This window comes from Streptomyces pimonensis, assembly GCF_041380215.1.
Lineage (GTDB): Bacteria > Actinomycetota > Actinomycetes > Streptomycetales > Streptomycetaceae > Streptomyces > Streptomyces pimonensis.
In genome coordinates this window covers 1-57,671 of the sequence record NZ_JAHWZY010000005.1, presented here as the reverse complement: position 1 = coordinate 57,671, position 57,671 = coordinate 1, and the positions used below count along the sequence as shown (strand labels likewise).

Sequence of the window (57,671 nt, the reverse complement as noted above, 5' to 3'; positions counted from 1 at the left end):
TGCCGACCGGGACGCGGGAGGAGGACGTCGAGCGCTTCCTGTCCGTCCTGCCGGAGGTGGTGTCGGGGGTTCGGGAGAAGCTCGGCGCGCCGGTGGCCGCCGGCCCCGTCCCGACGGAGGAGAAGAACGAGGCCCTGGTGGTGGACGCCCTGGGCCGTCGCTGCCCGATCCCGGTCATCGAGCTGGCCAGGGTCATCGACGGCGTCCCCCCGGGCGGCACGGTCCGCGTCCTGGCCGACGACGAGGCCGCCCGCCTGGACATCCCCGCCTGGTGCGAGATGCGCGGCCAGGAGTACGTGGGCGAGGAACCGGCGGACCGGGGAACGGCCTACGTGGTCCGCCGGACCGGCTGACCCGCCCGAGGGGCGCGGGGCCGTGCGCCCGCACGGGTGCGACCGGCTCCCCGCCCGCCCCCGGTGGTCTCAGCTCAGGTGCACCCGGACTTCCTCCGCCGCCTCGTCCCCGTACGCCTTCGTGAAGCGCTCCATGAAGTGCCCCCGGCGCAGCTGGTACTCCTGGGTGCCGACCGTCTCGATGACGAGCGTCGCCAGCATGCAGCCCACCTGCGCCGCCCGCTCCAGCGAGACCCCCCACGCCAGCCCCGACAGGAACCCCGCGCGGAAGGCGTCGCCGACGCCCGTCGGATCGGCCTTGCGCTCCTCGTCGGGACACCCGACCTCGATCGTCCCCCCACCGGCCTGCTCGATGCGGACGCCTTGCGCGCCGAGGGTGGTGACACGGTGACCGACCCGGCCGAGGATCTCCGCGTCGCTCCAGCCGGTCTTCGTCTCGATGAGCCCCTTCTCGTACTCGTTGGAGAAGAGGTAGGTCGCCCCGTCCAGCAGTATCCGGATCTCCTCGCCGTTCATCCGGGCGATCTGCTGGGAGAAGTCGGCGGCGAACGGGATGCCCCGGGAGCGGCACTCCTCGGTGTGCCGGAGCATGCCCTCCGGGTCGTCGGCGCCGATGGAGACCAGGTCGAGGCCGCCCACGCGGTCGGCGACGGTCTTCAGCTCGATGAGGCGGGCCTCGCTCATCGCGCCCGTGTAGAAGGAGCCGATCTGGTTGTGGTCGGCGTCCGTGGTGCACACGAAGCGGGCGGTGTGCAGGGTGTCGGAGATGCGGACGGACTCGGTGTCGACGCCGTGCCGGTCCAGCCAGGCCCGGTACTCGTCGAAGTCGAAGCCGGCGGCTCCGACGAGGATCGGGCGGGTGCCGAGCTGGCCCATCCCGAAGGCGATGTTCGCGCCCACGCCGCCCCTGCGCACGTCGAGGTTGTCGACCAGGAAGGACAGCGAGACCGTGTGCAGCTGGTCCGCGACGAACTGGTCGGCGAAGCGCCCGGGGAAGGTCATGAGGTGGTCGGTGGCGATGGAGCCGGTGACTGCGATGCGCACGGCGTGGATTCTCCTGAGGGAGGCGGGTTGACACCCCACGCTACCCGTTGGGAGGGGCCCGTAGAAGCGGGCGAAACTACCCGATAGTAGATCTTTCTTCGTGACCTTCGACGTGCGTACGGTGCCGACATGACGAACCCCAGGGTCCACGCCCCCGCCCCGGCGGACCTCGAAGGCGGCCTGGCGTCGCTGCGCGGCGACTGCGCCCGGATGGCCCCCCACTGGGGGGTCCCCGACCGGGTGGCCGCCCGGCCGGTCCCCCCGTCCTCGATCCACGGCGTGACCGTGCCGCCCGGGTCGGCGCGGCTGCTGGACGCGATGTCGGAGTACGGCGACTGAACCGGCGCCGGCCGGCGCGGCGCCCGCGGGAACCGCGCGCTCCCCCGCCGCGTCCCATCGCTGTCCCCCGTAAAGGGGATGCGGGATACGACCCGCGAGCAGTCCCGGTGCGTCCGGGAAGGGTCTTCCCGGGACAGTTGTGCAGCCGAAGGAGCGATGCGGTGAACACCGAGCGACCCGACAACGACGACGCCGAGGCGCGCCCCGCTCCCGGCGGCACACGCGACACCGGGGGCGCTTCGGACCGCGACGGGGGGCCGGGTACGGCACGGCCGGTCGCCGGCGCGTCCGGAGCCGGTCCCGGCAGGGCCGTCGCCGACGCCTCCGGAACCGGTGTCCCGGAGTCCGGGGCGGACGCCGGTCCCCCCGCCGGGGGGACCGGGGCCGGGGAGGACCCGAGGGACGAACCGGGGTCCGGGGCGGGTGGGACGGCCGTCGGGGAGCACCGTGCCGACGGCCCGGCGGCTGGGCGGCGGCGTCCGCCCCTGCTGATCGCCTCCGTCGCCGCCGCCGTGCTGCTGGTCGGGGGCGGCGGGGCCTACCTCGCCGTCGGCGCCGTCGGTGGTTCCGGGGCCGGTGCGGCTCCGGGGGCGAACGGTGACGCCTCTCCCCCGCCGCTCGCCCTGGACGGCCGCTCCGGGGACGCCGCGAACGGGATCGCCCCCGGCGAGCCCAACCCCTACGGCACCGTCTACCGCGCCGACGGCCCGCTCCCGGACGGCCCCGGTTCGGCGCCGGTGTACCGCGTCCGGGGGCAGGTCACCGAGGACCGGGTGGTCGCGCTGGCGAGGGCCCTGGGACTGGAGGGCGAGCCGGTCGCGGAGGGCGGGTCCTGGCGGATCGGCGGCAAGGACGGTTCCGGGCCCACGCTGCGGGTGGACCGGGAGGGTCCCGGCGCCTGGACGTTCAGCCGGAACACCCCGGGCACCGACAACTGCAAGGGCGCGACGTGTTCGGCTCCGGCCGCGGGCGGCCCGGTCGTGGACGAGTCGGCCGCGAAGAGGGCCGCCGCGCCCGTGCTGAAGGCGGTGGGCCAGGACGACGCGAAGCTCGACGCGAGCCAGGTCACGGGCGGCGGGCGAACGGTGAACGCCGATCCCCAGGTCGGCGGGCTGCCGACGTACGGCTGGACGACCGGTGTGGTCGTCGGCGCCAGGGGCGAGGTGGTCGGCGGCAGCGGCCGGCTCGCGGAACCCGTGAAGGGGGACGCCTACCCCGTGGTGAGCGCGGCCGACGCGCTGGAGCTGATGAACGCGGTGCCGGACGGCGGCCCGGGCGCGGGGACCGGCGGCTGCGCCGGTCCCGTACCGCTGAAGGACGGGCAGCGGGAGTCGTGCGCTCCGGCGACGGAGCCGAAGGGCGACACCGTCACGGTCGGTGACGCGGTGCTCGGGCTGGCCCCGCACTCCGTGGACGGGCGGCCGGTCCTCGTACCGTCCTGGCTGTTCGAGGTGCGCCCCCGGGGCACGGAGGGGACCTTCACGGTGACGTATCCGGCGGTCGCCCCGGGGTTCCTCGCTCCGCGGACGGGGTCCGGGGAGGCGAGCCCGCGGCCCACGCAGCCCGGTGACGAACCGGCCGCGGCGCCGTCCACCCGCGAGGTCGGCGTCGAGGGCTACACCGCCGAGGGCGCCGAGCTGACCGTGACCTTCACGGGCGGCGTGTGCGCCGACTACGAGGCGACGGCGCGTGCGGACGGCGACCGGGTGACGGTGCGGGTGACCGAGACGCCCTGGCCGGACAAGGTGTGCATCCTGATCGCCAAGCAGTACCAGCAGACGGTCCAACTCGACGCGCCGCTCGGCGACCGCGAGGTCGTGGGAACGGACGGCGAGCCGGTCCCGCTGCACAAGGACGGGGCCCGGCTGCCGGCGCCGCCCACCCGGTAGTCCGGACGCGCGGAGACACGAAGGCGGCGGCCCCGTCGGAGGGGACCGCCGCCTTCGTCATGTGCCGCCCGGGACGGGACCCGGCTCAGCTGAAGGAGTCGCCGCAGGCGCAGGAGCCGGTGGCGTTGGGGTTGTCGATCGTGAAGCCCTGCTTCTCGATCGTGTCGACGAAGTCGATGGTGGCGCCGCCCAGGTACGGGGCGCTCATGCGGTCGGTAACGACCTTCACACCGCCGAAGTCCTTCTCCACGTCGCCGTCGAGCGAACGCTCGTCGAAGAAGAGCTGGTAGCGCAGGCCGGAGCAGCCGCCGGGCTGGACGGCGACGCGCAGGGCGAGGTCGTCACGGCCTTCCTGGTCAAGCAGGGCCTTGACCTTGGACGCGGCGGCGTCGGTCAGGACGATGCCGTCGGTGACGGTGGTGGTCTCGTCCGATACGGACATCTACATCTCTCCCGGGTTGTACGGAGACTGCTTGCCGACGGTTGCAACCGGCGGGACCGCGGATTCATTCCGGGCCGGGCGCGTGTCTTCCTCGCCTTCCTCCTCATGCTCGCACACGCGGTGCGGAGCGGAAACCGGCTCGTGCGGGGCCCCGCCGGGGAGGGTTCGGCGCCCATCGGGATTCACGTCACACGGACGCTATGACCGTCGTCAAAGTGACGTGAACCGACTATGATAGATAGCGTCATTTCGACGAGAAGTCGCCAGAACAGAAAGGGTGCGTGTCGTGACCACCGCCCAGACCCAGGAGCTCGACGTCCAGCCGACGCCCCTCGCCCTGCTGCTGCTCGGCCGCGAGGCCGACCCGAGGAGCGAGCGCGGTGTGGAGTGTCCCGGCGACCTCCCGTCGCCGTCCGACCCGGACCTGGTGGAGCGCGCCCGCGCCGCCAAGGAGAAGCTCGGGGACAAGGTCTTCGTGCTCGGCCACCACTACCAGCGCGACGAGGTCATCCAGTTCGCCGACGTCACGGGCGACTCCTTCAAGCTGGCCCGCGACGCCGCCGCGCGCCCGCAGGCCGAGTACATCGTCTTCTGCGGTGTGCACTTCATGGCCGAGTCCGCGGACATCCTCACCGGCGACGACCAGAAGGTGGTCCTGCCCGACCTCGCGGCCGGCTGCTCCATGGCAGACATGGCCACCGCCGAGCAGGTGGCCGAGTGCTGGGACGTGCTGACCGAGGCCGGGGTGGCCGAGCAGGTCGTCCCCGTCTCCTACATGAACTCCTCCGCCGACATCAAGGCCTTCACGGGCAAGCACGGCGGCACCATCTGCACGTCCTCCAACGCCAGGCGGGCTTTGGACTGGGCCTTCGGGCAGGGGGAGCCCTCGGCGACGAAGGTCCTCTTCCTCCCCGACCAGCACCTGGGCCGCAACACGGCCGTGCGGGACATGGGGATGTCCCTGGAGGACTGCGTCGTCTACAACCCGCACAAGCCGAACGGCGGGCTGACGGCGGACGAGCTGCGCGCCGCGAAGATGATCCTGTGGCGCGGCCACTGCTCGGTGCACGGCCGGTTCAGCCTGGACTCGGTCGAGGACGTGCGCGAGCGCATCCCCGGCGTGAACGTCCTGGTGCACCCCGAGTGCAGGCACGAGGTCGTGGCCGCCGCGGACCACGTCGGCTCGACGGAGTACATCATCAGGACGCTGGAGGCGGCCCCGGCCGGCTCCAAGTGGGCCGTCGGCACCGAGCTCAACCTCGTACGGCGTCTGGCGAACCGTTTCGCGCCCGAGGGCAAGGAGGTCGTCTTCCTCGACAAGACGGTCTGCTTCTGCTCCACCATGAACCGCATCGACCTCCCGCACCTGGTGTGGGCGCTGGAATCGCTCGCCGAGGGCAACCTGGTCAACCGCATCGAGGTGGACCGGGAGACGGAGGCGTTCGCGAAGCTGGCGCTGGAGCGGATGCTGGCCCTTCCGTAGACGGGCCGTCCCCGCGGGGCACGGCGTGGCGGAGGCCCCCGCCCGGTCACCTTCCGGTGCCGGGCGGGGGCCTCCGTCGTCCCAGGACGTCAGGCCTGCGCCGGGGCGGGCTCCTTCGAGGCCTCCGCCTGCGCCGCCGCGTCCCTCTTCGCCGCCCGCCTCTTCGCGCGGCGCTCCTTGCGGAGCTCCAGCATCGTGTAGAGCGTCGGGACCAGCAGCAGGGTGAGCAGGGTCGACGTGATCAGACCGCCGATCACCACCACGGCCAGCGGCTGGGCGATGAAGCCGCCCTCGCCGGTGATGCCCAGCGCCATCGGGAGCAGGGCGAAGATGGTCGCCAGGGCCGTCATCAGGATCGGCCGCAGACGGTGGCGCCCGCCCTCCAGCACGGCCTCGACGACACCGTGGCCCTGCCTGCGGTACTGGTTGATCAGGTCGATCAGCACGATCGCGTTGGTGACCACGATGCCGATCAGCATCAGCATGCCGATCATCGCCGGGACGCCCATCGGGGTGCCGGTGACCAGCAGCAGGCCGAGGGCGCCGGTCGCCGCGAACGGGATGGACACCAGCAGGATCAGCGGCTGGACGAGCGACCGGAAGGTGCCGACCAGCAGCATGAAGACGATCGCGATCGCGGCCAGCATCGCCAGGGCCAGGTTGGCGAACGCCTCGTCCTGGTCCTCGGTCACGCCGCCGATCTCCGCCGTCGCGCCCGCGGGCAGCGTCAGTCCGTCGATCTTCTTCTGCAGTTCCGTGCCCACGGCGCCGGTGTTGTCACCGGTCGGCTTCGCGGTGACGGTGGCCGAGCGCTGGCCGTCGATCCGGGTCATGGAGACGGGGCCGTCCACCACCTCGACGGTGGCGACGTCACCCAGCTTCACCGGGCCCAGGGGCAGGTTCCTCAGCTCCTCCAGGGTGGTGGCCGACTCGGCCGAGCGGATGACCACGTCGCGCTCGGTGTCCTCGAGGACCGCCTTGGCGACCGGGGTGCCCCTCACCGCCTGCGCGACGGCCGCGCCGAGGATCTGGTCGTTGAAACCGGCCGCGGCGGCCTTGTCGTTGGCCTTCACCGAGACACGGGGCACGCTCTGCGCCAGGTCGCTGGTGACGTCCGTGACGTCGTCCAGGGAGGCCACCGCGTCCCGGACCTGGTCCGCCGCCTTGCGCAGCGCCTGCGCGTCGGCCGCCTTGACGACGACGCTCAGCTCCTGGCTGCCGAAGCCGTCACCGGCCGCGATGGTGGTGGTGCCGGTGCCGTCGAGCCCGCCGAGGCCCTTCTCCAGGCGGTCCGTCACGTCCTCGGAGGAGGCGTCGTCCTCCAGCATCACCTGGTATGTCGCCTGGTTGGTGTCCGTACCGCCGCCGAAGGCCGCCATCCAGCCGGACGAGCCGATCGTCACCTGGTAGTCCTTGACGCCCTCGGTGTCGCCGAGCAGCTTCTCGACCTTCTCCGCCTGGGCGTCGGTCGCGGCCAGGCTGGTGCCGGGCTTCAGCTCCTGCCGGACGGTGAGGACCTGCTGCTCGCCCGCGTCGAAGAAGTTGGTCTTCAGCAGCGGCGCCATGGCGAAGGTCGCGACCAGGACGACGAGCGCGATGGCCACGCTGGTCAGTCTGCGCCGGGTGGCGAAACGCAGCACGGGGACGTAGAGGCGCTGGAGGCGGCTCCTCGCCTCCTTCTCCTCCGCGAGGCGGCGCGCCTCCTCGGCGTCCTCGGGGGTGCCCTTCGGGGGCCGCAGGAACCAGTACGACAGGACGGGCACGACCGTCAGTGACACCAGCAGGGACGCCAGCAGCGCTGCCGTGACGGTGAGGCTGAAGGAGCCGAACAGCTCGCCCACCATGCCGCCGACCAGGCCGATCGGCAGGAACACGGCGACCGTGGTGAGCGTCGAGGACGTCACCGCGCCCGCCACCTCGCGCACCGCGTTCATGATCGCCGACTGGCGCTCCTCGCCGTAGCCGAGGTGCCGCTTGATGTTCTCCAGGACCACGATCGAGTCGTCCACGACCCGGCCGATGGCGATGGTCAGCGCGCCCAGCGTCAGCATGTTCAGCGACAGGTCGCGCGTCCACAGCACGATCAGGGCGAGGACCACGGACAGCGGGATGGAGACCGCCGTGACGAGGGTCGAGCGGACCGACGCCAGGAAGACCAGGATCACCAGGACGGCGAAGAGCAGACCGAGCGTGCCCTCGGTGGTCAGGCCCTCGATGGCCTTGGAGACCGCCGGTCCCTGGTCGCTGACGACGGTGAGGGTGGCGCCCTCACCGAGGTCCTCGCGCAGGTCCGGCAGCTTCTCCTCGACCGCCTCCGAGATGGCGACCGCGCTGCCGTCGTGGTCCATGGTCACCATCACGGCGAGGCTGGGCTTGCCGTTGGTCCGGGTGAGGGAGTCGGCCCTGGCCTCCTCCTCCTTCACCGTGGCGACGTCCCCGAGGCGGACCGGCTTGCCCTTGCCAGTCGCGCCGGTGACCATCAGGTCCTCGATCTGCTCGACCGAGGTGAAGCCGCCGCCGACCTGGACGGTGCGGTTGGCTCCGCCCTCGTCGAAGGAGCCCGCCGGGACGGTCGCCCCGCCGGCCTGGAGGGCCTCGGAGAGCGACTGGGCGGTGAGACCGGCCTTCGTCAGCTTCGCGGAGTCGGGGGTGACGGTGACCTGGACGTCGCGCACGCCGTCCACGGTGACCTGGCCGACGCCGTCGATGCCCTCCAGCGCGGGCACCACGGTCCGGTCGAGCTGGTCGGCGAGCGCCTGCTGGTCCCTGCCGGAGGTGACGGCGAGCACCACGGCCGGGATGTCGTCCGTGGAGCCGGCGACGACCTGCGGGTCGACGTCGTCCGGAAGGCGGGCGCCGGCCCGGTTGACGGCCTGCTGGACGTCGGCGACGAGCTGCTGGGTGCCGTTGCCGTAGTCGAAGGACGCCATGATCACGGCATTGCCCTCGCTCGCCGTCGAGGTGACGCCGGAGATGCCGTCGACGGCCTCCAGACTGTCCTCGATGGGTTCGACGACCTGCTTCTCCACCACGTCCGGGGACGCGCCCTGGTAGGGGGCGATCACGGACACCATGGGCAGTTCGATGGTCGGCAGCAGCTGCTGTTTGAGCTGGGGTATCGCGATCGCCCCGAAGACGAGCGCGATGATCGACATCAGTCCGATCAGCGCCCGTTGCGCGAGGCTGAATCTGGACAGCCAGGACATGGTCAGGGTCTCTTTTCCGTGGATCGGCAGAAGTCCGGGGAGCGGGCGCGCGCGAGTGAGCACCCGCTCTACACCCTGAGGCATCGACGAGGGCCGATCCGTAGGCCCGAGGTCCCATCCCTCGTGCGGCGCCTACTCCCGCCGCAGTACGTCCCGCGGGGCTCACTCCGCCCTCGGACGGACCAGCCCCGACTCGTAGGCGATGACCACCAGTTGGGCCCGGTCGCGGGCGCCCAGCTTGGCCATGGCCCGGTTGACGTGGGTCTTCACGGTCAGCGGACTGACCTCCAGGCGCTCGGCGATCTCGTCGTTGGAGTGCCCGCCGGCCACCTGGACCAGCACCTCGCGCTCGCGCACGGTCAGCGAGTCAAGTCGCTCGGCGCGGGCCGGGTCGTGGTCCCCCCCGGCCGGTCCCTCCTGGGCGAGGAAACGGGCGATCAGGCCCTTGGTGGCCACCGGGGACAGCAACGCCTCCCCCTCGGCGGCGATCCGGATGGCGTTCAGCATCTCGTCCGGTTCGGACCCCTTGCCGAGGAAGCCGGAGGCGCCGGCCCGCAGCGACCGCACCACGTAGTCGTCGACCTCGAAGGTCGTCAGCATCACCACCCGGACGCCCGCGAGTTCCGGGTCCGCGCTGATCATGCGGGTGGCGGCGAGTCCGTCGGTGCCGGGCATCCGGATGTCCATGAGGACGACGTCGGCGCGCTCCTCCCGGGCCAGCCGGACCGCCTCCGCTCCGTCGGACGCCTCGCCCACCACCTCCATGTCCGGCTCGGAGTCGACGAGCACCCGGAAGGCGCTGCGCAGCAGTGCCTGGTCGTCGGCGAGCAGGACACGGATCGTCATACGGGCTCCCAAGGGGCGATGGTCACGGGCTGTCGTCCGGGGCTGCGGGGGCGCGGGGCTCGACGGGCAGGATCGCATGGACGCGGAAACCGCCGCCGTAGCGGGGACCGGTGGTGAGGGTGCCGCGCAGCGCGGTGACGCGCTCGCGCATGCCGAGCAGTCCGTGCCCGCCGCCGGGGGTACGGTCGAGGTCCTCGCCGGTGCCGTCGTCGAGGACGGTGATCTCGATGTGGGGTCCGACGCGCACGACGCTGACCTCGGCCCGCGCGTCGGTGCCGGCGTGCTTCTGCACGTTGGTCAGGGCCTCCTGGATGATCCGGTACGCGGCCAGGTCGACGGCGGCGGGGAGGTCGGCGCCCTCGTCGGCGCGGGTGACCTCGACGCGCAGTCCGGCGCTGCGGAAGGTGCCGGCGAGTTCGTCGAGGAGGTCGAGGCCGGGCGCGGGTTCGGTGGGGGCCTCCGGGTCGCCGGACTGGCGCAGCAGGCCGACGGTGGCCCGCAGCTCGCCCAGTGCGGAGCGGCTGGCCTCGCGGACGTGGGCGAGGGCCTCCTTGGCCTGGTCGGGCCGCTTGTCCATGACATGGGCGGCGACTCCGGCCTGGACGTTGACCAGGGCGATGTGGTGGGCGACCACGTCGTGCAGATCGCGGGCGATGCGCAGGCGCTCCTCGGCGACGCGGCGGCGGGCCTCCTCCTCGCGGGTGCGCTCGGCCCGTTCGGCCCGCTCCCGGATGGCCTGGACGAAGGCGCGACGGCTGCGGACGGCGTCCCCGGCGGTGGCGCCGATGCCGGTCCAGGCGAAGATCGCCAGGTTCTCCTGGGCGTACCAGGGCAACGGGCCGACCGCCATCGCGGCACCGGTGAGGACGGTCATGGTGAGCAGGCCGATCCGCCAGGTGGTGGAGCGGTCGGTGGTGGAGGCGAGGGTGTAGAGCGCGACCACGGCGCACATGGCGACGGGGGTGCGGGGGTCCCCGGTGACGGACTCCGCGACGGAGGCGCCGCCGGCGAGGGCGAGCACGGTGCGGGGGGCGCGGCGGCGGAAGACCAGCGCGGTGGCGCCGAGGGCCATGAGGACGAGGCTGAGCGGATCGGGCGTGCGCAGCCCCCATCTGACGCCCTCGGGGCCGTGCGGCTCGACGAAGGAGCCGGCCACCATGCACACGAGGACGCCTGCGGCCAGGGCCGCGTCCAGTGCGAAGGGGTGTGCCCTGAGACGGCACCGGGCGCGGTCGATGGTGGTCACGGGTGTTCACGGTAGACGCAGTGGGCGCCGGTGCGGACGGCCACCGGGGGTGTTCCGGCCGGGTGAGGCCGCGCGGCCCGGCGCTCACGGAATGCTCCCGACGACCTGGGGGCGCCCCCGGGCCCTTGAGACGCTGAGGGCGGCACGGCTGCCCGCGGTCAGGTGGTGCCCGGGATCAGGCCGTCGTCGCTCAGGAGGTCCTGGACCTCCTCGAGCGTCGCGTCGGGGGACGGGAGGATCAGGTCGGAGGGCTCCAGGGAGTCGTCCGGCAGGGGCTCGCCGAGTTCGCGGACCTTGGCCAGCAGCGCTTTCAAGGTCGCGCGGAAGCCCGGTCCGTCGCCGTTCTCCATCTCGGCGAGCAGTTCCTCGTCCAGCTCGTCCAGCTCGGCCAGCCGGCTCTCGGCCAGCCTCACCTGCCCCTCCCCCATGATCCGTACGATCATGTCGCCCTCCTCGGCGTGGGCTACTGCTTGTCGAAGCGCGGAGTGTCCTGCGGTTGCTGCTGGGACTGCTGCTGGCCGCTGCCGCCTTCGATGGCCTGCTGTCCGCCGGACGTGCCTCCGGCCAGCTCGGCCTTCATCCGCTGCAGTTCCAGCTCTACATCCGTACCACCGGAGAGCCGGTCCAGCTCGGCCTGGATGTCGTCCTTGTGCATGCCGGAGGAGTCGTCCAGGGCGCCGGAGGCGAGCAGTTCGTCGATCGCGCCGGCCCGCGCCTGGAGCTGGGCCGTCTTGTCCTCGGCCCGCTGGATGGCCAGCCCGACGTCGCCCATCTCCTCGGAGATGCCGGAGAAGGCCTCACCGATCCGGGTCTGCGCCTGGGCCGCGGTGTAGGTGGCCTTGATGGTCTCCTTCCTGGTGCGGAAGGCGTCCACCTTGGCCTGGAGGCGCTGGGCCGCGAGAGTGAGCTTCTCCTCCTCGCCCTGCAGCGTGGCGTGCTGCGTCTCCAGGTCCGTCACCTGCTGCTGGAGCGCGGCGCGGCGGGAGAGGGCCTCGCGCGCCAGGTCCTCGCGGCCCAGCGCGAGCGCCTTGCGGCCCTGGTCCTCCAACTTGCCCGACTGGGACTGCAACTGGTTGAGCTGGAGCTCCAGACGCTTGCGCGAGGTGGCCACGTCGGCGACACCGCGACGGACCTTCTGGAGCAGCTCCAACTGCTTCTGGTACGAGTAATCGAGGGTCTCGCGCGGGTCCTCGGCCCTGTCCAGGGCCTTGTTCGCCTTCGCGCGGAAGATCATCCCCATACGCTTCATGACACCGCTCATGGGCTTCGCGCGCCCCCTTCTGACCGACTCCAGCTCCAGCACCTGCGACAGAACCCACAGTACGGGCCCTGCATCCATTACCGCACTGTTCGGGGACGGATGCGCTCATCCCCAAGGACGACTGGGCGTCCTCCCGGTCCGGCGTAGGGAGTAGGTGATCCCCGAGGCCGGCCGGCCGGACCACCCGGAGACCCGTGCGACGTCCCCTTCTGTCCTTGAAGACGTCCGGTGTTGCCGGATCGTTCCCCGGGGGGCTGGGGTCCAACCCCGGGCACCCCGTACCCTTGGGTTTTGTGTTCCGTAGCCGCGCCAAGGAAGAGAAGGCACCGGTCGCCGACAAGGCGACGGTGACCGACTCCAAGCAGACCCGTCACCCGGAGGCCCCGAAGGGCCGCCCCACGCCCAAGCGGAGCGTGGCCCAGTCGCAGCGTCGCAGCGTCGCCAATACGACGATGACGCGCAAGGAGGCCGCCAAGCGGCAGCGTGAGGAGCGCCGTGCCGCGCTGGAGCGTCAGCGCCAGGCGCTGGCCAGCGGCGACGAGCGCTATCTGCCCGCCCGGGACAAGGGACCGGTGCGCCGGTTCGCGCGTGACTTCGTGGACTCGCGGTTCAACATCGCGGAGTACTTCCTCCCGATGGCCGTGATCATCCTGGTGCTGAGCATGGTCCAGGTGCCTCAGCTGCAGAACGTCGCGCTGCTGCTGTGGCTCGTGGTGATCGTGATGATCGTCCTCGACTCGGTCGTGACCGGCTTCCGGCTGAAGAAGCGGCTGGCGGAGCGCTTCCCCGACGGCAACCGGCGCGGCGCGGTGGCCTACGCGCTGATGCGCTCGCTCCAGATGCGCCGACTGCGGCTGCCCAAGCCCCAGGTCAAGCGCGGGGAGCGGCCCTGAGCACCACGCCGTTCACGGACGGCGCGGCCCCGGGTCCGTCGGGCGGGCTCGGCGGTCTGCGCGATGTCGTCCGGGAGGAGCTGGTGGCCCGCCAGCTCGAGGAGCAGATAGTCGGACGCTTCCCGGTCGGGCGGCGACTGCGGGTGCTCGACGTGGGCATGGGCCGGGGGGCGCAGGCGCTGCGGCTGGCCCGGGCCGGTCACCAGGTGACCGGCGTCGAGCAGGACGCGACGATGATCTCCGCCGCGCGGGAGGCGTTCGCCGGGGAGCCGGAGGGCATCCGGGAGCGGATGCGGATCATCGAGGGCCACGCCGGGGACACCGGTGTGCACTTCCTGCCGGGCAGCTTCGACGTGGTGCTGTGTCATGGCGTGCTCATGGACGCCGAGGAGCCGGACGCGCTGCTGGCGGGGATGGCACGGATGCTCGCGCCCGGAGGCCTGCTGTCCCTGCTGGTGCGCAACGGGGACGCGCCGGCGATGCGGGCCGGCCTCTGCGGCGACTGGGCCGGGGCGCTGGCGGGCTTCTGCACGACGGCCTACGGGCTGAAGAGGCTGACATCGACGCTCGCGGGGATCGGCGCGCCACTGCACACCTGGTACGGGGTGCGGGTCTTCACGGACACGGCGGCGGACGACGCGGTGGCTCCGGACGACCTGGACGCCCTGCTCGCGGTCGAGGACCGGGCCGGCCGTACGGACCCCTACCGGGGAGTGGCGGCGCTGCTGCACCTGTGCGGGGTCCGGGGCTGAGGGATCGGCCCCGCCCGCCCCTTCCCGCCCCCGGCCCCCCCCGTTCGCGCCCACGTGGCACGCGGCTTCCGTCACTCCGGGTTCGCCGGGGCCTCCGGAAGCTCCGCCGCCAGGGCCGCCGCCGCCTGGACCAGGGGCAGCGCCAGCAGACCGCCCGCCCCCTCCCCGACCGTGACTCCGTGCGACAGCACGGGATCCAGCGCCATCCGGTCCAGCGCCTTCGCCTGTCCCGGCTCCCCGCTGTCGTGCGCCGCCACCCACCAGTCCGGCGCCCGGAACGCCACCCGCTGCGCCACCAGCGCACACGCCGCCGTCACCACCCCGTCCAGCACGACCGGCATCTTCCGCACCGCCGCCTGCAGCAGGAAACCCGTCATCGCGGTCAGATCGGCCCCGCCGACCGTCCCCAGCAACCGCAGCTGATCGCCCAGCACCGGCCGCGCCCGCCGCAACGCGTCACGGATCGCCGCGCACTTGCGCATCCACGCCAGGTCGTCGATCGCCAGCCCCCCGCGCCCGGTCACCACCGACGCGTCCGTCCCGCACAGCGCGGCCACCAGCACGCCCGCCGCCGTGGTCCCGCCCACGCTCACATCGCCGAGCACCACCAGATCCGTGCCGGAGTCTGCCTCCTCGTCGGCCACGGCCATCCCCGCACGGAACGCCGCCTCCGCCTCCTGAGGGGTCAGCGCGTCCTCGATGTCGATGCGCCCGCTGCCCCGCCGCACCCGGTGCCGTACGACGTTCTCGGGCAGCGCCTCGGGATCGCAGTCCAGGGACATGTCGACCACCCGCACCGGCACCCCCTGCCGCCGGGCCAGCACGGACACCGGGCGGCCGCCCTCCAGGACGTCCCGCACCAGTTCCGCTGCGCTGCCCGCGGCCCGCGCGGAGACACCCAGTCCGGCGATCCCGTGATCGCCGGCGAACAGCACGACCCGCGGCCGTTCGATCGGGCGCACCGGCACCGCGGACTGTGCCGCCGCCAGCCACTCACCCAGGTCGTCCAGGCGGCCCAGCGCTCCGGGCGGCACGATCTGGCGCTCCCGGCGCGCCTCCGCGTCGCGGCGCACCCCGCCGTCCGGACGCTCGATCAGATCGGTGAAGTCGTCGAGATTAAGCGAGCTCATTCGCCGAACAGTACCGGCCCCGGTCGAACACGACGGCGCACCGGTCAGCCAGGCGTACGGGACCTCACCCCCACCACGCCACCCCGGCGCCGGTCCACCCCGGGACGCCCTCCCGTCCGTAACGTTTTGCCGTGGATCGCCGGACATCCGTCCGTTCGTCCCCACCCGCCCCCGTACGTCGCGTCACCCGAGTGCCGTACGCCCTCACGCCGGGAGCCGCCCATGTCCGCAACCGACCCAGCCCGTGCGGTCCGCGCCCCCCACGGCTCCGCCCGGGTGCACGAGCCGCGCCGCGCGGACTGCCCCTGGTGCGGCTCCGGGCGGCTGCGCAACCGGCTGAGAACGGGCGACCTGCGCCGGCACCGGCCGGGCCTGTTCACCGTCGACGAGTGCCGGGACTGCGGCCACACCTTCCAGAACCCCCGCCTCACCGCCGAGGGCCTCGCCTTCTACCGGCGGACCGTGCGCGGCGCCCCCCGCGATCCCGCCACCGAACGCGTCCTCGCCCTGCACGCCGTCCGGCGCCGCCGGGGTGCGGCCCGCGCGATGCTCCCCTTCGGCGAACCGGAGAGCTGGCTGGACGTCGGCACCGGACTCGGCCGCTTCCCGCTGACCGCACGGGAGTTCTTCCCGTACACCGCCTTCGACGGCACCGACCTCACCGCGCGCGTCGAGAGGGCCCGCGCACTCGGCCGGGTCGAGGAGGCCCACATCGGGCCGCTGACCGATCCGCGGGTCATGGCCCGGCTGGCCGGCCGCTACGACGTCGTCAGCCTGCTGCACCACCTGGAACACACCACCGACCCCCGCGCGGAACTCCACGCGGCCCTCGACGCCCTGCGCCCCGGCGGCCACCTGCTCATCGAGAGCCTGGACCCGCGCTGCGCCTTCGCCGCCCTGTTCGGCCGCTGGTGGCTGCCCTACGACCAGCCCCGCCGGCTGCACCTGCTGCCCCGGTACAACCTCCGCGCGGAGCTCGAGGAGCGCGGCTGCGCCCTCCTCACCGCCGGGCACCGCGCCGCGCACGTGCCGCACGACCTGGCCGGCCTGACCGCCCTCGCCCTCTCCCACGCGCTGCCCGCCCCGGACGCCCCCTGGCGCGCCGTCCCGCCGCCCCCGTTCCAGCAGCACCTGCGCACGGTGCTGCTCCGCGCGGGCACCCCGCTGGTGGTCGCCGCGGCGGTCACGGACCTGGCCCTCGCCCCCGTGGTGCGCCGCACCCCGTTCGCCAACGCCTACCGGATCATCGCGCGCAAGCCGGAACGCTGACCCGGCCCCGGGGTCACCCCCGCAGGACGACCGCCTGCCCCGCCACCACCAACAGCACCTGCTCGCACTCCCGTGCGAACACCGCGTTCAGCCGCCCGAGTTCGTCCCGGTACCGGCGGCCGGACGCGGTCGCGGGCACGATGCCCGAGCCGACCTCGTTGGACACGGCGACCACCGTCCGACGTGTCCCGCGCACCGCGTCCGTCAGCTCCCGCATCCGGTCCCGCAGCGCCCGTTCCCCGCCGTCCGCCCACTCCGCGTCGTCCCACGCCCCCACGGCGTCCATCGCGTCCGTCAGCCACAGCGACAGGCAGTCGACCAGCAGCGGCGGTCCGTCGTCCTCCAGCAGCGGCACCAGGTCGCACGTCTCGACGGTCCGCCACGACCCCGGCCGCCGCTCCCGGTGCGCCGACACCCGCGCCGCCCACTCGGTGTCCCCGCCCCGCGTCCCGCCGGTCGCCACGTACAGCACCTCCGGGAACGACTCCAGCCGCCGCTCGGCCTCCACCGACTTGCCCGAGCGCGCCCCGCCCAGCACCAGCGTCCGGCGCGGCACGCCGGGCACGTCCTCACCGGCGCCCACCTCCAGCGTGGTCCCGTCCGGCACGGCACGCGCCCCGGCCGCCGCGAGCCGGCGCCGCGACTCCGCGCCCGGCGGCACGTCGTGGTCCAGGTGGACGGCGACGACATCCGTGACCGGGCCCACCGCCCCCGCCTCCCGCAGCCGCGCCAGCGCGTCCGGCCGCCCCACGACGTCCAGCAGCACCATGGCGTACGGATCGGCCCGCTCCTCGAGACCGGCCGGCGCCCCGCCCGGCGGCAGGTACAGCAGCCGCCGCCCGTCCGGGCCGGTCACCGCGTACCCGGTGCCGGGCGCGTCCAGCGCCACCGCCCGCACCCGATGCCCCGTCGGCAGAGTCGACTCCCGCCCGTCCGGCACCCGTCCCGGCTGCGGCAGCCCGGCCGGCACCTCGACCGGGGGGCCGTCGTGCGGGTGCGACAGCAGCACCTGGCGCACGTCACCCAGCGAACGGCCTGCGCGGGCGGCCGCGAACACGGTGCCCGGCGTGAGGTCGAGCAGCAGCGCCCCGTCCACGAGCAGCGAGGTGGCCGCCCGCGCGTCCGCACCGAGCGCGGTCGCGCACGCGGCGCAGGGACAGTCGGGGCGGGGCAGGCCCGCCGGGGCACCGGTGCCGAGCAGAGTCAGTTCCACGCCCCGATTTTCACCTGTCCCCCCGGTGGCTGCCCGTCCGACTAGGCTTTGGGTCCGGTGTGATCACACTCTTGGGAGGCGTACATGGCGGCATGGACGTGGCGGTTCGAGAAGGCCGACGGGACGCAGGTCGAGCCCGCGGTGCCGCCGGAGGAGTTCCCCACGCAGGGGGACGCCGAGTCCTGGATCGGGGAACACTGGAAGGCCCTCGCGGAGGGCGGCGCCGACCAGGTGCGGCTGCTGGAGGACACCACGGAGATCTACGGCCCGATGAGCCTCCACGCGGAAGCGGACACGGACCCGGACGCGGAAGAGGCGTGAGACCTGGCGGCGGGAGAAGGGTTCCTCGCCCCCGCCGCCCCCTCCCGTCCCGTCCCCGAGGGGCGCTGCCCCTCCGGCCCCGGACGTGCGGGCGGGCGGTTGCTCGCGCGCTCCCCCGCACTCCTTCAAGGGGTGCGGGGCGGGTCCGGTGTGCCGCCGAGCCAGTTCCCGAGGGCCCGGCGGAGACCGGACCAGCGGCGGTCGTGGCGGTGGGCGCGCAGGATCGCCCGGGCCCGGGCGCGGGGGCGACGGCGGTAGAAGCGCCGGTCCCACAGTGACCCCGGCCGGGCCAGCCGCAGCGAGCCGATCACGGCGACGACCGGGATGATCACGCCGAACAGGGCGACCCGCGCCTTGCCCTTGCTCAGGGCGACCAGCGCGAACAGGAAGTTCACCCCCGTGCTCGCGGCGGCGCCCGCGCGGTTCCGGAGCTCCTCCTGGGTCAGGTCGTTGACGCCGAACGGCGCGAACCCCGCCAGCAGCAGGCCGACCAGCGCGGCGGTGAGCACGACCACCTCGACGCTCTTGCGGCCTGCCTCGCTCCAGTACACGTCGTCGAGGTGCAGGATGAGCGCGAACTCGTCCAGGACCAGCCCCGCGCCGATGCCGAAGAGCACCGCGGCGAAGGCCGGGCCCAGCCCTCCCCCGCCGCTCGCCACCGAGCCGAAGCCGCCGACGACCGTGAGGACGACACCGGGCACGACGTGGTGGATGTGCAGCTCGCCCGCCGTGACGTTGCCGAAGGGTCCCTTCCCGGCCCGGATCAGACGGGTGATGGTCCGGGTGACCACGAAGGTGAGGACGAAGGCGGCGAGTGCGAGGAGCAGAGGAAGCTTGCCCGGCTCGATGATGTTCCGGTCCAGCCAATGTCCCATGTGGGCACTTTATCCACGGCGGTCGCGGGCTCCCCGGTGACCGCCGGGTAATCTGCGCCGGTGCCCGCACCCTCCCCCGAGTCCTCCGCCTCCCTTGCCGACGGCCTCCGCTTCGCCTTCGGCACCCTCACCGCGCTCCCGGTCCGGGTCGCCCGCTGGGACCGGCCGGCCGCGCGCACGGGCATGCTGTGCGCCCCGGTGGCCGGGTCGGCGGTCGGCGCCCTCGCCGCCGCCGCGGGGCTCCTCCTGCTGCTCCTCGGCGCGGGCGCGCTGCTCGCCGCCGTCGCCACCGTCGCCGTACCGGCCGCCCTGACCCGGGGCCTGCACCTCGACGGGCTCGCCGACACCGCGGACGGGCTCGGCAGCGCCAAGCCCGCCGGGGACGCGCTGCGGATCATGAAGCAGTCGGACATCGGCCCGTTCGGTGTGCTCACGCTCGTCCTGGTCCTGCTGGCCCAGGTGGCCGCGCTGGCACAGGCGTACGGTCACGGCTGGGCGCGGGGCGCGTTCGCCGCCGTCGTCTCGGCGGTCGTGGCGCGGCTGGCGCTCACCCTGGCTGCCCGCGCCGGTGTGCCGCCGGCCCGGCCGGAGGGGCTGGGCGCGGCGGTCGCGGGGGCGGTGCCGGTGCCGGGCGCGGTGGGCGCCGCGCTCGCGGTCGCCGGGCTCGCGGCGGCCGGGGGCGCGTTCCTGGGAGCGTACGACGTCCTGCGTGCCGTGCTCGCGGTGGTGCTGGCCGTCGCCGTGGCCGAGCTGTTGCTGCGGCGCTGCGTCCGCCGTTTCGGCGGGGTCACGGGCGATGTGTTCGGCGGGCTCGCGGAGACGGCGGCGACGACCGCGCTCGTCGTGTGCGCACTGGGCTGAGCCCTCCGGAGCCGGGGGTCATCCCCGGGTGAGGACCGCGGTGATCGCCGTGCCCGCGCCGCTCACCACCGCCACGACCGTCAGGGCGACGCAGCGCGCCCTCAGCCACCGGTAGCGGGTCTCGTACTCGGTGCGCAGCTCGGCCGCCCGGTCACAGATCCGCACCAGCGTGGCCCGGGAGACGGCGATCCGGTCGGCCCGGTACACGCGTTCCACCTCTTCGCGCTGCGCGGTCGTCAGCCACGGCAGTTCCCCGGCGAACCGGGTGGCCTGCCGCCGGGCCTCCTCGACCTCGGCGGCCCACAGGAGGTGGCCCTCGAGCCGGTTCCAGCCGAGGGCTCCGTCCTGGCGGGGGTTCACACGCTTCTCCACGTCCCGGCCCGCGATCTCACCGCTGCTTGTCGCCGGGGGCCACGGTCACGGAGGCCCCGGGATGGTTCTCGATGTCGTCCAGTGCGGCGATGTCCGGGTGGTGCAGGTCGAACGCCGGGGACTCGCTGCGGATCTTCGGCAGGGTGAGGAAGTTGTGCCGCGGCGGCGGGCAGGAGGTCGCCCACTCCAGGGAGCGGCCGTAGCCCCACGGGTCGTCGACGCCGACCGGCTCGCCGTACTTGGCCGTCCACCAGATGTTGTAGAAGAACGGCAGCATCGACGCGCCGAGCAGGAACGAGGCGATCGTGGAGACCGTGTTCAGCGCGGTGAAGCCGTCCGCGGCCAGGTAGTCGACGTACCGGCGCGGCATGCCCTCGGCGCCCAGCCAGTGCTGGACGAGGAAGGTGCCGTGGAAGCCGACGAACAGCGTCCAGAAGGTGATCTTGCCGAGCCGTTCGTCGAGCATCTTGCCGGTGAACTTCGGCCACCAGAAGTGGAAGCCGGCGAACATCGCGAACACCACGGTGCCGAACACCACGTAGTGGAAGTGCGCGACGACGAAGTACGAGTCCGTGACGTAGAAGTCCAGCGGCGGCGAGGCCAGCAGGACGCCGGTCAGACCGCCGAAGAGGAAGGTGATCAGGAAGCCCAGCGCCCACAGCATCGGCGTCTCGAAGGAGAGACTGCCCTTCCACATGGTGCCGATCCAGTTGAAGAACTTCACCCCGGTCGGCACCGCGATCAGGAAGGACATGAAGGAGAAGAACGGCAGCAGGACCGCACCGGTGGGGAACATGTGGTGCGCCCACACCGTCGCCGACAGACCAGTGATCGCGATGGTCGCGCCGACCAGGCCCATGTAGCCGAAGATCGGTTTGCGGGAGAAGACCGGGATGACCTCGGAGACGATGCCGAAGAACGGCAGCGCGATGATGTACACCTCGGGATGGCCGAAGAACCAGAACAGGTGCTGCCACAGGATCGGCCCGCCGTTGGCCGCGTCGAAGATGTGCGCGCCGAACTTGCGGTCCGCCTCCAGGGCGAACAGTGCGGCGGCGAGGACGGGGAAGGCGAGCAGGACCAGCACACTGGTCAGCAGCACGTTCCAGGTGAAGATCGGCATGCGGAACATCGTCATGCCCGGCGCGCGCATGCAGACGATCGTGGTGATGAAGTTGACCGCGCCCAGGATGGTGCCGAAGCCCGAGAAGGCCAGGCCCATGATCCACAGGTCGTGGCCGACGTTCGGCGAGTAGGGCTCGGTCGACAGCGGGGTGTAGGCGAACCAGCCGAAGTCGGCCGCCCCGTTGGGGGTGCCGAAGCCGGAGACCGCGATCAGCGAGCCGAACAGGTACAGCCAGTAGGCGAGCATGTTCAGCCGCGGGAACGCCACGTCGGGCGCGCCGATCTGCAGCGGCATGATCCAGTTGGCGAAACCGGCGAACAGCGGCGTCGCGAACATCAGCAGCATGACCACGCCGTGCATCGTGAACGACTGGTTGTACTGCTCGTTCGAGAGGACCTGCAGACCCGGCCGGGCCAGCTCGGCGCGCATCGCCAGCGCCAGGATCCCGCCCAGCACGAAGAACCCGAACGACGTCGTCAGGTACAGCGTGCCGATCGTCTTGTGGTCCGTGGTCGTCAGCCACTTGACGACCACGTCGCCACGCCTCTGACGCCTGACCGGCAGCTCGTCCTCGTAGGACTCCTTGTGGAGTGAGCCCGCCGTGCTCTTGTCCGCCACTGTCCGAGTCCTCCTGTGGGCCTGGGGAAAGTTACGAAGGCAGCATGACGGGACGATTCCCGGATGCGCCCGAAACAGGGCGTTGTGGCGCACTTTCCACTCGGCAATCGGGTGACGCCGGTTTCCCACCGCCGTGTCACCGGGCCGGAACGATCTCCCCGCCCCCCTGTGGCCCCGCGGTCCGCGCCGCTGGTCTGAGCCGCCGGACCGACAGAACAGCGGGGGGCGTCGATGCCGGCATTCCGCCGCGCCGTGGCCTGGTGCATCGACTTCGCGCTGGTGGTGGCGCTGGCCTCGGCGCTCGCGGTGCTCACCTTCAGCCGCATGTCCGCCCTCGTCACCGACGTGCCCGAACTCGCCGCCCGCGGCGGCTTCGACCTGCTGACCTCGCGCGGTGACGTGGTCGGCGCCTCCGAGGGCCTCGGCCTGTCGCTGTGGGACGAGTCCGTGCTGTACGTCGAGCAGGCCTTCGGACTGCTGGTCGTCGCCACGTTCCTCTACCAGTGGGCGTGTCTGACCCTGCTCGGGCGCACCGTCGGCAAGGGGCTGACCGGGCTGCGGATCACACCGCGCGGGGCCGGCGCGGCGGCGCGCCGGGCGGCGGTGACCACGACGGCGGACGTCGCCGTGTACGCCGTGTCCTGTGTCCTGCTGGTCGAGGGGCGGTTCGCGCTGTCCGTGCTGGTGTGGGCGGTCGCGGTGGCCCTGTTCCTGTGCAACGCGCTGCCCGTGCTGGGCCCCGGCCGCCGCTCCCTCGCCGACCGGGTGGCGGGCACGTCGGTGACGGAGCCGGGCCTCAGCAGGCCCGACGCCATGCGTCCAGTTCGTACTTCTTGAGCAGGGAACTCAGCCCCAGCCGCCCGGAGTCGGCGCAGAAGCGGTCGGTGGTCAGCTCGTACTCGACGTGGAAGACGGCCTTGCCGGCCTCGACGAACGGGGTCAGCTCCGCGCACTCGTCGTACTGGGCGCACTGCTCGTTGACCGCGAAGTCGAAGTCGTCCACCAGTTCGGGGATCTGGTCGAGGTCGTTCTTCAGGCCGACGGCCATACCGCGCTCATGGGCGAGCCGGGCGACGAGCCGGTTGTAGCGGAGCTGGTCGTCGGCGGTGAGCGGGAAGCCGGTGCGGTTGCGGTAGCCGTCCATGTTGTCCGGCTCCACCGCGTCGAAGCCCTTCTCCCTGCACATGTCGAGGCGCCGCGCCATGAGCGGTTCCAGTACGTCGGTACGGCGGATGTCGAGCCAGCGCTCGCCCTCCCAGCCGTTGCCGCGGCCGATCACCGACTCCGGGAAGTCGTCCGCGTCCGGACGGAAGTCCTCCCAGGCGCCGGTGGAGAGGTAGCAGATGACCTTCCGGCCGTCGCGGTGCAGCTTCGCGACCGTCTTCTTCGGGTGGTCGAAGCCGTCGATGTCGTAGACCGGGACATCGACGGAGGTGTCGAGCCGTCCGCCGAGCTGCCACTGCCAGTCGGTGCCGGGCCGGGGCCGCCAGCGGTCGCCGGCCGGCGTCTGCGCGCCGGCCGCGGAATCGGCGCCGGGTCCGGGCGCGGCCGTACAGGCCGCCAGCAGCAGGACGAGCAGCGGGGCCAGGAGGAAAGGTCGTCTCACCGGGGGTCTCCAGAAGGGGCGGCGGCGCGGTCGGCGCCACGGGCAGCACACAGGAACCTCAAGGATGATCGTCGCCGCCCCCTGGTGCGGCGGCGGGGCCCGGGACAAGGCCGCGGCGTCACCACGGGGTGAACACCACGGGAATGAGCGAACGCACACACGCGCGTAGTCTCGTCCCGAGTGTTCGCCGCACCGGCGACGACCCCGGCCGGACCGCACCCGCACGTCGCAACTAGGGTCGGCTGCCGGGCCCGGTCGACCCACACCTTTCGGCCACAGCAACTTCACATCGGAAGCGAGATTTCACCACCGTGACTGCTCTCACTCTCAGCACCGCCGCGATCCCCGGCCTGCGGGCCGACGCGATCGTGATCGGTGTCGCCAAGGGCTCCGCGTCAAAGCCCGGGGGGCCCGTCGTCGCACCGGGCGCCGAGGCCGTGGACCAGGCGTACGACGGCAGGCTCGCCGGCGTCCTGAAGACCCTCGGCGCCTCCGGTGCCGAGGGCGAGGTGACGAAGCTCCCCGCGCCGGCCGGCCTCAAGGCGCCGCTCGTGGTGGCGGTGGGCCTCGGCGCCCGTCCCGAGAAGGACGCCGGTTACGACACCGAGGCGCTGCGCAAGGCGGCCGGCGTGGCCGCCCGCGCCCTCGCCGGCGTCAAGAAGGCCGCGTTCGCCCTGCCGCTGACGGACGCCGCCGACGCCGGCGCGGTCGCCGAGGGCGTGCTGCTGGGCGCGTACTCCTTCGACGCCTACAAGGACAGCGGCAAGGACGGGAAGAACGGCAAGGCGCCGCTCGCCGAGGCCGCGCTGCTCGGCGGCAAGCCCCGCGACAAGGCGTACAAGGCCGCGGTCGAGCGCGCCGTCGCCGTCTCCGAGGAGCTCAACCGCGCCCGCGACCTGATCAACACCCCGCCGAACGACCTCGATCCCGAGGCGTTCGCGGCCGTCGCCCAGACCGCGGCCAAGGAGCACGGCATCAAGGTGCAGGTGCTCGACGAGAAGGCGCTGGCCAAGGGCGGTTACGGCGGCATCCTGGGTGTGGGCGCCGGTTCGGCGTCGGGTCCGCGGCTGGTGAAGCTGTCGTACACCTCGGCCAAGGCGAAGAAGCACCTCGCGCTGGTCGGCAAGGGCATCACCTACGACTCGGGCGGCATCTCGCTGAAGCCGGCCGGTCACAACGAGACGATGAAGTGCGACATGAGCGGTGCCGCCGCCGTGTTCGCCGCGGTCGTCGCCGCCGCGCGCCTCGGTCTGAGGGTCAACATCACCGGTTGGCTGGCGCTTGCCGAGAACATGCCGTCCGGCTCGGCCACGCGCCCGGGTGACGTGCTGCGCATGTACAGCGGCAAGACCGTGGAGGTGCTCAACACCGACGCCGAGGGCCGGCTGGTCCTCGCCGACGCGCTGTGGGCGGCCTCGCAGGAGAAGCCGGACGCGATCGTGGACGTCGCCACGCTGACCGGCGCGATGATGCTGGCGCTGGGCAACCGCACGTTCGGGATCATGGCGAACGACGACGCGTTCCGCTCCGCGGTGCACGGGGCGGCGGAGGAGGTCGGAGAGCCGGCGTGGCCGATGCCGCTGCCGGAGCACCTGCGCAAGGGGATGGACTCGGCGACCGCCGACATCGCCAACATGGGTGAGCGGATGGGCGGCGGGCTGGTCGCCGGGCTGTTCCTGCGCGAGTTCGTGGGTGAGGGGATCACCTGGGCGCACCTGGACATCGCCGGACCGGCGTTCAACGAGGGCGGGCCGTTCGGGTACACGCCGAAGGGCGGGACGGGATCGGCCGTCCGCACCCTGGTGCGGGTCGCCGAGCTGGCGGCCTCGGGGGATCTCGACTAGGGCTGCCTGTAGGGGCGTGATCGTCGAGGGGTGCGGGAAGTCGTGCGACCGCGGGCCCGTCGTGGCCGGGCGTCCGCGCGACGGAGACGCGGACCGGGCACGGCCCCGCGCCCCTTCGGGTCGGCCGCGGCCACACCCGCCCACGGGCGCGCACCGCACGGGGCACGCCCGCGCGACGGAGACGCGGATCACGTGCGGACCGTTGCCTTCAGCGCGGACGCCCAGCCGCAGATCAGACAGGCCTCGCATCCTGGAGGACTGTCCCGGCGGCCGTCGCACGGGGAAGTGGGGTGTCTCACACCACGGCCCGGCGTCTCGTTCGGCTCCTGCAAGTGCGAAGATGGGCTCGGCAGGACAGGGCCCCACCTAAGGGCCGAGAACATTGAGCGGCCGGACACCAGCCGCCGACCGGTCACTGGAGACCGGCGTGGCGCACATGCTTGGAGGACGTGACGTGGCGAACGACGCCAGCACCGTTTTCGACCTAGTGATCCTCGGCGGTGGAAGCGGCGGCTACGCCGCGGCCCTGCGCGGGGCACAGCTGGGCCTGGACGTCGCCCTGATCGAGAAGAACAAGCTCGGCGGCACCTGCCTGCACAACGGCTGCATCCCCACCAAGGCCCTGCTGCACGCGGGCGAGATCGCCGACCAGGCCCGCGAGAGCGAGCAGTTCGGCATCAAGACGACCTTCGAGGGCGTCGACATGGCGGGCGTGCACAAGTACAAGGACGACGTGATCGCCGGTCTGTACAAGGGCCTGCAGGGTCTGGTCGCCTCCCGCAAGGTCACCTACATCGAGGGGGAGGGCCGGCTGTCCTCCCCCACCTCCGTCGACGTCAACGGCCAGCGCGTCCAGGGCCGCCACGTCCTGCTGGCGACCGGCTCCGTGCCGAAGTCGCTGCCGGGTCTGGAGATCGACGGCAACCGGATCATCTCCTCCGACCACGCCCTCGTCCTGGACCGCGTGCCGAAGTCCGCGATCATCCTGGGCGGCGGTGTCATCGGCGTCGAGTTCGCCTCCGCGTGGAAGTCCTTCGGGGCCGACGTCACGATCGTCGAGGGCCTCAAGCACCTCGTGCCGGCCGAGGACGAGAACTCCTCCAAGCTGCTGGAGCGCGCCTTCCGCAAGCGCGGCATCAAGTTCAACCTGGGCACCTTCTTCCAGAAGGCCGAGTACACCCAGGACGGCGTCAAGGTCACCCTGGCGGACGGCAAGGAGTTCGAGGCCGAGGTCCTGCTCGTCGCCATCGGCCGCGGCCCGGTCTCGCAGGGCCTGGGCTACGAGGAGCAGGGCGTCGCCATGGACCGCGGCTACGTCCTGGTCGACGAGTACATGCGCACCAACGTTCCCACCGTCTCCGCCGTCGGCGACCTGGTCCCGACCCTCCAGCTCGCGCACGTCGGCTTCGCCGAGGGCATCCTGGTGGCGGAGCGGCTGGCCGGTCTGAAGACCGTCCCGATCGACTACGACGGCGTCCCGCGGGTGACGTACTGCCACCCGGAGGTCGCCTCCGTCGGCGTCACCGAGGCCAAGGCCAAGGAGATCTACGGCGCGGACAAGGTCGTCGCTCTGAAGTACAACCTGGCGGGCAACGGCAGGAGCAAAATCCTGAAGACCGCGGGCGAGATCAAGCTCGTCCAGGTCAAGGACGGTGCGGTGGTCGGCGTCCACATGGTCGGCGACCGTATGGGCGAGCAGGTCGGCGAAGCCCAGCTGATCTACAACTGGGAAGCGCTGCCGGCCGAGGTGGCCCAGCTCATCCACGCCCACCCGACGCAGAACGAGGCGATGGGTGAGGCCCACCTGGCGCTGGCCGGAAAGCCCCTCCACTCCCACGACTGACGCTCTCGGTCATCGGGCGCGACGACACAGACTTCCGCACTTCCAAAGGAGCAACCGAAACCATGGCGGTTTCCGTAACCCTTCCGGCGCTCGGCGAGAGCGTCACCGAGGGCACTGTCACCCGCTGGCTGAAGGCCGAGGGCGAGCGCGTCGAGGCCGACGAGCCGCTGCTCGAGGTCTCCACCGACAAGGTCGACACCGAGATCCCCGCTCCCGCCTCCGGCGTGCTGTCCTCCATCAAGGTCGCCGAGGACGAGACGGTCGAGGTCGGCGCCGAGCTGGCCCTGATCGACGACGGCTCCGGCGCCCCCGCGGCCGAGCAGGCTCCGGCCGCCGAGCAGGCCGCCCCGCCGGCCCCCGCCCCGGAGCCTCAGGCCCAGCCCTCCACCGAGCAGCCCGCCCCGGCCCCGGCGCCCACCACCGAGGCCACGGCCGGCGGCGGCTCCGCGCAGGGCACGGACGTGGTCCTGCCCGCGCTCGGCGAGTCCGTCACCGAGGGCACCGTCACCCGCTGGCTGAAGTCGGTCGGCGACACCGTCGAGGCCGACGAGCCGCTGCTGGAGGTGTCGACGGACAAGGTCGACACCGAGATCCCTGCCCCCGCCTCCGGCACGCTGCTGGAGATCGTGGTCGGTGAGGACGAGACCGCCGAGGTCGGCGCCAAGCTCGCCGTCATCGGTGAGGCGGGCGCCGCTCCGGCCCAGGCCGCCCCCGAGGCTCCGGCGCAGCCCGCCCCGGAACCGGCCCAGGCCGCCCCCGAGGCCCCGGCGCAGCCCGCCCCGGAACCGGCCCCGACCACCCCGGCCCCGCAGCAGGCCGCCCCGGCGCCCGCTCCGGCTCCTGCCGCTCCGGCCCCGGCCGCTCCGGCTCCGCAGGCGCCCGCGGCCCCGGCCGCCGCTCCCGCCGCCGCCCAGGCCACGGACGAGGGCGCCTACGTGACCCCGCTGGTGCGCAAGCTCGCCGCCGAGAACGGCGTCGACCTGTCCGCCGTCAAGGGCACCGGCGTCGGCGGCCGTATCCGCAAGCAGGACGTCATCGCCGCCGCCGAGGCCGCGAAGGCCCCGACCCCTGCCGCCGCCCCGGCCCCGGCCGCCGCGGCGGCGCCCGCCGCGAAGAAGGCCCCGGCCCTCGAGGCCTCCCCGCTGCGCGGTCAGACCGTGAAGATGCCGCGGATCCGCAAGGTCATCGGCGACAACATGGTCAAGGCCCTGCACGAGCAGGCCCAGCTGTCCTCCGTGGTCGAGGTCGACGTCACCCGCCTGATGAAGCTGCGCGCCCGCGCCAAGGACGCGTTCGCGGCCCGTGAGGGCGTCAAGCTCTCCCCGATGCCGTTCTTCGTCAAGGCCGCGGCCCAGGCGCTGAAGGCCCACGCGCCGATCAACGCCAAGATCAACGAGGCCGAGGGGACCATCACCTACTTCGACACCGAGAACATCGGTATCGCGGTGGACTCCGAGAAGGGCCTGATGACCCCGGTCATCAAGAACGCCGGCGACCTCAACATCGCCGGTATCGCCAAGGCCACGGCCGACCTGGCGGGCAAGGTGCGGGCGAGCAGGATCAGCCCGGACGAGCTGGCCGGCGCGACCTTCACCATCTCCAACACCGGTTCGCGCGGCGCGCTGTTCGACACGATCATCGTGCCCCCGGGCCAGGTCGCGATCCTCGGCATCGGTGCCACGGTCAAGCGTCCGGCCGTCATCGAGACCGAGGAGGGCACGGTCATCGGCGTCCGCGACATGACCTACCTGACCCTCTCCTACGACCACCGCCTGGTGGACGGCGCCGACGCGGCCCGTTACCTGACGGCGGTCAAGGCGATCCTGGAGGCGGGCGAGTTCGAGGTCGAGCTCGGTCTGTGATCCCGTGATCCGCGGTCGTTGACACGGTCGTACGGTGCCCCCGTCGGGGAAGCCTTCGAGGCTTCCCTGGCGGGGGCACCGGCGTATGGAACGTGTAAGTCTCGTCTCACCTGGGCGAAAGCGCCCTGTGCGCCCCTCCCGTGCGGGCCGACCGCCGTATTGTCTAAGCGTCAAAGCCCCCCGGGGGCCCGTGGGCCCCGCTAAGGAGCCCCTCATGACCGCGCCCGTCGTCCACTCGCTGCGCGAACAGATCCGCGAGCACATCCTGGAAGGGATCATCAGTGGACGCTGGCAGCCGGGCGAGCGGATCGTGGAGCGGCGGATCGCCACCGAGCTGGAGGTCAGCCAGACGCCCGTGCGGGAGGCGCTGCGCGAGCTGGAGTCGCTGCGGCTGATCGAGTCGGCACCCAACAAGGGCGTGCGCGTGCGGAATCTGACCGCCGCCGACCTGGAGGAGAGTTACCCCGTCCGGGCCGGTCTGGAGGCGATCGCGGCGGAGTTGGCGGCGGCGCGGCTGGCGGAGGACTGCTCGGCGCTGGAACCGCATGTCGCCGCGTTGTACGAGGCGGACCGGCTGGCGGACGGGACGGGGCAGGTGCGGCACACCGTGGCGTTCCACCGGGCGCTGGTGCGGGCCGCCGGCAACTCGGTGCTGCTGCACACGTGGGAGGGGCTGGGGATCGAGGTGTTCACGGCGTTGTCGATACGGTGGCTGGGGACGGTGCAGCAGTCGTACGCGGAGGAGCACGAGGAACTGGTCGCGGCGTTCCGACGACGGGATCCGTTGATCGCCGATCTGGTCAAGGCGCATGTGCTGGGGTGCGCGCCCCGGGCGTAGTCGCGGGAGTTCCTCCGCCGCCCCTTCCCGCCCCGCCCCCGGGCCCCCTTCGCGCCCGCGCGGCGGAGCCGCGTGCCGACACCGCCCGCGCCCCCTTCAGGGCCGTCGCCCCCGGGGGGAGGCGGGGGAACCGCGCGGACAGCCACGGCTGGTCCACGGCCGCCATACGACCGGAACGCCCGCGCTCTTCCGTGCGCACACCCCCTCACCTGCCCGAACAACCCGACTGGACAGTCACCCGGTGCCACCGTCGGAGGCACCCCGTGCCGACTTTCTCGAGATCGAGAGGTTTTACCCCTCAACCCTTTGATCGATCATCGATCAGGGAGTTATTGTCGCCAGCGGGCTTCCACCCGAGGCCTCCGCCCTGTCCTGCCAAAGACACAAGGGCACCCCCCTTCGACTGAGGAAGGCGGCGACATGACCGACCCCAACGCCATCCAGCCGAGCGAGCTCGACCAGCTCCCGGACCGCGACCCCGAGGAGACCGCCGAGTGGCAGGCCTCCCTGGACGCCGTCACCAAGGCGGCCGGGCCGCACCGTGCCGCGTACCTGATGCGCCGCACGCTGGAGCGTGCCGAGGGAGCCGGCCTCGCGCTGCCGAAGCTCCTCGAGACGGACTACGTCAACACCATCCCCACCTCCGCCGAGCCCGCCGTGGACGGCGACGAGGCGCTGGAGCAGCGGATTACCGCCTGGAACCGCTGGAACGCGGCGGCCATGGTGACCCGCGGCAGCAAGTACGGCGTCGGCGGCCACATCGCCACCTTCGCCTCCGCGGCCTGGCTCTACGAGACCGGCTTCAACCACTTCTTCCGCGGCAAGGAGGGTGACGGCTCCGGCGACCAGCTCTACATCCAGGGCCACGCCTCCCCCGGCATCTACGCCCGTGCCTTCCTCGACGGCCGGATCAGCGAGCAGCAGCTCGACAACTTCCGCCGTGAGGCGGGCGGCAACGGCCTGCCGTCGTACCCGCACCCGCGCCGCCTGCCCTGGCTGTGGGAGTTCCCCACCGTCTCCATGGGCCTCGGCCCGATCTCCGCGATCTACCAGGCGCGGTTCAACCGCTATCTGACCAGCCGCGGCATCAAGGACGTCTCCGACTCCCACGTCTGGGCGTTCCTCGGCGACGGCGAGATGGACGAGCCCGAGTCGACGACCGCGCTCACCCTCGCCTCCCGCGAGCAGCTGGACAACCTGACCTTCGTCGTCAACTGCAACCTGCAGCGTCTCGACGGCCCGGTCCGCGCCAACTTCAAGATCGTGCAGGAGCTGGAGGCCCAGTTCCGCGGCGCCGGCTGGAACGTCATCAAGACCCTGTGGGGCACGGCCTGGGACGAGCTGTTCCGGCTCGACACCACCGGCGCCCTCGTCCGCCGACTCCGTGAGGTGCCGGACGCGCAGGTGCAGACGTACCAGACGCGCGACGCCGCCTACATCCGCGAGGACTTCTTCGGCAAGGACCCGGCGCTCGTCGAGATGGCGAAGCTGCTGAGCGACGACAAGATCCTCGAGTGCTTCCACCTCTCCCGCGGCGGCCACGAGTCCCGCAAGGTGTACGCCGCGTACAAGGCCGCGCTCGCCCACAAGGGCGCGCCGACCGTGATCCTGGCGCAGACGGTCAAGGGCCACACCCTCGGTGAGGGCTTCGCCTCCAAGAACGCCAACCACCAGATGAAGAAGCTGACGGTGGACGAGTTCAAGGCGATGCGCGACCGGCTGGAGCTGCCGATCCCGGACTCCCGGTTCGTCGACGGCCAGGTCCCCTACGTCCACCCGGGCGCCGACTCCCCCGAGGTCCGCTACCTCCAGGAGCGCCGTGCCGCCCTCGGCGGCCCGGCCCCGGCCCGCCGCGTGCACCCGGTCGCGCCGCTGCCGCAGCCCGCCGACAAGGCGTTCGCCGCCTTCGACAAGGGCTCCGGCTCGCAGAACGTGGCCACCACCATGGCCTTCGTCCGCCTGGTCAAGGACCTGGTCCGCGACAAGGAGACCGGCAAGCGCTGGGTGCCGATCGTCCCCGACGAGGCGCGCACCTTCGGCATGGAGAGCCTCTTCCCGTCCCTCGGCATCTACTCGCCGATGGGCCAGACGTACGAGCCGGTCGACCGCGACCAGCTGATGTACTACAAGGAAGCCAAGAACGGGCAGATCTTCAACGAGGGCATCACCGAGGCCGGTGCCATGGCCGAGTTCGTCGCCGCCTCGACGTCGTACGCGACACACGGCGAGACGATGATCCCGTTCTACATCTACTACTCGATGTTCGGCTGGCAGCGCACCGGCGACCAGATGTGGCAGCTCGGCGACCAGCTCGGCCGCGGCTTCCTGGTCGGCGCCACGGCGGGCCGCACGACGCTGACCGGTGAGGGCCTGCAGCACGCCGACGGCCACTCCCCGGTCATCGCGGCGACCAACCCGGCGGCCCTGACGTACGACCCGGCGTTCGCGTACGAGATCGCCGTCATCGTCAAGGAGGGTCTGCGCCGGATGTTCGGCGAGGCCGGGCCGGACGAGGACCAGAACGTCTTCTACTACCTGACGGTCTACAACGAGCCGCTGCCGCAGCCCGCCAAGCCGTCGACGGCCGGTATCGACGAGGGCATCGTCAAGGGCCTGTACCGCTTCAACACGGCGGAGTCCGCGGGCCTGTCCCCGGCCGGGAACGCTCCGCGCATCCAGCTGCTCGGTTCCGGTACGGCGATCCACTGGGCACTGAAGGCACAGCGGCTGCTCGCCGAGGAGTGGGGCGTGGCCGCCGACGTGTGGTCCGCCACCTCGTGGACCGAGCTGCGCCGGGACGCCATGGAGGCGGACGAGGCGATGCTGCGGGGCGAGGAGCGGGTGCCGTTCGTCCGGCAGGCGCTCCAGGGCGCCGAGGGTCCGGTGCTCGCGGTCTCCGACTACATGCGCCAGGTCCCGGACCAGATCGCGCAGTGGGTCGAGCAGGACTACTCGTCGCTGGGCGCCGACGGCTTCGGTCTGTCGGACACCCGTGACGCGGCCCGCCGTCACTTCGGGGTGGACGCCGAGTCCATCGTCGTCGCGGCCCTGGCCCAGCTCGCCCGGCGCGGTGAGGTCCAGGCCGCTTCCGTGAAGGAAGCGCGCGAGAAGTACGGCCTGTAAGGCCCGGCCGTGCAGGAGGCCCCCGCCGTCACGGTGGGGGCCTCCTGCATGATGAGGCCCATGCGCGCTGCCCGGCTGATCAAGATGGTGCTGCTGCTCCAGTCCCGGCCCTCCATGACCGCCGCCGAACTGGCGCGGGAGCTGGAGGTGTCCGAGCGCACGGTCACCCGGGACGCGCAGGCGCTGTCGGAGGCCGGGGTGCCGGTGTACGCGGACCGGGGGCGGATCGGCGGCTACCGGCTGGTCGGCGGCTACCGGACGCGGCTGACCGGGCTGGCGCGCGGTGAGGCGGAGGCCCTGTTCCTGTCCGGGGTGCCGGGGGCGCTGCGCGAGATGGGCCTGGAGGACGCGGCCTCGGCGGCCCGGCTGAAGGTGTCGGCCGCCCTGCTGCCGTCCCTGCGGGACGCCTCCCGCACGGCCGCGCAACGGTTCCACCTGGACGCGCCCAACTGGTTCCACGAGCCGGACACGCCCGAGCTGCTGCCGGCGGTCGCGGACGCGGTGTGGGACGACCGGCGGATCACCGCCCGCTACCGGCGTGGCGAGCACGATACGGAACGGGAGCTGGAGCCGTACGGGCTCGTGCTCAAGGCGGGCGTCTGGTACCTGTGCGCGCGGGTCTCCGGGCAGGGCTCCTTCCGGGTGTACCGGATCGACCGGTTCACGGCGGTGGAGGCGGGCGCGGAGCGTTTCGAGCGGGAGCCGGACTTCGATCTGCCGGCGTTCTGGGAGGAGCGGGCGGAACAATTCGCGCGCTCGATCCTGCGGGCGGAGGTCGTGGTGCGGCTGTCGGCGGAGGGGGTGCGCCGGCTGCCGCACGCCGTCGACCCGCTGTCCGCGCGGGAGGCGCTGGCGCGGGCGGGCGAGCCGGACGGCGCGGGGCGGGTGACGGTGACCCTGCCGGTGGAGTCGGAGGAGGTCGCCCGTACCCAGCTGACGGCGCTGGGGGCGGAGGTGGAGGTGCTGGCGCCGGCGTCCCTGCGGGAGTGGTTCGCGGCGGAGGCCGCGCGGCTGGCGGAGCTGTACGGGCGGTGAAAGGGGGCGCCCTTTCCGCCCCGTGGTCCGTCGCCCCCGCCGTCCCTTCCCCGGGCCGCGCCCCGGACCCCCTTCGCGCCCACGCGGCGGATCCGCATGCCGGCACGGCCCCGCGCCCCCGGGTGAAAGGGGGTGCCCTTTCCGCCCCGTGGTCCGTCGCCCCCGCCGTCCCTTCCCCGGGCCGCGCCCCGGACCCCCTTCGCGCCCACGCGGCGGATCCGCATGCCGGCACGGCCCCGCGCCCCCGGCCGATTCCCGCGCCTTCGGGGGACGCGGCGCACTGCGGGTGCGTCCGCGGGCCGCAGGGTCGATGCTGGACCTCGTGATGGACGAGACGGAGTTCTGGGAGCTGGTGGACACCGCCCGCGAGGACGCCGGAGGCGATCCCGAGGAGCAGGCCGACCTGCTGGTGGAGCGGCTCGTACGGCTGGACCCGGAGGCGGTCCTGGACTTCGCCCGTCACTTCGAGTCCCGCTACCACCGCGCCTACCGCTGGGACCTGTGGGCCGCCGCGTGGCTGCTGCTGGGCGGGGCGAGCGACGACGCCTTCGACTACTTCCGGTGCTGGCTGATCGGCCAGGGCCGGGAGGTGTTCGAGGGCGCGCTGCACGACCCGGACGCGCTGGCCGATCTGCTGGACGACTTCGACGAGGAGATCGACGGCGACGGCGAGGACCTCGGTTACGCGGCGGACGAGGCGTACGAGCAGCTCACCGGCACGGTGGCGCCCGACCTGGACCTGCCCCCGGCCCCCGCGGAGCCGGAGGGCGCCCCGCTCGACTTCGAGAACGAGGCCCTGCTCGCCGAACGCTGTCCCCGGCTCTGGGACCGCTTCCGGTCCTGAGCCGGGGAGCCGCCCACCGCAACCGCGCTCACCTCGTGGCTCACCTCGTGGCCCCCGCGATCCGGCTGTCCCCCTCCCGCGCCTCCTCCTGCGCCTCCTCCTGCCGCTCCCGCCGGTGCCCGGCGTCCGGCGTCCGGCCCTGCAGCTCCGCCGCCATCCTCCTGATCACCGGCAGACGGGCTTGCAGGGCGGCGCCCGGGCAACTGGTCATGAAGCCGTCGCTGTGGCCCGCGAGGGCGGGCAGCGTCGCGGTGGTGCCGCTCGCGTACCGGCTGCCGTCGTTGCTGGAGACCAGCTGGACGTCGGATCGCGGGTCGGTGCCGGACAGGCCGAGCTTCCAGGCCGCCAGCGCGGCGATCGCGCGCTCCATCGCGGGCGGCACGGGCACCCCGGCCCTGAAGGTGCCGAGCGCGGCCACGCCGGTGCTGCGGTGGTTGAAGCCCAGGGTGTGGGCGCCGGTGACGGGGCGGCCCGGGCCGCCCGCACGGCCTTCGTAGATGGTGCCGCAGCGGTCGACGAGGAAGTTGTAGCCGATGTCGTCCCAGTCCCGGGAGGTGGTCTGGCCCTCGTGGAGGTTGCGGATGTGGGCGGGGGCCTCGGCGCAGTCGTAGTCGTTGGGCGAGTCGGTGTGGTGGACGAAGACGGCGACGACCTTGTCGTCGTAGCGCGGGGGCGGCTGTGCGCGGCCGGCGTCGCCCGCCCAAACCGCTCTCGGCATGATGGGCGGTCGGGGCGCCGTGTGGGCGGCCGCCTCGCGTGCGAGGGCGGCGTCCGGTGACTCCGCGGCCCGCTCGACGCCGTACGCGCACAGCACCAGGGCGACCGCCGCGGCGATGCCCGGCACGCACCCGAGGAGCACTCTGGCGGTCCTGGGCAGGCCCGCGCGGCCGGTTGTGCGGGATATCAGGGAGGCATGGCGCAGCCGCGCTCCCCCTGGTCTCGTGAGGACACGCATGCCCTCACTGTGGGTCCGGCCGGGCGAGCCCGCGATGTGGCCGTGCCAACCGGTGGACCCGCCGTCCGGCCTGCGGCGGAACCATCGTCCGGGTCCTCGGCGTTCTTCCGGGTACACGCGCGTGCGGCCGTTCCCCGACGGTCACGCGCGTGGCCGATCACCGGGCCCCTCCCCCACGTACCGACGGGCCGCGGTGGTCCCGAGAGAGAGGCGGCGTGCGTGGACCTGCTCGACATCCTGCTGGTGCTGGTCGTCCTGGCCCACGCGGTGTCCGGTTACCGGCGCGGGCTGCTGGCCGGCTGCGTCTCGCTGGCCGGTTTCGTGGGCGGCGCGGTCGTGGGCGTGTGGATCCTGCCGTGGATGATGGACCTGGTGACGCCGGGGACCACCCGGGCGACGGTGACGGCGGTGTTCACGGTGCTGCTGCCGGCCGTGCTGGGCCACGAGCTGGCGGGGCGGCCGGCGCTCCGGCTGCGGCGGGAGCTGGACCGGGGCCCGCTGCGGGTGGCCGACGGGGCCGGCGGGGCGGTGGCCAACTCGGTGGCCGTGCTGATCGTGGCGTGGGTGGCGGCGAGCGTGCTGGGCGCGTCCTCCTCGCCGCTGGTGACGTCGGCGATCCGGGACTCGCGGCTGCTGGGCGCGGTGCAGGACGTGATGCCGGACACCACCCCGGGCTGGTTCTCCCGGGCCACGTCGGCGCTGACCGAGGCGGGTTTCCCGCAGGTCTTCAACCCGTTCGAGAACGAGTCGACCGCCGAGGTCGCCGCGCCCACCGGGGACAGCGTCACCGCGGCCGCCACCCGGGCCGCGCAGCGCAGCACCGTGAAGGTCGAGGGCGTCGCGGGCGCCCAGGGCCGCGAGGGCAGCGGCTTCGTGTACGCGACGGAGCACGTGATGACCAACGCCCATGTGGTGGCCGGCGTCGACGAGCCGACGGTGCGTGTGGGCGGTGTGGGACGGAGGTACGAGGCACGGGTGGTGCTCTTCGACCCGCAGAAGGACGTGGCGGTGCTGTACGTGCCGGATCTGCGGGCGCCCGTCCTGGAGTTCGACGACGACGCCGGGCGGGGCGACCCGGCGGTCGTCGCGGGCTATCCGCAGGACGGCGACCTCGACCTGCAGGCGGCGACGGTCGCCGGCCGGCTCCAGGCCCGGGGGCAGAACATCTACAACGACGCGACGGTCACCCGCGAGATCTACTCGATCCGCTCGACCGTCCGTCCCGGCAACTCCGGCGGCCCGCTGCTGACCACGGGCGGGCGGGTGTACGGCGTGGTGTTCGCGCGCTCCACCTCGGACCCGGAGACCGGCTACGTGCTGACGGCGGACGAGGTGGCCGACGACGCCGGGCGCGCGGCGGACGCGACGGCGCCGGTGGACACCGGGGAGCCGGTGACGTCGTAGGCCTCGTGGGACCCGTGGGCCCCGTCAGAGCAGCGACCGCCCCATCATGACGTCGTCGACGTACTCGCCTCCGACGAAGAACTCCTCCGGCTGCACGCCCTCCACGACGAAGCCCTCGGACTCGTAGAGCGTGCGGGCGGCGGTGTTGTGGCCGAGCACGCGCAGGGTGATCCGGCGGGCGCCGCGCTCCCGCGCCTCCGCGACGGCGGCCCGCACCAGGACCCGGCCCACGCCCAGACCGCGCGCCTCCTCGGCGACGGCGAGGCCGCGGATCTGCCGTACGTGCGCGTTGGCGGCGAGGTCGGTGGCGAAGCCGAGGCGGACGTACCCCACGATCCGGCCCCCGTACTCGGCGACGAGATGCTCCCGGGGCCCGGAGCGCTCGCTGAAGAACGAGTCGTGCGTCGGCCGCGGGACGACGGCGTGCACCGTGGACCAGGTCTCCCGGTCGAGGCGGGCCAGCTCCCCCTCGTCGCCGGAACGGGCGATGCGTACGGACAGCTCGGGCATGAGCGCAACTGTACGGCCGCGTCCTGCCGCCCCGGCCGTGATTTCCGTGCCGGGAGGGGCAGGATGGTCGCCATGGAACGTTCCCGAATCGCGGTGGCCGGTGCGTCCGGGCTCATCGGTGGCGCGCTGGCGCGGTCCCTGGCGGCGGACGGACACGAGGTGGTCCGGCTGGTGCGGGGGGCGCCCCGGGCGGCGGACGAGGTCCGCTGGGACCCGGAGCGCGGGTCGGTGGACGCGGCCGGCCTCGCCGGGTGCGAGGCGGTGGTCAATCTGGCGGGCGCCGGAGTCGGCGACCGGCGCTGGACGGCGGCCTACAAGGCGCGGATCAGGGCCAGCCGGGTCGAGGGCACGACCGCGCTCGCGGAGGCCGTCGCCGGACTGCCCGAGGACGTACGGCCCCGGGTGTTCCTCAACGGCAGCGCGATCGGCTACTACGGCGAGACCGGCGACCGGGCGGTGGACGAGAGCGCGCCGCCGGGCGAGGGCTTCCTGCCGGAGCTGTGCGTCGAGTGGGAGGCCGCCGCGGCGCCGGCGCGGGAGGCGGGCGTGCGGACGGTGTTCGCCCGCACCGGGCTGGTGGTGGCGCGCGGGGGCGGGGCGTGGGGCAGGCTCTTCCCGCTGTTCCGGGCCGGGCTGGGCGGCCGGCTGGGCGACGGGCGCCAGTACTGGTCGTTCGTCGCGCTGCACGACGAGGTGGCCGCGCTGCGCCACCTCCTGGACACCGACGAACTGTCCGGGCCGTTCAACCTGACCGCGCCGCATCCGGCGACCAACCGTGAGATCACCGGGGCGATGGCGCGCGTGCTGCACCGGCCGGCGGTGTTCGCGGTGCCGGCTCCGGTGCTGCGGACGGTGCTCGGGGAGATGGCCGGGGACGTCCTCGGCAGCGCCCGGGTGCTGCCGGCCCGGCTGCTGGAGTCCGGCTTCCGGTTCGCGTTCCCCCGGATCGAGGGGGCGGTCCGGGCGGCGCTGTGAGCACGGTCCGACCGGAACCGGTCCGTCTCTGAGCCCTCTGCGACCACACGGTGCCCATCCGGGGTGCGCATGCGACCGCCGTGCGCCCGTGCCCTGTCCATGCGCGACTGACCGGGCGCTCGGCCGCGACCCTAACCTCGACCCGAACTCGTGTATCCCTGGAGCCTGTTGAGGGCATGACGTCTCCAGCGCCCGCGCAACCTCGAGGAGGGCCACGTGCTTGAGCCCACGTACCAGGCGGACGTCGTCGTCGTGGGGGCCGGAGTCGCCGGACTCTCCGCGGCACGACGGCTGACCAGCGCAGGAGTCACCACCATGGTCCTGGAGGCCGCCCACGAGGTGGGCGGCCGGATGGCGACCGAGAAGGCCGACGGCTTCCGGCTCGACCGGATCGGACGGCTGCTGTCCACGGCGTATCCCGAACTACGGCCGGCCTCGGGCCTCGACGGGCTGGTGCTGCGGCCCTTCGCGCCCGGCGTCCTGCTGCACAGCGACGGACGGCACCACCGTGCGGGCGCGAGGGGGGCGCGGAGCACAAGGGGCGCACTCCACGCCGTACGCGCCCTGGCGAGCGCCCCGAGGCCCGGAGGCGGGCCCAGGAGGCCGGCGGCCGTGCCCGGACGGCAGGTGTCCGTGCCCCGCAGCCGCACCGGCGCCCCGCTGGGCACGGCGGTCGACCAGGCACGCCTGGGCGCCGCGTTCGGCAAGCTCGTCGGCACACCGGTGGAACGGCTGCTGGCCCGGCCCGAGACGACGGCGGCCGAGGCGCTGCCGGCCCGGGGCCTGCCCGCCCGGACCATCGACGGTTTCCTGCGTCCCCTGCTCGCCGCCCTGCTGTGCGATCCGGATCTCACCACCTCCAGCCGGTGCGCGGATCTGGCGCTGCGGGCGTTCGCGGGCGGGCGGCTGTGCATGCCGGAGGGCGGCTCCGAGGCGCTGCCGCGGCAGCTGGCGCGTACGCTGCCGCCGGGCACGGTGCACACGGGGGTCCGGGTGACCTCCGTGTCGACGACCTCGGTGACCACCGCGGAACACGGGGAGTTCCGGTGCGGCGCGGTGCTGATCGCGACCGGGGCGCGGGCCGCCGCCGAGCTGCTGCCCGGGCTGCGGGTGCCGGACTTCCACCCCGTGACGGTGGTGCACCACAGCACCGACGAGGCCCCGGGGACCGGCGCCTCGCTGCTGCTCGACGCCGAGCGGGGCGGGCCGGTCGCGCACACGGCGGTCGTCAGCCGGATCGACCCGTCCCGGGCCCCGGCCGGCCGCACGCTGGTCAGCTCGACGGTCCTGGGGCCGCCCGTGCCGGGGATCGACACGGCCGTACGCATGCATCTGGCCCGGTTGTACGGCGTGTCGACGGCGCGCTGGGAGACGCTGGCGGTGCACCACACCGCGGAGGCGGCTCCGGCGATGCGGCCACCGCACGACCTGCGGCGGCCGGTGCGGCTGCTGGCGGGGCTGTACGTGTGCGGTGACCACCGGGACACCGGGACGGTGCAGGGGGCGTTGCACTCGGCGCACCGGGCGTCGGCGGCGATCCTGACGGACCTGGGGGTGAACCGACCCATGCACGCGGCGGATCCGGTACCGACGGCTCGGGCGGCGTGAGCCGGGGTGGGGCGCGCGCCCCGCGTTTCGCGGGACGCCTCCCAAGTCCTTCGAGGCGCGGGGAGGCACGGCCGGCGGGTGGTCGCGTACGGCGGGAAGGGGCCGGGGCGGGGGCGGCCGCCCGCAGCGGCCGGCGCGTCCGCACCCCGCACCCCGTCCGGGGAACGTGATCCGCGCCGGTCCGAGGACGGACACCCCCGGCACGGCCCCGCCCCACCCACCGACCGCAGGCACACCACCCGCACCCCACCGGACCGGAACCCGCGCCGTTCAGCCGTACGCCGCGACCCTGTCGCGGTACGTGCGTACGGGGGTCGCGTCCCGGTACGGCTCCAGTCTGCGCTCGAAGTCGCGGACGTACTCGACGGCCCGCACCGACCGCATCTCCGCCGCCTGACCGGCCGCCTCGGCGGCCAGCTGGCACGCCTGGTCCAGCTCCCCCAGGCCGAGCCGGGCGGTCGCCAGCACCATCCGGCAGAAGAGCCGGCTCCGGGCGTACCCCGGCGCCCGCAACCGCAGCGACCGCTCCGCGTGCTGCGCGGCGGCCCGGAACTGCTGGAGGTCCCGGTGGCAGTGCCCGAACTCGTCGGCGAGCTGCGCCTCGTCGAAGAAGCGCGCCCAGTGCGGAACCTCGTCCCCGGGCCGCGCGCCCTCCAGCGCCCGCTCCGCGCGCACCAGCGCCGCCGTGCAGGCCCGTACCTCCCCCAGCACCGCGTGCCCACGCGCCTCGGCCGCGTGCAGCAGGGCCTGCACGACCGGCGGGCCGGACCCGCCCGCCCCCTGCTGGGCGACCCGCGCGAGCTGCACGGCCTCCCGTCCGTGCCCGAGGTAGACGGCCTGCCGGCTCATGGTGACCAGGACGTACGCACCGTAGGGCCGGTCCCCGGCCGCCTGCGCCAGCCGGAGCGCCTGCACGAAGTACCGCTGCGCGAGCCCGTGGGCGGCGATGTCGTACGACGTCCACCCGGCCAGGCGGGTCAGGTCCGCGGCGGCCGCGAACAGCCGGCGTCCGGTCTGCTCGCCGTACGTGCCGCGCAGCATGGGCTCGCACTCGTGCTCCAGGTAGCGCACGAGGGCCTGGCGGGCATGTCCGCCGCCGTACGCGTCGTCGAGCGTGCGGAACAGCTCGCCGACCGACCGCAGCGCCGCGATGTCACCGCCGGTGACCCGGTACCCCGGACCGCGTTCCGCCGTGACACGCCGGCGCGCGAGCAGTTCGGCCGGCCGGACCGGCGGCCGGACCTGTGCCGGCACCCGTACCGCCACCTGTGCCGGCGGCTCCGCCCGGGCCACCTTCTCGTCCGCCCGCCCGATCAGCCAGTCCCTGCTCGGCACGACCAGCCCCGCCGAGGTGAAGGCGATCTTCCGCAGCTCGGCATGGCTGCCGGAGTCCTTGCGCCACAGCCCGCTGACGATGTCGACGGCCTCCTCGGGGGTGGCCGCGAACTCCAGCCCCGCGTAGACCGGCGCGCAGGCGTCCAGCCCCAGGTCCTGGGCGGTCAGGCGGCGGCCCAGGCGCCGGGTGAAGACCTCGGCGATCAGCGCCGGCGTCGTGCCGCGGGGCTGCTGTCCGCGCAGCCAGCGGGTGACGGACGTCTTGTCGTATCTCAGGTCGAGTCCGTGTTCGTGACCCAGCTGGTCCACGCGCCGGGCGAGCCCCGCGTTGGAGAACCCCGCTTCTGCGATGAGCGCGGCGAGCTGTCGGTTGGGGGTGCGCTGCGCGGGTCGTTCCGTCATCTGCGGTGCGGTCTCCTGCCTTCCGGCTGAGCGAGGTGCCCGGACCGCCTGTGAGCAGCCCTTATGGACACACGGACGGCGCGAATGTAGCGGAGAGTGAACAGACGGTCGCAGGATTCACCCGGCATTCATCCGATCGTGTGAGGATTGCTCGAAAGCTGACGACCGGCACGGCCGGACGGACTCCACTCGGGACCGTCTCGAACGGTCGTACAGTGGCGTGGGCGCGTTTCGTGCCCGACGACCTTCTAGGGAGGCGCTTGCCGTGAGCGATGTGCGGTTCGTGCGGATGGGCTTCGGGGCCGAGGCCGTGGACTACCGGGTGGCCTGGGACGAGCAGCGCCGGATGCACGCGGCGCGGTTCGCCGACGAGGTGCCCGACACCGTGATCCTCCTGGAGCACCCCCCGGTCTACACGGCCGGCCGCCGCACCGCGGACAGCGAGCGCCCCCTCGACGGCACCCCGGTCATCGACGTGGACCGCGGCGGCAAGATCACCTGGCACGGTCCCGGCCAGCTGGTGGGCTACCCGATCCAGAAGCTGCCCCGCCCGGTGGACGTGGTCGCGCACGTGCGACGCCTGGAGGAGGCCCTGATCCGCACCTGCGCGGAGTTCGGCCTGGAGACCACCCGGGTGGAGGGCCGCAGCGGGGTGTGGGTGCTGGGCGACCCGGTGGAACGGCGCCCCGCGCTCGGCGGACTCTCCCTGGACTTCGACCCCCGACTCTCCGACGACGAGTTCGACCCCCGCCTCAACGGCCCGGAGTACGCGCCCTCCAACGCCGGCCAGCGCCGCGAGGACCGCAAGATCGCCGCGATCGGCATCCGGGTGGCCAAGGGCGTCACGATGCACGGCTTCGCGCTGAACGTGAACCCCGACAACAAGTGGTTCGACAAGATCATCCCGTGCGGCATCCGCGACGCCGGCGTCGCCTCCCTGGCGAACGAGCTGGGCCGCGACATCACGATCGCCGAGGTGCTCCCCGTCGTGGAGCGCCACCTCCGGGACGTCCTGGAGAACGCGGAACCCAAGCCCCGGATCGTCGAGAAGACACCGGCGTAGCAACAGTCGTCCGGCATGTGGGGACGAGGCCGGAGCGGGGACCCGGGGCAGCCGTCCCTCCCGGCAAGGCCAGCACCGACGCCGACCGACAAATCAACGGGCGTACCCTGAAGAACGCCGAAGAATCAATCGCTAGGGAGCCGGTCGTGTCCGCAGTCGCACCCGACGGACGCAAGATGCTGCGCCTGGAGGTCCGCAACAGCCAGACCCCCATCGAGCGCAAGCCCGAGTGGATCAAGACCCGGGCGAAAATGGGTCCCGAGTACTCCAAGATGCAGAACCTCGTCAAGAGCGAGGGCCTGCACACGGTCTGCCAGGAAGCCGGCTGTCCCAACATCTACGAGTGCTGGGAGGACCGCGAGGCGACCTTCCTCATCGGCGGCGACCAGTGCACCAGGCGCTGCGACTTCTGCCAGATCGACACCGGCAAGCCCGAGGCCCTCGACCGTGACGAGCCGCGCCGCGTCGGCGAGTCGGTCGTCACCATGGACCTGAACTACGCCACCATCACCGGCGTCGCCCGCGACGACCTGGAGGACGGCGGCGCCTGGCTGTACGCCGAGACCGTGCGCCAGATCCACGCGCAGACGGCGGACCGCGCGGACGGCCGCACCAAGGTCGAGCTGCTCGCCCCGGACTTCAACGCGGTCCCCGAGCAGCTGGAGGAGGTCTTCTCCTCCCGCCCCGAGGTGTTCGCGCACAACGTCGAGACGGTTCCCCGGATCTTCAAGCGGATCCGCCCCGGCTTCCGCTACGACCGTTCCCTGAGGGTCATCACCGACGCCCGCGACTACGGTCTGGTCACCAAGTCGAACCTGATCCTCGGCATGGGCGAGACCCGCGAGGAGGTCAGCGAGGCGCTGAAGCAGCTGCACGACGCCGGCTGCGAGCTGATCACCATCACGCAGTACCTGCGGCCCTCCGTGCGTCACCACCCCGTGGAGCGCTGGGTGAAGCCGCAGGAGTTCGTGGAGCTGAAGGAGGAGGCCGAGCAGATCGGCTTCTCCGGTGTGATGTCCGGCCCGCTGGTCCGCTCCTCCTACCGCGCCGGCCGCCTCTACCGGATGGCGACCGAGCTGCGTCGATCAGCCGCTCCGCAGCGAGGGGACGCGTACGTGGCCCCCCAGGCCGTCTGACCTCGCCCGGAGCCGTCCGGCGACACACCGCCGACCGCGTGTGAATTCACACACAAGGCCCTACCTGCCGGTAATGGCCGAGACGACGCGGCCCCGACCGTCCCCGCAGATGAGGGCACGGGTCGGGGCCGCGTCGGCGTCCCGGCCCCGACCACCGAGGCTTCATGCCTGTTTGACCGGTCGGTCACGTCCTGGTAACACCAGTCAGTGAGCCTGGAATCACCGCACGTACACCCCACCCGTCGGCACCGAGGGAGACCTCCACCATGCAGGCCGCGCCCGTCCGCGCCACCGCCATCCCGTCCCTCACCACCGCACTGCGCGCCGTCGAGTCGCTGCTGATGAGCGGCGGCCAGCGCACCGCCCGCCGCAACGCCTGGACCTCGGTACTGGAGGACCGCCGCCGCGCCAAGGACCGGGTCGAGGCGCAGCGCGTCCTCGACCAGACCCTGACCGCCCCTTCGCTGACGATCCGCCCCTGACCCACCGTCCCCACCGGGGACACGTAGACTTCATGGCATGGCGAGGAAGGAAACCGCAGCGGACGCTGCGAACCCCGGGCGACTGAAGCAGATCGCCCTGACCTACAAGATGACCCGCAGGGCCGACAAGAAGATCGGTCTTGTACTCGCGGCTGTCGGAATCGTCACCTTCGGTGTCTTCCTCGCGATCGGTTTCTTGATCGGGCACCCCATCTATCTCGGCATCCTGGGCTTCCTGCTCGCCTTCCTCGCGACGGCGATCGTGTTCGGGCGCCGGGCCGAGCGGGCCGCCTTCGGGCAGATGGAGGGACAGCCGGGCGCCGCCGCGGCCGTGCTCGACAACATCGGCCGGGGCTGGACGACCACTCCCGCGGTGGCGATGAACCGTAACCAGGACGTGGTGCACCGCGCGGTCGGCAAGGCCGGCATCGTACTGGTCGCCGAGGGCAACCCGAACCGGGTGAAGAGCCTGCTGGCCGCCGAGAAGAAGAAGATGAACCGCATCGTCGCGGACGTCCCGGTGCACGACCTGATCGTGGGCACCGGCGAGGGCCAGGTGGAGCTGAAGAAGGTCCGCACGACCATGCTCAAGCTGCCCCGCGTGCTCACCGGCCCACAGGTCACCGCGACCAACGACCGGCTGCGCGCCCTGGGCGACCTGATGAGCAACATGCCGCTGCCGAAGGGCCCGATGCCCAAGGGCATGAAACTGCCGAAGGGCGGCGGACCGAGGGGCCGCTGACCCACGCTTTCCCCTACGACGACGGGGCGCCGGAATCACTTCCGGCGCCCCGTCGTCGTAACCCGTCGCGCCGCCCGGGGGGTGGGTGTCAGATCCGCACCTGGACCGTGCGGGCCAGCCGGTCGTGCAGGCCGCGGCCGTCGCGGTCCCAGACGAGGGCGGGGACCGCGAGGCACAGCAGCACGGAGCGCACCAGACCGCGCAGCGGCTGGATCCGGCCGGTTCCGAGGGCGACCACCCGCAGCCCGAACAGGCGCTTGCCGGGCGTGAAGCCGACCGTGCCGACGGTGAGGACGCTCAGCACGAGGAACACCAGCAGCGCCCAGTTGCCGGTCGCCTGCCCGTCGTAGCCCTCGGTGATCAGGCCGTATGCGATCAGGACGCACAGGCCCCAGTCCACGGCGAGGGCGCCGAGCCTGCGGCCGGGGCGTGCGATCGATCCCGGTCCGTCCTCCGGCAGCCCCAGTTGCTCACCCCGGTAACCGAACTCGGCACCGGCGTCCTCCAGGGCCGCACGGGGCCCGGAGAGCCATGATCCGATTGCTTGCCTGTTGTCCACCCGTCCACGGTACTGCGCCCGGATATGACCACAGGACGGCGGGGTGCGTCCGGGCTACCGTGGGAGAGGGGCCGGTTAACTTGTGCGAAACAAACGGGTCACGCCCGGGAAATGACCCGTCCCTAGGGTCGGGGCGAGCGTGTGCCACCCGCACTGGCCACACGAACGGTCTACCACCCCGGCGGGACGGTCGGGAGTAGGAGGAGCTGGATGTTCCAGAACGCCGACGACGCCAAGAAGTACCTCGCGGACGAGGACGTCAAGTTCATCGACGTCCGGTTCTGCGACCTCCCGGGTGTGATGCAGCACGTCACGATCCCTGCCGAGGCGTTCGACCCGGACGAGGAGCTGGCGTTCGACGGATCGTCGATCCGCGGCTTCCAGGCCATCCACGAGTCCGACATGTCGCTGCGCGCGGACCTGTCGACCGCCCGGGTCGACCCGTTCCGCCGTGACAGGACGCTGAACATCAACTTCTTCATCCACGACCCGATCACGGGCGAGCAGTACTCCCGCGACCCGCGCAACGTGGCCAAGAAGGCCGAGGCGTACCTGGCCTCCACCGGGATCGCGGACACCGCGTACTTCGGCCCCGAGGCCGAGTTCTACGTCTTCGACAGCGTCCGCTTCAAGACCTCCGAGAACGAGTCCTTCTACCACATCGACTCCGAGGCGGGCGCCTGGAACACCGGTGCGCTGGAGGACAACCGCGGTTACAAGGTCCGCTACAAGGGCGGCTACTTCCCGGTCCCGCCGGTCGACCACTTCGCCGACCTGCGCGCCGAGATGTCCCTGGAGCTGGCCAAGGCCGGCCTGCAGGTCGAGCGCCAGCACCACGAGGTGGGCACCGCAGGCCAGGCCGAGATCAACTACAGGTTCAACACCCTGCTCGCCGCCGCGGACGACCTGCAGCTCTTCAAGTACATCGTGAAGAACGTCGCCTGGCGCAACGGCAAGACCGCGACCTTCATGCCGAAGCCGATCTTCGGTGACAACGGCTCCGGCATGCACGTCCACCAGTCGCTGTGGGCGGGCGGCGAACCGCTCTTCTACGACGAGCAGGGCTACGCCGGCCTGTCGGACACGGCCCGCTACTACATCGGCGGCATCCTCAAGCACGCCCCGTCGCTGCTGGCCTTCACCAACCCGACGGTGAACTCCTACCACCGTCTGGTGCCGGGCTTCGAGGCCCCGGTGAACCTGGTGTACTCGCAGCGCAACCGTTCCGCCGCGATGCGCATCCCGATCACCGGCTCCAACCCGAAGGCCAAGCGCGTCGAGTTCCGCGCCCCGGACGCCTCCGGCAACCCGTACCTGGCCTTCTCGGCGCTGCTGCTGGCCGGTCTGGACGGCATCAGGAACAAGATCGAGCCGGCCGAGCCGATCGACAAGGACCTCTACGAGCTGGCTCCCGAGGAGCACGCGAACGTGGCCCAGGTACCGACCTCCCTCGGCGCGGTCCTCGACCGCCTCGAGGCCGACCACGAGTTCCTCCTCCAGGGCGACGTCTTCACGCCGGACCTGATCGAGACGTGGATCGACTTCAAGCGTCAGAACGAGATCGCCCCGCTCCAGCTCCGCCCGCACCCGCACGAGTTCGAGCTGTACTTCGACGTGTGAGGAGCGAGGTCGCACCGGCGGAGGCCGTCATCCCGGACCAGGGGTGGCGGCCTTCGCCGTACGCCCGGCGACGGTCCGGCCGGGGGACCGCCAACGGGAACCGCAGGATGACGCCCTGTCGTACACCGACGGGTTCCGCGCCTTCGCCTCCCGGCGCGGCGTCTCGCGCGACGCCGTCCCCGGAGACCGTCCGCTGCCGGACCGGTTCGGTCCCACCGTCCGGCGGTGGCCGCGGGAGTCGCGCGAGCGGCTCGATCCGCGCGCCGGACCGCTCCCGCACCGGGCCGGCCCGGTCGCCGGGGAGCCCGCCGAAGTGGCCGGGGGCATCTCGTAGAGCCTCGTCCAGCGCTCCCTGGCCGGCATCGCCCCCGCCTTCGCCGCCGGGCAGTACTCCCGTCCCCGCGACCTGTACCTCACCACGCCGCCGGGTCCCGGGCCGACGGCGCGGGAGCATCCAACCGGCACGGACGGACCGGCCGACGTCGACTCCGGTCCGCTTCCGCCCGGGGTGGGCCCGTCGGCGGGCGTCGTCGCCATCGGCGCGGCCCGGGGGCACGGCGGCACCCGGCTCGCCGGCGCGCTCGCGGGCCTCAGCGAACCGGCGGGCGCCCCGGTCGGCACTCCGTGGACCAAGCGGTACGTCTTCGGTCTGCTCCCGGTCGGCGACGCGTTCCCGGCCCGGTCGAAGAGCGCCCGGCCGTGGGTGGCGCAGCCACCGCCCCCGCCGCCGGCGCCCTGCCCTGGCTGCCCGCCCCGGTACGGCACCTGCGGGACCGACGGCGGGCCCGGTTCCGCGCTCTGCCGAGCGCCCGTCCCGGACACGGTACGGAGCCGTGAGCCCGTGAGCCCTCCGCCGCCCCCGCTGCCGTCGTATGTCCGGAAAGCTTCCCTCTCCGCACACGGAGAGGGATCCTTGATCTGACACTGCTGTTCGAGAGAGGGTCGCGGGGATGTCCGGAAGGAACGACGAGGAGCGGGAGTTCGACCTCAAGTGGGCGGACGGCGCCGAGCACAAGGAGCCGTCGGCGCGGGCCCGCATGCTGGCCGCGCGCTGGAAGGACAACCCGCCCGGACCGGTCCCCTTCCGCGGCGAACCGGAGTACCGGGGACCGTCCGGCCGCTCGTCGTGGGTGTCGACGGCCGTGGTGCTCGGCTGCGTCGTCGCGGTGATCGTGCTGCTCGGCTACGCCGACTTCCGCCCGTACTGATCCCGGCTGCTCGCTCCGGGCGACGGCGGCCGTCGGTGAGGTCCGGGAGGCGCGCGGGGCGGGCACCGTTCCCACGGCGGCGGTCACCGGGACGAGGGCGGTGAGGACCGCCGCGAGCCGCCCCGCCGGGACGCCGAACGGGGTGCTCGTCCCGGTGACACGGACCACCGGCCAGGAGTACGGCAGGCCGAGGGCCGGACCGGGGATCTTGCCCGGTGCGCCGTGGAGCGGCACACCGGTGCCGGGCGGCCCCGCGCGCGGGGCCGCCCGGCACCGGTCCGGGACTCAGCGGTTGTCACGCATGAACGCGCGCACCATGTGGCACGTGGTGTCCGACGGCGGGTGGACGCCGATCAGCCGCGCCGTGGTGCGGATCTCCTCGTTGCGGGCCTGGTGGGGCAGGTAGACGCCGGAGTCGAGCAGGGCGATGGCGAGCCGCATCGCCTTGAGCCGGCGGTTGTGCGTGACGTACCACTCGCGCGGGCGACCCGCCGGGAGCGGGCGCTTCTCCACCGGGGCACAGGGCAGCTCCAGCGGCACGGGACGCTTCGCGGTGGACTGGGTGGGCAGGGGCTTCGGCTTGAGTGCGGCAGCGGGCACGGGCATCCTCCTGTCGCGGTCGGGGCGGCCCGCCGGGATCCCCGACGACCCCGGTACCACCCTCGAACACTGCTTCCAGTCTACTGCCCGTCACTGACAATCAGCAGACTCGAAGGGACGATGAATCCCCTGGTGAGGAAGGGTTCTGACGGAACGCCACACCGGTCCCGCGAGGCACGCACGCGAGGGCAAGAATTCGAACAAAGGCAGGTCGGCGTACCGTGGGCGGCATGGAGATCTGGATCAATCCCGCCTGTTCCAAATGCCGCGGCGCCATCAGCCTGCTCGACGCCGAGGGGGTCGACTACACCGTCCGCCGCTACCTGGAGGACGTACCGGGCGAGGACGAGATCCGGGCGGTGCTGGTGCGGCTCGGGCTGGAACCGTGGGACATCACCCGGACCCAGGAGGCCGTCGCGACGGAACTGGGCCTCGAGGAGTGGGCGCGGGACTCCGGGACGCGGGACCGCTGGATCGCGGCGCTCGCCTCGCACCCGGGCTGATCCAGCGGCCGATCATCACGGCGGACGACGGCACGGCGGTCGTGGGCCGCACGGAGGACGCCGTACGGGACGCCCTCTCCCGCTGACGACCGTGCGCCGCGGACCGCTTCGGCCGGCCGAAGCGGCCGCTGAGCAGCTTCGTTCGTCATCTCGTGCATGGCGCCGTACGCTCCCCCGGCCGCGTCCGGCAACCGGTCCCCGGCCGGTACGAAGCCGAAGGTCACCCCCCGGACAACGACGAGTCCACGACGGCGGAGGTCACCTCGGTGTCCGGCAGCCGCGCGCTGCTCGGCGACGCGGCCTTCGAGCAGGCCCGCGAGGCGGGCGGGTTCCTGCTCCGCTGTGCGGTGATCGGGAAGGTGGGGCGAGGCCGGGGTTCGTCGCGGATCGCCGGGGCCCGACGCTCCCCCACCGGGGCGGCGGGCCCGTCCGTGTCCCCCTCGCAGCCGGGCTCCCCTCCGCGCGCGTGCCCGCACGGTGGGGCCGGACACCGCGGGGGCGGGTAACACGGGGTTCACACCCGGGCAACGGCCGGGAAATCGCCTGTTGACAAGCTGCGTGACATCGACGGCGGCGCCCCAGTGCCGCAGCGCCGCAGCACCCGCACAAGCGCCCAGACCCACCCCAGAAGGATGTGGACCGTGAGCTTCAAGGCCGAGTACATCTGGATCGACGGCACCGAGCCGACCGCCAAGCTGCGCTCCAAGACGAAGATCCTGGCCGACGACGCCAAGGGCGCGGAGCTGCCGATCTGGGGCTTCGACGGTTCCTCCACCAACCAGGCCGAGGGCCACGCCTCCGACTGCGTCCTCAAGCCGGTCTTCGTCTGCCCCGACCCCCTCCGCGGCGGCGACGACGTCCTGGTGCTGTGCGAGGTCCTGAACACGGACATGACGCCGCACACGACCAACACCCGTGCCGCGCTGGCCGAGGTCGCCGAGAAGTTCACCGCGCAGGAGCCGATCTTCGGCATCGAGCAGGAGTACACCTTCTTCCAGGGCTCCCGCCCGCTCGGCTTCCCCGTGGGCGGCTTCCCGGCCGCGCAGGGCGGCTACTACTGCGGTGTCGGCTCGGACGAGATCTTCGGCCGGGACGTCGTCGAGGCGCACCTGGAGAACTGCCTGAAGGCGGGCCTGGGCATCTCCGGCATCAACGCCGAGGTCATGCCCGGCCAGTGGGAGTTCCAGGTCGGCCCGCTGGCCCCGCTGGAGGTCTCCGACCAGCTGTGGGTGGCCCGCTGGCTGCTCTACCGCACGGCCGAGGACTTCGACGTCTCCGCCACCCTCGACCCCAAGCCGGTCAAGGGCGACTGGAACGGCGCGGGCGCGCACACCAACTTCTCCACCAAGGCGATGCGCGAAGGCTACGACGCGATCATCACCGCGTGCGAGTCGCTCGGCGAGGGGTCCAAGCCGCTGGACCACGTGAAGAACTACGGCGCCGGCATCGACGACCGCCTCACCGGTCTGCACGAGACCGCCCCGTGGAACGAGTACTCCTACGGCGTCTCCAACCGCGGCGCCTCGGTCCGCATCCCGTGGCAGGTCGAGAAGGACGGCAAGGGCTACATCGAGGACCGCCGTCCCAACGCCAACGTCGACCCGTACGTGGTGACCCGTCTGCTGGTCGACACGTGCTGCACCGCGCTGGAGAAGGCCGGCCAGGTCTGATCCGCACCGCAGTCCGCGCGCGGGGGCGTCCACCGTCGGGGTGGGCGCCCCCGTGCGTCGTCCGAGCGGCGGAAGGGGGCTCCCGCCGGCGGCGCACCCGGGCCGGGTGCACACCCGGGACCGTCTGCCCCGCACGGTGCGGGGCTACGGCCGCGTCGGCGACGGCCGTACCGTCGACGTCCACATCGCCCGGCTGCGCCGCGAACCGGGCGCCGGGTACCGGGTACCGGGACACGATCCGCACGGCGCGCCGGGTCGGCCACAAGTACGTTCCGCCGACCGGACGCTGAGCCCCGGGCGACCGGTCTGCCGACAGCAGATTCCTCTTTCCCCCGGACCGCCCGGCCGGGCAGAGTCACCGGTATGAGACTTCTGACGCTGGGGGGTACGGAGTTCGCGGGACGGGCCGTCGTCGAGGCGGCCCTCGGGCGGGGCTGGGAGGTGACCGTCTTCCACCGGGGACGGCACGAGGCCCCCGAGGGCGTGCGGACACTGCTGGGCGACCGCACCGCACCGGGCGGTCCGGCCGCGCTCGACGAGGCCCCCGGGGAGTGGGACGTCGTCGTCGACACCTGGTCGGCCGCACCGCGCGCGGTACGGGACACGGCAAGGCTGCTGCGGGGCCGCGCCGGCCGGTACGTGTACGTGTCGAGCTGCTCGGTGTACGACTGGGCCCCGCCCGCCGGGTACACCGAACGGGCGCCCCTGGTGGCGGGCGCCCGTGCCGACGCCGGCCCCACGGACTACGCGCGGGACAAGCTGGGCGGTGAGCTGGCCGCCGTGGACGCCTTCGGCGCGGACCGGTCGCTGCTGGTGCGGGCGGGGCTGATCCTCGGGCCGTACGAGAACGTGGGCCGGCTGCCCTGGTGGCTGAACCGGATGGCACGCGGCGGTCCGGTCCTGGCGCCGGGCCCGCGTGACCTGCCGCTCCAGTACGTCGACGTCCGCGACCTCGCGGAGTGGATCCTCGGGGCGGCGGAGCGCGGGCTGAGCGGACCGTACAACCTGATGTCGCCGCAGGGGCACACCACGACGGGCGGACTGCTGGAAGCGTGTGCCGAGGTGACCGGGGGCCCGGCCGAACTGCGGTGGACCGCGCCGGAGGTGATCCTGGAGGCGGGCATCGAGCCGTGGACGCAGCTGCCGGTGTGGACGCCGCCGGGCAGCGACCTGCACGACGCGCTGCACTCGGCGGACGTCTCCCGGGCGGTCGCGGCGGGACTGCGCTGCCGTCCGGTCGCCGAGACCGTGGCCGACACCTGGACCTGGCTGCGAAGGATCGGCGGCACCGCCCCGCAGCGTCCGGACCGGACGGTCAAGGGGCTCGATCCAGAGGTGGAGGCGGAGGTGCTGGCGGGCCCGGGGGTGTAGGTGGCACCACCTCCCGGACGGGGGCCCGGCCCAGTGACCGGCGCGCCCCGCTCCACCAGAATCCTCCCCATGACCATCGCCACGAGGAGCCGTGACGGGCAGCGCGGACAGCGCACGAGGGGCGCGGCGAGAGGGGCGGCGCGGGCCCTGGGACTGGCGCTGGTGTCGCTGCCCGCCTCGGTGCTGTGCTTCGCGCTGTCCGCGGTGTCCGTCTCGCTGATCCCGGTCGGGATCGGCATCGTCACCACCCCGTACGTGCTCACCGCCGTGCGGACGTACGCGAACTGGCGGCGGGTGCTGGCGGCCGAGTGGGGCGGGGTGCGGATCCCGCCGTCGTACCGGCCGGTGCCGGAGGACGCCAACCCGTGGGGGCGGACGTTCGGGATGCTGCGCGACCCGGCGACCTGGCGGGACCTGTGGTGGCTGCCCGTCGACATGACCGCCGGCTTCGTCACCGCGCTGCTGCCGGCCGCGCTGCTGCTCTACCCGCTGGAGGGGTTCGCGCTGGCGGTCGGGCTGTGGCGGGTGATGCCCGACGGGTACTGGTACGGCTTCGTGCCGGTCTCCGGCCAGACGTCCGCGCTGGGCGCCGGTGTGCTCGCCCTCGCCCTGCTGTTCCTCGCGCACTTCCTCACCCCGCGCCTGCTGGACGCCCACTTCCGGCTCACCCGGGTGGTGCTCGGCTCCGACCGGGGTGAGCTGACCGAGCGCGTGCGGGTGCTGACCGAGACCCGGCGGGACGCCGTGGACACCTCCGCCGCCGAACTGCGGCGCATCGAGCGGGACCTGCACGACGGGGCGCAGGCGCGGCTGGTCGCCATGGGCATGGACCTGGGGACGGTCGAGGCGCTGATCGAGAAGGACCCGGCGAAGGCGCGCGAACTGCTGGCGCAGGCCCGCCGGTCCTCCGCCGAGGCGCTGACCGAGCTGCGGGAGCTGGTGCGCGGCATCCATCCGCCGGTACTGGCCGAGCGCGGACTCGGTGACGCGGTGCGGGCACTGGCGCTGCGGCTGCCGGTGGCCGCGGAGGTGACCGTGGAGCTGCCCGGCCGGGCCGAGGCGCCGGTGGAGTCAGCCGCGTACTTCGCGGTGAGCGAGGTGCTCACCAACACGGTGAAGCACTCCGGGGCGGACCGCGTCTGGATCGACCTGCACCACGCCGACGGCCACCTGCGGGTGGCGGTCACCGACAACGGCAAGGGCGGCGCGGTGATCGGGACCGGTTCGGGGCTGACCGGGGTGGAGCGTCGGCTGGGTACATTCGACGGCGTCCTGGCCGTCAGCAGCCCCGTCGGCGGCCCCACCATGGTCACCCTGGAGATCCCTTGCGCGTTGTCCTAGCCGAAGACCTCTTCCTGCTGCGCGACGGACTCGTACGACTCCTCGAAGCGCACGACTTCGAGATCGTGGCGGCCGTGGAGTCCGGGCCCTAACTGGCCCGGGCGCTGGCCGAGCTGGAGCCCGACGTCGCCGTGGTCGACGTACGGCTGCCGCCGACCCACACCGACGAGGGGCTGCAGTGCGCGCTGGAGGCACGGCGCGGGCGGCCGGGGCTTCCGGTGCTGGTGCTCCCGCAGCACGTGGAGCAGTTGTACGCGCGGGAGCTGCTGGCCGACGGCAGCGGCGGGGTGGGGTATCTGCTGAAGGACCGGGTGCTCGACGCGGAGCAGTTCGTGGACGCCGTGCGGAGGGTGGCACGGGGAGGCACGGCGATGGATCCGCAGGTGATCCAGCAGCTGCTGGCGCGGCGGTCGGGGGACGACCGGCCGCTGGCGCGGCTGACGCCCCGGGAGCTGGAGGTGCTGGAGCTGATGGCGCAGGGGCGGACCAACGCGGCGATCGCGGCCCGGCTGGTGGTGACGGAACGGGCGATCGCGAAGCACACCGCGAACATCTTCGCCAAACTGGGTCTCGAGGTCTCGGACGACGACAACCGGCGCGTGCTGGCGGTACTCGCCTATCTCGACCACGGCCGGTGAAACCGGACCCGCCCCTTCGCCCCCGGTGGGCGATCAACGACCCCTGGTGCTCCAAGGGCTGCTGGAACCGGTGTGGGCGTACGGACTTCTCGTCGGTCCCCGAGACGGGTGAACACCCGTGGGGCGGCTCCCGTACTCGAGGGAGCCGCTTCGCTCCTGTCGGGCCGCTCGACGCCCCGCGATGGGACGCCCCCGCAAGGAAGGTCAAGAGGGGTTCCATGGGACGCAACACGAGGAAACGCCGTATGCCGCCGGCCACCGAAGTGACAGCCGGGGCGGCGGCCCTGGCGCTCGGCGGGGGCGGGCCGGCCCGGGCGAGCTTCCACGCATCGGCCCACGAGGACGGAGGCCGCGACCGGACGAAGTCGAGGGGAGCGCAGGTCGCCACGATCAGCTGCCCCGACGTCGGCCAGAAGCTGACGAAGGTGCCGGGGAAGGCACACAGAAGCGTGGCGAGGGAACTGGCCCTGCTGGACCGGCGGATCACGGACGCCTGCACGCGCCTCGCGGAGACGCGCCGGGCCCGGGCGGGTGACGCGAACCACGTCGACAACGCCGTCCTCGGGCCGCTGGAGTCCAAGCGGACGGCCACCCCGGACCGGATCGGCGTCGACCGGGCGGGCGGCACGGCGCCGCGCGGTCTCGGCCGGCTCGCCCGGTGCCAGGGCGTCCCCGTCGGCCGGCCGGGCGGCAACGACGGCTCGGGCCAGGACCAGGGCGGCTCAGGCCAGGACGACGGAGGCGAGCAGGGCAACGGCGGACAGGCCCGCAACGGGCCCGTCGCGGACGACTTCATCGACATCGAGGACGTCCGGCCGAACTCCCGCAACCTGCCGAACGGTCCGGCCGCGAACGGCGACGGCGGTTCGACGGGCAGCTTCACCACCGAGTGCGGCACCAACGAGAACGGGCTCCGCAACTCGGACAACGTGATCGTCGCTCCCGGTGCCAGCAACGGCGCCCGGCACCAGCACGACTGCGTCGGCGACCAGTCCAACACCGCCTCCGCCGACGAGTCGACGGCGACATCGTGACGGCGACACGCCGCACGGAGCCCCGGCTCGGGGCCCGCGGTCTTGGATACGGCCGCGACGGCCGCAGCGCTCAACGGCCGCGTGGGTCAGGTGACCATCCGCCGGTTCGCTCGTTGCGCTGGACGTGCAGTCACAGGATGTCGGCCCGCCCTCCGCGGCCGGTCCGGTCGTGGACGTCGAACAGGCCGAGGCCGCGCTCGTCGAGCACTACCCGCGGCTCGTCCGGCTCGCCTACCTGGTGCTGCCGTCCGGCAGGGGCCGGAGCAGGCGGGTGCTCACCGCGCACTCCCTGGTCCAGCGGGCACTGCCCCGGGGCCGCGCCCCCGCGCCGTTGGTCCCCGCCCAGCAGGCCGGCCGTGACGGCGGCCCCGGGTACGCGCTGATCCGCCTCCAGGTGCTGCGTACGGCGCTGGGGCGCAGGGCGGGGCTGCCGCCGCCGCTCCCGCGGGTGTGGGGCCTGAAACTGTTCCCGCGCTCGGGCGGCCCCGACGAACTCGCTCTGGACCACAGGCTGTCCACGCTGTCCGGACCGGCCCGCGCCGCCCACGCCCTGCGCGGCCTGGAGCGGCTCCCGGACGGGGACGTGCGGGAGGTGCTCCGGGCCGCGGGCGTCGCCGACGTGGGCGCCGCGCTGAAGGAGGCCGACCGGATCCCCGACCCGTACCGGCTGCTGGACTCCCCGGGGTTCGACCCCTGCGTGCTGCAGGTCCGGCCGACCGATCTGCTGCGCCGCCGCCGGCGTCTGAAGGCCGCGCTGGTCGCCGGGGCGGCGCTGGCGGTGTGCGGGACGCTGCTCGGGCTGCCGGGCGACGGCTGGGGCCCGGACGGCGCCGCCGCACCCCCGGCCGCGCAGGCCGCGCTGGACCCGGGAAGGCTGACCCGGGTCTCCCCCACCGCCTGGAGGGCCTCCGCGCGCACCGACTTCTCCGTGTGGCCGGCGCGCGGTGACCGCACCGGCGACCGCGCCCTGCTGCGCCGCGCCCTCGCCGCCTGGGTCCGGCCCGGCAAGGGCGTCCTGGTGTCGGCGACCCCGGGCACCCCGTCCGGCGGCCCCGCCGGGCCGCCCCAGTTGCTGTACGCGGGGACGGTCGACACCGCGCGCGTGGTGGTCCTGTACGACGGTCTGCGCGTCGCCAGGTACGCCGAGCCGAAGGACGGCACGCAGGACGCCGTGCTCGACCTCGCCCGCGTCGACGGCGCCGGGCGCGCCGGTTCGGGCGCGGTGGTGCTGAGCCGGACCGACGGCAACGTCCGCTATCTGACGGCCCCCTGGGTGCGCGGGGCGGGCGAGCGGGACCTGCGCAGGCCGGACTCCGGCACGAGGGGCCTCGGCCTCACCGGCGGGGTGACCCCGCCGCTGGCCGGCCCCGCCGTGCGGCCGGAGCCGTGCACCTCCTGGAACGTGCTGGAACTGACCGACGGCACCGGCACCCGGCTGGTCACCGACCTCGGCGAGCTGGTCCCGGCCCGCCTCACCGCCGGACGGCCGGACAGGGCACACGAGGTCTCCGGTGCCGAGGCGCTGCGCACCTGGGCGCCGTACGCCTGCTCGCTGGGCGCGGTGCGCTCGGCGGGGGTGCGGAGCGTGAACGCCTGGGCGTTCGCCGAGCAGCCGCTGCCCGGCGGGAGCGGGGAGGCGGCGTGGGTGTGCACGCGGGCGGAGACCTGGCGGGGCGGCGGGGCACGGGTGCTGGTGCAGTTCCGCACGCCGGGCGGGCGGTTCGGGGTGGTGGCGGCGAAGGCCGAGGACGTACCGGCGTGCGGGGAGCGGGACCCGCGAGTCCTCGCCGGGGTGCTGTGGAAGTCCGGGACGGGTGACTGGTACCTGCTGGCCGCCGGCGGCCGCGACACGGCGTCCATCAGGGCGACGGGCGGCGTCGAGGGTTCGGCACGGGGCCACCTGCTCGCCCTCCGCGCCGAGGCCGGCGCCCGGGCGGACCTGGAGGGCGGCCTGGAGGACGGGCGGTCGATCAGCGGACTG

Annotated in this window: 49 protein-coding genes and 4 pseudogenes (1 of these 53 running past the window's edge); 35 read left to right on the top strand and 18 right to left on the bottom strand. The window is 73.2% G+C overall.

Going from position 1 to position 57,671, the window contains the following annotated elements:
- On the top strand, positions 1–353 hold the 3' end of the coding sequence (locus KYY02_RS06980; protein ID WP_371236614.1) for a cysteine desulfurase/sulfurtransferase TusA family protein. The gene continues 1,036 nt to the left of window position 1, outside the view; the window shows 353 of its 1,389 coding nt (coding positions 1,037–1,389); the start codon falls outside the window, past its left edge; the stop codon is at positions 351–353.
- A gap of 69 nt (positions 354–422) precedes the next feature.
- Here the strand turns inward: KYY02_RS06980 and KYY02_RS06975 are convergent, their stop codons facing one another.
- Positions 423–1,397: a carbohydrate kinase family protein gene (locus tag KYY02_RS06975; protein WP_371236612.1), complete on the bottom strand. Its 975-nt coding sequence runs from the start codon at positions 1,395–1,397 to the stop codon at positions 423–425.
- A 129-nt stretch (positions 1,398–1,526) separates the two neighbouring features.
- On the opposite strand from KYY02_RS06975, the gene KYY02_RS06970 reads away from it, so the two are divergent.
- Positions 1,527–1,736, top strand: coding sequence for a hypothetical protein (locus KYY02_RS06970; RefSeq protein WP_371236610.1), 210 nt, complete (start codon positions 1,527–1,529; stop codon positions 1,734–1,736).
- 161 nt (positions 1,737–1,897) lie between these two features.
- Positions 1,898–3,625: a hypothetical protein gene (locus tag KYY02_RS06965; RefSeq protein WP_371236609.1), complete on the top strand. Its 1,728-nt coding sequence runs from the start codon at positions 1,898–1,900 to the stop codon at positions 3,623–3,625.
- A gap of 85 nt (positions 3,626–3,710) precedes the next feature.
- Here KYY02_RS06965 and KYY02_RS06960 read toward each other — a convergent pair whose 3' ends face one another.
- Entirely contained in the window at positions 3,711–4,067 is a 357-nt protein-coding gene (locus KYY02_RS06960) for a HesB/IscA family protein (protein WP_111002424.1), read from the bottom strand.
- A gap of 286 nt (positions 4,068–4,353) precedes the next feature.
- On the opposite strand from KYY02_RS06960, the gene nadA reads away from it, so the two are divergent.
- Positions 4,354–5,550, top strand: a complete 1,197-nt coding sequence (gene nadA, locus KYY02_RS06955; protein ID WP_371236607.1) for a quinolinate synthase NadA — start codon at positions 4,354–4,356, stop codon at positions 5,548–5,550.
- An 89-nt stretch (positions 5,551–5,639) separates the two neighbouring features.
- Here the strand turns inward: nadA and KYY02_RS06950 are convergent, their stop codons facing one another.
- The 5 genes from KYY02_RS06950 to KYY02_RS06930 all read right to left on the bottom strand — a co-directional run bounded on the left by KYY02_RS06950 (position 5,640) and on the right by KYY02_RS06930 (position 12,097).
- Positions 5,640–8,756: an efflux RND transporter permease subunit gene (locus KYY02_RS06950; RefSeq protein ID WP_371236606.1), complete on the bottom strand. Its 3,117-nt coding sequence runs from the start codon at positions 8,754–8,756 to the stop codon at positions 5,640–5,642.
- Between the two features lie 162 nt (positions 8,757–8,918).
- Positions 8,919–9,602 (bottom strand): response regulator, encoded by a 684-nt coding sequence (locus KYY02_RS06945; RefSeq protein WP_371236604.1) that lies wholly within the window; start codon positions 9,600–9,602, stop codon positions 8,919–8,921.
- A gap of 22 nt (positions 9,603–9,624) precedes the next feature.
- Positions 9,625–10,848, bottom strand: coding sequence for a sensor histidine kinase (locus KYY02_RS06940; RefSeq protein ID WP_371236603.1), 1,224 nt, complete (start codon positions 10,846–10,848; stop codon positions 9,625–9,627).
- 158 nt (positions 10,849–11,006) lie between these two features.
- Complete coding sequence (gene pspAA / locus KYY02_RS06935) at positions 11,007–11,291, bottom strand: PspA-associated protein PspAA (protein ID WP_371236602.1); 285 nt, start codon at positions 11,289–11,291, stop codon at positions 11,007–11,009.
- A 20-nt stretch (positions 11,292–11,311) separates the two neighbouring features.
- Complete coding sequence (locus tag KYY02_RS06930; protein WP_371236600.1) at positions 11,312–12,097, bottom strand: PspA/IM30 family protein; 786 nt, start codon at positions 12,095–12,097, stop codon at positions 11,312–11,314.
- 227 nt (positions 12,098–12,324) lie between these two features.
- On the opposite strand from KYY02_RS06930, the gene KYY02_RS06925 reads away from it, so the two are divergent.
- Together KYY02_RS06925 and KYY02_RS06920 are read left to right on the top strand one after the other, a co-directional pair.
- Positions 12,325–13,002 carry a DUF3043 domain-containing protein gene (locus tag KYY02_RS06925; RefSeq protein WP_371236599.1) on the top strand — a complete coding sequence of 226 codons (678 nt, stop codon included), beginning with the start codon at positions 12,325–12,327 and terminating at the stop codon, positions 13,000–13,002.
- Between the two features lie 83 nt (positions 13,003–13,085).
- Entirely contained in the window at positions 13,086–13,754 is a 669-nt protein-coding gene (locus KYY02_RS06920) for a class I SAM-dependent methyltransferase (protein ID WP_371236598.1), read from the top strand.
- 71 nt (positions 13,755–13,825) lie between these two features.
- Here KYY02_RS06920 and cobT read toward each other — a convergent pair whose 3' ends face one another.
- Entirely contained in the window at positions 13,826–14,884 is a 1,059-nt protein-coding gene (cobT, locus tag KYY02_RS06915) for a nicotinate-nucleotide--dimethylbenzimidazole phosphoribosyltransferase (RefSeq protein ID WP_371236597.1), read from the bottom strand.
- A gap of 222 nt (positions 14,885–15,106) precedes the next feature.
- On the opposite strand from cobT, the gene KYY02_RS06910 reads away from it, so the two are divergent.
- Complete coding sequence (locus KYY02_RS06910) at positions 15,107–16,153, top strand: class I SAM-dependent methyltransferase (RefSeq protein ID WP_371236596.1); 1,047 nt, start codon at positions 15,107–15,109, stop codon at positions 16,151–16,153.
- A gap of 13 nt (positions 16,154–16,166) precedes the next feature.
- On the opposite strand, the gene KYY02_RS06905 is transcribed toward KYY02_RS06910, so the two are convergent.
- Positions 16,167–17,366 carry a bifunctional adenosylcobinamide kinase/adenosylcobinamide-phosphate guanylyltransferase gene (locus KYY02_RS06905; RefSeq protein ID WP_371236595.1) on the bottom strand — a complete coding sequence of 400 codons (1,200 nt, stop codon included), beginning with the start codon at positions 17,364–17,366 and terminating at the stop codon, positions 16,167–16,169.
- Between the two features lie 84 nt (positions 17,367–17,450).
- Between KYY02_RS06905 and KYY02_RS06900 the strand changes: the two genes are divergently transcribed.
- Entirely contained in the window at positions 17,451–17,687 is a 237-nt protein-coding gene (locus KYY02_RS06900) for a hypothetical protein (protein ID WP_371236594.1), read from the top strand.
- A 125-nt stretch (positions 17,688–17,812) separates the two neighbouring features.
- On the opposite strand, the gene KYY02_RS06895 is transcribed toward KYY02_RS06900, so the two are convergent.
- Positions 17,813–18,562: a hypothetical protein gene (locus KYY02_RS06895; protein ID WP_371236593.1), complete on the bottom strand. Its 750-nt coding sequence runs from the start codon at positions 18,560–18,562 to the stop codon at positions 17,813–17,815.
- A gap of 60 nt (positions 18,563–18,622) precedes the next feature.
- Here KYY02_RS06895 and KYY02_RS06890 point away from each other — a divergent pair, with 60 nt between their 5' ends.
- Positions 18,623–19,423 carry an adenosylcobinamide-GDP ribazoletransferase gene (locus tag KYY02_RS06890; RefSeq protein ID WP_371236592.1) on the top strand — a complete coding sequence of 267 codons (801 nt, stop codon included), beginning with the start codon at positions 18,623–18,625 and terminating at the stop codon, positions 19,421–19,423.
- 18 nt (positions 19,424–19,441) lie between these two features.
- Here KYY02_RS06890 and KYY02_RS06885 read toward each other — a convergent pair whose 3' ends face one another.
- Complete coding sequence (locus KYY02_RS06885; RefSeq protein WP_371236591.1) at positions 19,442–19,783, bottom strand: hypothetical protein; 342 nt, start codon at positions 19,781–19,783, stop codon at positions 19,442–19,444.
- A gap of 28 nt (positions 19,784–19,811) precedes the next feature.
- Positions 19,812–21,539, bottom strand: coding sequence for an aa3-type cytochrome oxidase subunit I (gene ctaD / locus KYY02_RS06880; protein WP_371236590.1), 1,728 nt, complete (start codon positions 21,537–21,539; stop codon positions 19,812–19,814).
- Between the two features lie 231 nt (positions 21,540–21,770).
- On the opposite strand from ctaD, the gene KYY02_RS06875 reads away from it, so the two are divergent.
- Positions 21,771–22,376 carry an RDD family protein gene (locus KYY02_RS06875; protein WP_371236589.1) on the top strand — a complete coding sequence of 202 codons (606 nt, stop codon included), beginning with the start codon at positions 21,771–21,773 and terminating at the stop codon, positions 22,374–22,376.
- Here the strand turns inward: KYY02_RS06875 and KYY02_RS06870 are convergent.
- Positions 22,336–23,145 (bottom strand): endo alpha-1,4 polygalactosaminidase, encoded by an 810-nt coding sequence (locus KYY02_RS06870; protein ID WP_371236588.1) that lies wholly within the window; start codon positions 23,143–23,145, stop codon positions 22,336–22,338. The two genes, KYY02_RS06875 and KYY02_RS06870, sit on opposite strands and share 41 nt — an antisense overlap.
- 311 nt (positions 23,146–23,456) lie before the next feature.
- On the opposite strand from KYY02_RS06870, the gene KYY02_RS06865 reads away from it, so the two are divergent.
- The 7 genes from KYY02_RS06865 to KYY02_RS06835 all read left to right on the top strand — a co-directional run bounded on the left by KYY02_RS06865 (position 23,457) and on the right by KYY02_RS06835 (position 34,534).
- Positions 23,457–24,989, top strand: a complete 1,533-nt coding sequence (locus KYY02_RS06865; protein WP_371236587.1) for a leucyl aminopeptidase — start codon at positions 23,457–23,459, stop codon at positions 24,987–24,989.
- Positions 24,990–25,443: 454 nt separating this feature from the next.
- Positions 25,444–26,832, top strand: coding sequence for a dihydrolipoyl dehydrogenase (lpdA, locus tag KYY02_RS06860; RefSeq protein ID WP_371236586.1), 1,389 nt, complete (start codon positions 25,444–25,446; stop codon positions 26,830–26,832).
- Positions 26,833–26,894: 62 nt separating this feature from the next.
- Complete coding sequence (gene sucB, locus KYY02_RS06855; protein ID WP_371236585.1) at positions 26,895–28,694, top strand: 2-oxoglutarate dehydrogenase, E2 component, dihydrolipoamide succinyltransferase; 1,800 nt, start codon at positions 26,895–26,897, stop codon at positions 28,692–28,694.
- A gap of 214 nt (positions 28,695–28,908) precedes the next feature.
- Positions 28,909–29,532, top strand: a complete 624-nt coding sequence (locus KYY02_RS06850) for a GntR family transcriptional regulator (protein WP_371236583.1) — start codon at positions 28,909–28,911, stop codon at positions 29,530–29,532.
- A 420-nt stretch (positions 29,533–29,952) separates the two neighbouring features.
- A complete protein-coding gene (gene aceE, locus KYY02_RS06845) occupies positions 29,953–32,655 on the top strand; it encodes a pyruvate dehydrogenase (acetyl-transferring), homodimeric type (RefSeq protein WP_371236581.1) in 2,703 nt (900 codons plus the stop codon).
- Positions 32,656–32,715: 60 nt separating this feature from the next.
- Positions 32,716–33,690, top strand: a complete 975-nt coding sequence (locus tag KYY02_RS06840) for a helix-turn-helix transcriptional regulator (protein ID WP_371236580.1) — start codon at positions 32,716–32,718, stop codon at positions 33,688–33,690.
- Positions 33,691–34,015: 325 nt separating this feature from the next.
- Positions 34,016–34,534: a DUF4240 domain-containing protein gene (locus KYY02_RS06835; RefSeq protein ID WP_371236832.1), complete on the top strand. Its 519-nt coding sequence runs from the start codon at positions 34,016–34,018 to the stop codon at positions 34,532–34,534.
- 40 nt (positions 34,535–34,574) lie between these two features.
- On the opposite strand, the gene KYY02_RS06830 is transcribed toward KYY02_RS06835, so the two are convergent.
- On the bottom strand, positions 34,575–35,393 hold the full coding sequence (locus KYY02_RS06830; RefSeq protein WP_371236830.1) for a peptidoglycan recognition protein family protein: 819 nt from the start codon (positions 35,391–35,393) through the stop codon (positions 34,575–34,577).
- 315 nt (positions 35,394–35,708) lie between these two features.
- On the opposite strand from KYY02_RS06830, the gene KYY02_RS06825 reads away from it, so the two are divergent.
- Positions 35,709–36,893 carry a MarP family serine protease gene (locus KYY02_RS06825; RefSeq protein ID WP_371236579.1) on the top strand — a complete coding sequence of 395 codons (1,185 nt, stop codon included), beginning with the start codon at positions 35,709–35,711 and terminating at the stop codon, positions 36,891–36,893.
- 24 nt (positions 36,894–36,917) lie between these two features.
- On the opposite strand, the gene KYY02_RS06820 is transcribed toward KYY02_RS06825, so the two are convergent.
- Positions 36,918–37,403 (bottom strand): GNAT family N-acetyltransferase, encoded by a 486-nt coding sequence (locus KYY02_RS06820; protein WP_371236578.1) that lies wholly within the window; start codon positions 37,401–37,403, stop codon positions 36,918–36,920.
- Between the two features lie 72 nt (positions 37,404–37,475).
- On the opposite strand from KYY02_RS06820, the gene KYY02_RS06815 reads away from it, so the two are divergent.
- Together KYY02_RS06815 and KYY02_RS06810 are read left to right on the top strand one after the other, a co-directional pair.
- Complete coding sequence (locus KYY02_RS06815; protein ID WP_371236577.1) at positions 37,476–38,378, top strand: TIGR01777 family oxidoreductase; 903 nt, start codon at positions 37,476–37,478, stop codon at positions 38,376–38,378.
- Positions 38,379–38,594: 216 nt separating this feature from the next.
- Positions 38,595–39,986 carry an NAD(P)/FAD-dependent oxidoreductase gene (locus KYY02_RS06810; RefSeq protein WP_371236576.1) on the top strand — a complete coding sequence of 464 codons (1,392 nt, stop codon included), beginning with the start codon at positions 38,595–38,597 and terminating at the stop codon, positions 39,984–39,986.
- Positions 39,987–40,256: 270 nt separating this feature from the next.
- On the opposite strand, the gene KYY02_RS06805 is transcribed toward KYY02_RS06810, so the two are convergent.
- A complete protein-coding gene (locus tag KYY02_RS06805) occupies positions 40,257–41,723 on the bottom strand; it encodes an NsdA family TPR-like regulatory protein (RefSeq protein ID WP_371236575.1) in 1,467 nt (488 codons plus the stop codon).
- Between the two features lie 265 nt (positions 41,724–41,988).
- Here KYY02_RS06805 and lipB point away from each other — a divergent pair, with 265 nt between their 5' ends.
- From lipB to KYY02_RS06785, 4 genes are all read left to right on the top strand, one after another.
- Positions 41,989–42,786, top strand: coding sequence for a lipoyl(octanoyl) transferase LipB (gene lipB / locus KYY02_RS06800; RefSeq protein ID WP_371236574.1), 798 nt, complete (start codon positions 41,989–41,991; stop codon positions 42,784–42,786).
- Positions 42,787–42,932: 146 nt separating this feature from the next.
- Positions 42,933–43,922 (top strand): lipoyl synthase, encoded by a 990-nt coding sequence (lipA, locus tag KYY02_RS06795; RefSeq protein ID WP_371236573.1) that lies wholly within the window; start codon positions 42,933–42,935, stop codon positions 43,920–43,922.
- A gap of 266 nt (positions 43,923–44,188) precedes the next feature.
- Complete coding sequence (locus KYY02_RS06790; protein ID WP_371236572.1) at positions 44,189–44,404, top strand: SCO2195 family GlnR-regulated protein; 216 nt, start codon at positions 44,189–44,191, stop codon at positions 44,402–44,404.
- A gap of 37 nt (positions 44,405–44,441) precedes the next feature.
- Positions 44,442–45,146 carry a DUF4191 domain-containing protein gene (locus KYY02_RS06785; protein ID WP_371236571.1) on the top strand — a complete coding sequence of 235 codons (705 nt, stop codon included), beginning with the start codon at positions 44,442–44,444 and terminating at the stop codon, positions 45,144–45,146.
- Positions 45,147–45,234: 88 nt separating this feature from the next.
- Here the strand turns inward: KYY02_RS06785 and KYY02_RS06780 are convergent, their stop codons facing one another.
- Positions 45,235–45,705 (bottom strand): RDD family protein, encoded by a 471-nt coding sequence (locus KYY02_RS06780; RefSeq protein WP_371236570.1) that lies wholly within the window; start codon positions 45,703–45,705, stop codon positions 45,235–45,237.
- Positions 45,706–45,915: 210 nt separating this feature from the next.
- Between KYY02_RS06780 and glnA the strand changes: the two genes are divergently transcribed.
- From glnA to KYY02_RS06765, 3 genes are all read left to right on the top strand, one after another.
- Positions 45,916–47,325 (top strand): type I glutamate--ammonia ligase, encoded by a 1,410-nt coding sequence (gene glnA, locus KYY02_RS06775; protein WP_371236568.1) that lies wholly within the window; start codon positions 45,916–45,918, stop codon positions 47,323–47,325.
- 43 nt (positions 47,326–47,368) lie between these two features.
- Complete coding sequence (locus KYY02_RS06770) at positions 47,369–47,659, top strand: hypothetical protein (RefSeq protein WP_371236567.1); 291 nt, start codon at positions 47,369–47,371, stop codon at positions 47,657–47,659.
- Between the two features lie 616 nt (positions 47,660–48,275).
- Complete coding sequence (locus KYY02_RS06765) at positions 48,276–48,533, top strand: SCO2583/SCO2584 N-terminal domain-containing protein (protein WP_371236566.1); 258 nt, start codon at positions 48,276–48,278, stop codon at positions 48,531–48,533.
- Positions 48,534–48,818: 285 nt separating this feature from the next.
- Here the strand turns inward: KYY02_RS06765 and KYY02_RS06760 are convergent, their stop codons facing one another.
- Positions 48,819–49,133 carry a hypothetical protein gene (locus KYY02_RS06760; RefSeq protein ID WP_371236564.1) on the bottom strand — a complete coding sequence of 105 codons (315 nt, stop codon included), beginning with the start codon at positions 49,131–49,133 and terminating at the stop codon, positions 48,819–48,821.
- 230 nt (positions 49,134–49,363) lie between these two features.
- Between KYY02_RS06760 and KYY02_RS06755 the strand changes: the two are divergent.
- From KYY02_RS06755 to KYY02_RS06720, 8 genes and pseudogenes are all read left to right on the top strand, one after another.
- Positions 49,364–49,722 (top strand): annotated as a pseudogene (locus KYY02_RS06755) (arsenate reductase family protein).
- 555 nt (positions 49,723–50,277) lie between these two features.
- A complete protein-coding gene (gene glnII, locus KYY02_RS06750) occupies positions 50,278–51,306 on the top strand; it encodes a glutamine synthetase (protein WP_371236562.1) in 1,029 nt (342 codons plus the stop codon).
- Between the two features lie 91 nt (positions 51,307–51,397).
- Positions 51,398–51,596: pseudogene (locus tag KYY02_RS06745) on the top strand (winged helix-turn-helix domain-containing protein); the annotation flags it as partial.
- Between the two features lie 73 nt (positions 51,597–51,669).
- Complete coding sequence (locus KYY02_RS06740; protein ID WP_371236560.1) at positions 51,670–52,677, top strand: SDR family oxidoreductase; 1,008 nt, start codon at positions 51,670–51,672, stop codon at positions 52,675–52,677.
- A gap of 69 nt (positions 52,678–52,746) precedes the next feature.
- On the top strand, positions 52,747–54,018 hold the full coding sequence (locus KYY02_RS06735) for a sensor histidine kinase (RefSeq protein ID WP_371236559.1): 1,272 nt from the start codon (positions 52,747–52,749) through the stop codon (positions 54,016–54,018).
- A pseudogene (locus tag KYY02_RS06730) lies at positions 54,003–54,656 on the top strand (LuxR C-terminal-related transcriptional regulator). The gene KYY02_RS06735 and the pseudogene KYY02_RS06730 overlap by 16 nt, the downstream one beginning before the upstream one ends.
- 218 nt (positions 54,657–54,874) lie before the next feature.
- Positions 54,875–55,672, top strand: a pseudogene (locus KYY02_RS06725) (DUF1996 domain-containing protein); the annotation flags it as partial.
- A 142-nt stretch (positions 55,673–55,814) separates the two neighbouring features.
- Positions 55,815–57,671 (top strand): hypothetical protein (locus KYY02_RS06720; RefSeq protein ID WP_371236557.1); only part of this gene is annotated, 1,857 nt, incomplete at its 3' end.

Bases quoted from the DNA above. Each gene is read 5' to 3' on its own strand.
- KYY02_RS06970 (WP_371236610.1), top strand. From the start codon at position 1,527: ATGACGAACCCCAGGGTCCACGCCCCCGCCCCGGCGGACCTCGAAGGC.
- KYY02_RS06960 (WP_111002424.1), bottom strand. From the start codon at position 4,067: ATGTCCGTATCGGACGAGACCACCACCGTCACCGACGGCATCGTCCTG.
- KYY02_RS06950 (WP_371236606.1), bottom strand. From the start codon at position 8,756: ATGTCCTGGCTGTCCAGATTCAGCCTCGCGCAACGGGCGCTGATCGGA.
- KYY02_RS06945 (WP_371236604.1), bottom strand. From the start codon at position 9,602: ATGACGATCCGTGTCCTGCTCGCCGACGACCAGGCACTGCTGCGCAGC.
- pspAA (WP_371236602.1), bottom strand. From the start codon at position 11,291: ATGATCGTACGGATCATGGGGGAGGGGCAGGTGAGGCTGGCCGAGAGC.
- KYY02_RS06930 (WP_371236600.1), bottom strand. From the start codon at position 12,097: ATGAAGCGTATGGGGATGATCTTCCGCGCGAAGGCGAACAAGGCCCTG.
- cobT (WP_371236597.1), bottom strand. From the start codon at position 14,884: ATGAGCTCGCTTAATCTCGACGACTTCACCGATCTGATCGAGCGTCCG.
- KYY02_RS06910 (WP_371236596.1), top strand. From the start codon at position 15,107: ATGTCCGCAACCGACCCAGCCCGTGCGGTCCGCGCCCCCCACGGCTCC.
- KYY02_RS06900 (WP_371236594.1), top strand. From the start codon at position 17,451: ATGGCGGCATGGACGTGGCGGTTCGAGAAGGCCGACGGGACGCAGGTC.
- KYY02_RS06895 (WP_371236593.1), bottom strand. From the start codon at position 18,562: ATGGGACATTGGCTGGACCGGAACATCATCGAGCCGGGCAAGCTTCCT.
- KYY02_RS06875 (WP_371236589.1), top strand. From the start codon at position 21,771: ATGCCGGCATTCCGCCGCGCCGTGGCCTGGTGCATCGACTTCGCGCTG.
- sucB (WP_371236585.1), top strand. From the start codon at position 26,895: ATGGCGGTTTCCGTAACCCTTCCGGCGCTCGGCGAGAGCGTCACCGAG.
- KYY02_RS06850 (WP_371236583.1), top strand. From the start codon at position 28,909: ATGACCGCGCCCGTCGTCCACTCGCTGCGCGAACAGATCCGCGAGCAC.
- aceE (WP_371236581.1), top strand. From the start codon at position 29,953: ATGACCGACCCCAACGCCATCCAGCCGAGCGAGCTCGACCAGCTCCCG.
- KYY02_RS06840 (WP_371236580.1), top strand. From the start codon at position 32,716: ATGCGCGCTGCCCGGCTGATCAAGATGGTGCTGCTGCTCCAGTCCCGG.
- KYY02_RS06835 (WP_371236832.1), top strand. From the start codon at position 34,016: ATGGACGAGACGGAGTTCTGGGAGCTGGTGGACACCGCCCGCGAGGAC.
- KYY02_RS06820 (WP_371236578.1), bottom strand. From the start codon at position 37,403: ATGCCCGAGCTGTCCGTACGCATCGCCCGTTCCGGCGACGAGGGGGAG.
- KYY02_RS06815 (WP_371236577.1), top strand. From the start codon at position 37,476: ATGGAACGTTCCCGAATCGCGGTGGCCGGTGCGTCCGGGCTCATCGGT.
- KYY02_RS06805 (WP_371236575.1), bottom strand. From the start codon at position 41,723: ATGACGGAACGACCCGCGCAGCGCACCCCCAACCGACAGCTCGCCGCG.
- KYY02_RS06790 (WP_371236572.1), top strand. From the start codon at position 44,189: ATGCAGGCCGCGCCCGTCCGCGCCACCGCCATCCCGTCCCTCACCACC.
- KYY02_RS06785 (WP_371236571.1), top strand. From the start codon at position 44,442: ATGGCGAGGAAGGAAACCGCAGCGGACGCTGCGAACCCCGGGCGACTG.
- glnA (WP_371236568.1), top strand. From the start codon at position 45,916: ATGTTCCAGAACGCCGACGACGCCAAGAAGTACCTCGCGGACGAGGAC.
- KYY02_RS06765 (WP_371236566.1), top strand. From the start codon at position 48,276: ATGTCCGGAAGGAACGACGAGGAGCGGGAGTTCGACCTCAAGTGGGCG.
- KYY02_RS06740 (WP_371236560.1), top strand. From the start codon at position 51,670: ATGAGACTTCTGACGCTGGGGGGTACGGAGTTCGCGGGACGGGCCGTC.
- KYY02_RS06735 (WP_371236559.1), top strand. From the start codon at position 52,747: ATGACCATCGCCACGAGGAGCCGTGACGGGCAGCGCGGACAGCGCACG.